General features: G+C 48.7%; 54 protein-coding genes and 3 tRNA genes (2 of these 57 running past the window's edge). 21 read left to right on the top strand and 36 right to left on the bottom strand.

What is annotated here, in order from left to right; translation table 11 throughout:
• Positions 1-242, bottom strand: the 5' portion of a protein-coding gene (gene fabV / locus DUW71_RS05755; protein ID WP_119394439.1) for an enoyl-ACP reductase FabV. It extends 937 nt beyond the left edge of the window; the window shows 242 of its 1179 coding nt (coding positions 1-242); its start codon is at positions 240-242; its stop codon lies off the left edge, out of view.
• 337 nt (positions 243-579) lie between these two features.
• Between fabV and DUW71_RS05760 the strand changes: the two genes are divergently transcribed.
• From DUW71_RS05760 to hflD, 3 genes are read left to right on the top strand one after another with little or no spacing between them, the layout of a single operon-like run.
• A complete protein-coding gene (locus DUW71_RS05760) occupies positions 580-1023 on the top strand; it encodes an NUDIX hydrolase (RefSeq protein ID WP_233546038.1) in 444 nt (147 codons plus the stop codon).
• A gap of 5 nt (positions 1024-1028) precedes the next feature.
• Positions 1029-2111, top strand: a complete 1083-nt coding sequence (gene mnmA / locus DUW71_RS05765) for a tRNA 2-thiouridine(34) synthase MnmA (RefSeq protein ID WP_119394294.1) — start codon at positions 1029-1031, stop codon at positions 2109-2111.
• The gene (gene hflD / locus DUW71_RS05770; protein WP_119394295.1) at positions 2096-2731 is read left to right on the top strand and encodes a high frequency lysogenization protein HflD; all 636 of its coding nucleotides are present in this window, start codon (positions 2096-2098) and stop codon (positions 2729-2731) included. Before mnmA ends, hflD begins: the two co-directional genes overlap by 16 nt.
• 218 nt (positions 2732-2949) lie before the next feature.
• On the opposite strand, the gene DUW71_RS05775 is transcribed toward hflD, so the two are convergent.
• Together DUW71_RS05775 and DUW71_RS05780 are read right to left on the bottom strand one after the other, a co-directional pair.
• A complete protein-coding gene (locus DUW71_RS05775) occupies positions 2950-3339 on the bottom strand; it encodes a hypothetical protein (protein WP_119394296.1) in 390 nt (129 codons plus the stop codon).
• Complete coding sequence (locus DUW71_RS05780; protein ID WP_119394297.1) at positions 3336-4976, bottom strand: RHS repeat-associated core domain-containing protein; 1641 nt, start codon at positions 4974-4976, stop codon at positions 3336-3338. The genes DUW71_RS05775 and DUW71_RS05780 overlap by 4 nt, the downstream gene beginning before the upstream one ends.
• Positions 4977-5836: 860 nt before the next feature.
• Here DUW71_RS05780 and DUW71_RS05790 point away from each other — a divergent pair.
• The 4 genes from DUW71_RS05790 to DUW71_RS17945 all read left to right on the top strand — a co-directional run bounded on the left by DUW71_RS05790 (position 5837) and on the right by DUW71_RS17945 (position 8264).
• Positions 5837-6340: a hypothetical protein gene (locus DUW71_RS05790; RefSeq protein WP_119394299.1), complete on the top strand. Its 504-nt coding sequence runs from the start codon at positions 5837-5839 to the stop codon at positions 6338-6340.
• 45 nt (positions 6341-6385) lie between these two features.
• A complete protein-coding gene (locus DUW71_RS05795; RefSeq protein WP_158583892.1) occupies positions 6386-7135 on the top strand; it encodes a DDE-type integrase/transposase/recombinase in 750 nt (249 codons plus the stop codon).
• Entirely contained in the window at positions 7132-7938 is an 807-nt protein-coding gene (locus DUW71_RS05800; RefSeq protein ID WP_119394301.1) for an ExeA family protein, read from the top strand. The genes DUW71_RS05795 and DUW71_RS05800 overlap by 4 nt, the downstream gene beginning before the upstream one ends.
• 194 nt (positions 7939-8132) lie before the next feature.
• Entirely contained in the window at positions 8133-8264 is a 132-nt protein-coding gene (locus DUW71_RS17945; RefSeq protein WP_267896652.1) for a hypothetical protein, read from the top strand.
• Between the two features lie 662 nt (positions 8265-8926).
• On the opposite strand, the gene DUW71_RS05810 is transcribed toward DUW71_RS17945, so the two are convergent.
• From DUW71_RS05810 to DUW71_RS05865, 12 genes are all read right to left on the bottom strand, one after another.
• Positions 8927-14263: an RHS repeat-associated core domain-containing protein gene (locus DUW71_RS05810; protein ID WP_119394303.1), complete on the bottom strand. Its 5337-nt coding sequence runs from the start codon at positions 14261-14263 to the stop codon at positions 8927-8929.
• A 182-nt stretch (positions 14264-14445) separates the two neighbouring features.
• Positions 14446-15213, bottom strand: a complete 768-nt coding sequence (locus DUW71_RS05815) for a DsbA family protein (protein WP_119394304.1) — start codon at positions 15211-15213, stop codon at positions 14446-14448.
• 583 nt (positions 15214-15796) lie between these two features.
• Entirely contained in the window at positions 15797-17164 is a 1368-nt protein-coding gene (gene purB, locus DUW71_RS05820; protein ID WP_119394305.1) for an adenylosuccinate lyase, read from the bottom strand.
• A 331-nt stretch (positions 17165-17495) separates the two neighbouring features.
• Positions 17496-18863, bottom strand: coding sequence for a ribosome biogenesis GTPase Der (der, locus tag DUW71_RS05825; RefSeq protein WP_119394306.1), 1368 nt, complete (start codon positions 18861-18863; stop codon positions 17496-17498).
• Position 18864: 1 nt separating this feature from the next.
• A complete protein-coding gene (locus DUW71_RS05830; protein WP_119394307.1) occupies positions 18865-20007 on the bottom strand; it encodes an outer membrane protein assembly factor BamB family protein in 1143 nt (380 codons plus the stop codon).
• Positions 20004-20630: a YfgM family protein gene (locus DUW71_RS05835; protein WP_119394308.1), complete on the bottom strand. Its 627-nt coding sequence runs from the start codon at positions 20628-20630 to the stop codon at positions 20004-20006. Before DUW71_RS05835 ends, DUW71_RS05830 begins: the two co-directional genes overlap by 4 nt.
• Positions 20630-21916 (bottom strand): histidine--tRNA ligase, encoded by a 1287-nt coding sequence (hisS, locus tag DUW71_RS05840; protein ID WP_119394309.1) that lies wholly within the window; start codon positions 21914-21916, stop codon positions 20630-20632. The genes DUW71_RS05835 and hisS overlap by 1 nt, the downstream gene beginning before the upstream one ends.
• 124 nt (positions 21917-22040) lie before the next feature.
• Entirely contained in the window at positions 22041-22817 is a 777-nt protein-coding gene (locus DUW71_RS05845) for a tetratricopeptide repeat protein (protein WP_119394310.1), read from the bottom strand.
• Between the two features lie 2 nt (positions 22818-22819).
• Positions 22820-23968 (bottom strand): 23S rRNA (adenine(2503)-C(2))-methyltransferase RlmN, encoded by a 1149-nt coding sequence (gene rlmN, locus DUW71_RS05850; RefSeq protein ID WP_119394311.1) that lies wholly within the window; start codon positions 23966-23968, stop codon positions 22820-22822.
• A gap of 150 nt (positions 23969-24118) precedes the next feature.
• Positions 24119-24526, bottom strand: coding sequence for a nucleoside-diphosphate kinase (gene ndk, locus DUW71_RS05855; RefSeq protein WP_119394441.1), 408 nt, complete (start codon positions 24524-24526; stop codon positions 24119-24121).
• A gap of 34 nt (positions 24527-24560) precedes the next feature.
• Positions 24561-24974, bottom strand: coding sequence for a SufE family protein (locus tag DUW71_RS05860; RefSeq protein WP_119394312.1), 414 nt, complete (start codon positions 24972-24974; stop codon positions 24561-24563).
• 140 nt (positions 24975-25114) lie between these two features.
• Positions 25115-26269 (bottom strand): aminotransferase-like domain-containing protein, encoded by a 1155-nt coding sequence (locus DUW71_RS05865; RefSeq protein WP_119394313.1) that lies wholly within the window; start codon positions 26267-26269, stop codon positions 25115-25117.
• Between the two features lie 127 nt (positions 26270-26396).
• Here DUW71_RS05865 and DUW71_RS05870 point away from each other — a divergent pair, with 127 nt between their 5' ends.
• Positions 26397-27215 (top strand): AraC family transcriptional regulator, encoded by an 819-nt coding sequence (locus DUW71_RS05870; protein ID WP_158583893.1) that lies wholly within the window; start codon positions 26397-26399, stop codon positions 27213-27215.
• Here DUW71_RS05870 and DUW71_RS05875 read toward each other — a convergent pair.
• The gene (locus DUW71_RS05875) at positions 27212-28645 is read right to left on the bottom strand and encodes an HDOD domain-containing protein (RefSeq protein ID WP_119394315.1); all 1434 of its coding nucleotides are present in this window, start codon (positions 28643-28645) and stop codon (positions 27212-27214) included. The two genes, DUW71_RS05870 and DUW71_RS05875, sit on opposite strands and share 4 nt — an antisense overlap.
• A gap of 78 nt (positions 28646-28723) precedes the next feature.
• On the opposite strand from DUW71_RS05875, the gene DUW71_RS05880 reads away from it, so the two are divergent.
• Complete coding sequence (locus tag DUW71_RS05880; RefSeq protein ID WP_119394316.1) at positions 28724-29815, top strand: HD domain-containing phosphohydrolase; 1092 nt, start codon at positions 28724-28726, stop codon at positions 29813-29815.
• A 2-nt stretch (positions 29816-29817) separates the two neighbouring features.
• On the opposite strand, the gene sufT is transcribed toward DUW71_RS05880, so the two are convergent.
• The 8 genes from sufT to iscR all read right to left on the bottom strand — a co-directional run bounded on the left by sufT (position 29818) and on the right by iscR (position 37523).
• Entirely contained in the window at positions 29818-30351 is a 534-nt protein-coding gene (sufT, locus tag DUW71_RS05885; RefSeq protein ID WP_119394317.1) for a putative Fe-S cluster assembly protein SufT, read from the bottom strand.
• Positions 30351-30710: a HesB/IscA family protein gene (locus DUW71_RS05890; RefSeq protein WP_119394318.1), complete on the bottom strand. Its 360-nt coding sequence runs from the start codon at positions 30708-30710 to the stop codon at positions 30351-30353. The genes sufT and DUW71_RS05890 overlap by 1 nt, the downstream gene beginning before the upstream one ends.
• 548 nt (positions 30711-31258) lie before the next feature.
• On the bottom strand, positions 31259-32476 hold the full coding sequence (locus DUW71_RS05895) for an aminotransferase class V-fold PLP-dependent enzyme (protein ID WP_119394319.1): 1218 nt from the start codon (positions 32474-32476) through the stop codon (positions 31259-31261).
• On the bottom strand, positions 32476-33684 hold the full coding sequence (gene sufD / locus DUW71_RS05900) for a Fe-S cluster assembly protein SufD (protein ID WP_119394320.1): 1209 nt from the start codon (positions 33682-33684) through the stop codon (positions 32476-32478). The genes DUW71_RS05895 and sufD overlap by 1 nt, the downstream gene beginning before the upstream one ends.
• Positions 33681-34445: a Fe-S cluster assembly ATPase SufC gene (gene sufC, locus DUW71_RS05905; RefSeq protein WP_119394321.1), complete on the bottom strand. Its 765-nt coding sequence runs from the start codon at positions 34443-34445 to the stop codon at positions 33681-33683. Before sufC ends, sufD begins: the two co-directional genes overlap by 4 nt.
• A 9-nt stretch (positions 34446-34454) precedes the next feature.
• On the bottom strand, positions 34455-35891 hold the full coding sequence (sufB, locus tag DUW71_RS05910) for a Fe-S cluster assembly protein SufB (RefSeq protein ID WP_119394322.1): 1437 nt from the start codon (positions 35889-35891) through the stop codon (positions 34455-34457).
• 16 nt (positions 35892-35907) lie between these two features.
• Complete coding sequence (locus tag DUW71_RS05915) at positions 35908-37053, bottom strand: aminotransferase class V-fold PLP-dependent enzyme (RefSeq protein WP_119394323.1); 1146 nt, start codon at positions 37051-37053, stop codon at positions 35908-35910.
• Positions 37053-37523 (bottom strand): Fe-S cluster assembly transcriptional regulator IscR, encoded by a 471-nt coding sequence (iscR, locus tag DUW71_RS05920; RefSeq protein WP_119394324.1) that lies wholly within the window; start codon positions 37521-37523, stop codon positions 37053-37055. The genes DUW71_RS05915 and iscR overlap by 1 nt, the downstream gene beginning before the upstream one ends.
• Positions 37524-37764: 241 nt before the next feature.
• On the opposite strand from iscR, the gene DUW71_RS05925 reads away from it, so the two are divergent.
• Positions 37765-38562 (top strand): UDP-2,3-diacylglucosamine diphosphatase, encoded by a 798-nt coding sequence (locus tag DUW71_RS05925; protein ID WP_158583894.1) that lies wholly within the window; start codon positions 37765-37767, stop codon positions 38560-38562.
• 9 nt (positions 38563-38571) lie between these two features.
• Here the strand turns inward: DUW71_RS05925 and cysE are convergent, their stop codons facing one another.
• Positions 38572-39354 carry a serine O-acetyltransferase gene (cysE, locus tag DUW71_RS05930; protein ID WP_119394326.1) on the bottom strand — a complete coding sequence of 261 codons (783 nt, stop codon included), beginning with the start codon at positions 39352-39354 and terminating at the stop codon, positions 38572-38574.
• A gap of 11 nt (positions 39355-39365) precedes the next feature.
• Positions 39366-40076, bottom strand: a complete 711-nt coding sequence (locus DUW71_RS05935; RefSeq protein WP_119394327.1) for an RNA methyltransferase — start codon at positions 40074-40076, stop codon at positions 39366-39368.
• A 99-nt stretch (positions 40077-40175) separates the two neighbouring features.
• Between DUW71_RS05935 and DUW71_RS05940 the strand changes: the two genes are divergently transcribed.
• The 5 genes from DUW71_RS05940 to DUW71_RS05965 all read left to right on the top strand — a co-directional run bounded on the left by DUW71_RS05940 (position 40176) and on the right by DUW71_RS05965 (position 42749).
• Complete coding sequence (locus DUW71_RS05940) at positions 40176-40946, top strand: inositol monophosphatase family protein (RefSeq protein WP_119394328.1); 771 nt, start codon at positions 40176-40178, stop codon at positions 40944-40946.
• Between the two features lie 416 nt (positions 40947-41362).
• Positions 41363-41439: transfer RNA gene (locus tag DUW71_RS05950), tRNA-Met, on the top strand.
• Between the two features lie 15 nt (positions 41440-41454).
• Positions 41455-41529: transfer RNA gene (locus DUW71_RS05955), tRNA-Gln, on the top strand.
• A gap of 20 nt (positions 41530-41549) precedes the next feature.
• A tRNA-Gln gene (locus DUW71_RS05960) sits at positions 41550-41624 on the top strand.
• A gap of 99 nt (positions 41625-41723) precedes the next feature.
• On the top strand, positions 41724-42749 hold the full coding sequence (locus DUW71_RS05965; RefSeq protein ID WP_119394330.1) for a polysaccharide deacetylase family protein: 1026 nt from the start codon (positions 41724-41726) through the stop codon (positions 42747-42749).
• Positions 42750-43001: 252 nt separating this feature from the next.
• Here DUW71_RS05965 and DUW71_RS05970 read toward each other — a convergent pair whose 3' ends face one another.
• The 3 genes from DUW71_RS05970 to DUW71_RS05980 are packed head-to-tail and all read right to left on the bottom strand — an operon-like array spanning position 43002 to position 45604.
• A complete protein-coding gene (locus DUW71_RS05970; protein ID WP_199671161.1) occupies positions 43002-43898 on the bottom strand; it encodes a glucosaminidase domain-containing protein in 897 nt (298 codons plus the stop codon).
• A 30-nt stretch (positions 43899-43928) separates the two neighbouring features.
• A complete protein-coding gene (locus tag DUW71_RS05975; protein ID WP_119394331.1) occupies positions 43929-45302 on the bottom strand; it encodes a hypothetical protein in 1374 nt (457 codons plus the stop codon).
• The gene (locus DUW71_RS05980; protein WP_158583895.1) at positions 45302-45604 is read right to left on the bottom strand and encodes a hypothetical protein; all 303 of its coding nucleotides are present in this window, start codon (positions 45602-45604) and stop codon (positions 45302-45304) included. The genes DUW71_RS05975 and DUW71_RS05980 overlap by 1 nt, the downstream gene beginning before the upstream one ends.
• A gap of 339 nt (positions 45605-45943) precedes the next feature.
• Between DUW71_RS05980 and miaB the strand changes: the two genes are divergently transcribed.
• The 4 genes from miaB to DUW71_RS06000 are packed head-to-tail and all read left to right on the top strand — an operon-like array spanning position 45944 to position 49673.
• On the top strand, positions 45944-47311 hold the full coding sequence (gene miaB / locus DUW71_RS05985) for a tRNA (N6-isopentenyl adenosine(37)-C2)-methylthiotransferase MiaB (RefSeq protein WP_119394333.1): 1368 nt from the start codon (positions 45944-45946) through the stop codon (positions 47309-47311).
• A gap of 14 nt (positions 47312-47325) precedes the next feature.
• Positions 47326-48324: a PhoH family protein gene (locus tag DUW71_RS05990; RefSeq protein ID WP_199671162.1), complete on the top strand. Its 999-nt coding sequence runs from the start codon at positions 47326-47328 to the stop codon at positions 48322-48324.
• A gap of 3 nt (positions 48325-48327) precedes the next feature.
• Positions 48328-48795, top strand: coding sequence for an rRNA maturation RNase YbeY (gene ybeY / locus DUW71_RS05995; protein WP_119394335.1), 468 nt, complete (start codon positions 48328-48330; stop codon positions 48793-48795).
• Positions 48792-49673: an HlyC/CorC family transporter gene (locus tag DUW71_RS06000; protein WP_119394336.1), complete on the top strand. Its 882-nt coding sequence runs from the start codon at positions 48792-48794 to the stop codon at positions 49671-49673. Before ybeY ends, DUW71_RS06000 begins: the two co-directional genes overlap by 4 nt.
• A gap of 74 nt (positions 49674-49747) precedes the next feature.
• Here the strand turns inward: DUW71_RS06000 and DUW71_RS06005 are convergent, their stop codons facing one another.
• Genes DUW71_RS06005 through pspA form a run of 4 tightly spaced genes read right to left on the bottom strand, consistent with a single transcriptional unit; the run spans position 49748 to position 51308 of the window.
• Positions 49748-49966 (bottom strand): hypothetical protein, encoded by a 219-nt coding sequence (locus DUW71_RS06005; RefSeq protein WP_119394337.1) that lies wholly within the window; start codon positions 49964-49966, stop codon positions 49748-49750.
• Between the two features lie 49 nt (positions 49967-50015).
• Positions 50016-50390 (bottom strand): PspC domain-containing protein, encoded by a 375-nt coding sequence (locus DUW71_RS06010; RefSeq protein WP_158583896.1) that lies wholly within the window; start codon positions 50388-50390, stop codon positions 50016-50018.
• Between the two features lies 1 nt (position 50391).
• Positions 50392-50634: an envelope stress response membrane protein PspB gene (pspB, locus tag DUW71_RS06015; protein WP_119394339.1), complete on the bottom strand. Its 243-nt coding sequence runs from the start codon at positions 50632-50634 to the stop codon at positions 50392-50394.
• A gap of 2 nt (positions 50635-50636) precedes the next feature.
• Positions 50637-51308, bottom strand: coding sequence for a phage shock protein PspA (pspA, locus tag DUW71_RS06020; protein ID WP_119394340.1), 672 nt, complete (start codon positions 51306-51308; stop codon positions 50637-50639).
• A 268-nt stretch (positions 51309-51576) separates the two neighbouring features.
• Here pspA and DUW71_RS06025 point away from each other — a divergent pair, with 268 nt between their 5' ends.
• The gene (locus tag DUW71_RS06025; protein WP_119394341.1) at positions 51577-52590 is read left to right on the top strand and encodes a sigma 54-interacting transcriptional regulator; all 1014 of its coding nucleotides are present in this window, start codon (positions 51577-51579) and stop codon (positions 52588-52590) included.
• Between the two features lie 344 nt (positions 52591-52934).
• Here the strand turns inward: DUW71_RS06025 and DUW71_RS06030 are convergent, their stop codons facing one another.
• From DUW71_RS06030 to DUW71_RS06040, 3 genes are all read right to left on the bottom strand, one after another.
• Positions 52935-55478, bottom strand: a complete 2544-nt coding sequence (locus tag DUW71_RS06030; protein WP_119394342.1) for an efflux RND transporter permease subunit — start codon at positions 55476-55478, stop codon at positions 52935-52937.
• Between the two features lie 102 nt (positions 55479-55580).
• Positions 55581-56012 (bottom strand): GNAT family N-acetyltransferase, encoded by a 432-nt coding sequence (locus DUW71_RS06035; RefSeq protein ID WP_158583897.1) that lies wholly within the window; start codon positions 56010-56012, stop codon positions 55581-55583.
• 19 nt (positions 56013-56031) lie between these two features.
• Positions 56032-56712, bottom strand: coding sequence for a cyclic nucleotide-binding domain-containing protein (locus DUW71_RS06040; RefSeq protein ID WP_119394344.1), 681 nt, complete (start codon positions 56710-56712; stop codon positions 56032-56034).
• Between the two features lie 154 nt (positions 56713-56866).
• On the opposite strand from DUW71_RS06040, the gene lnt reads away from it, so the two are divergent.
• A protein-coding gene (gene lnt / locus DUW71_RS06045) for an apolipoprotein N-acyltransferase (RefSeq protein ID WP_119394345.1) crosses the window boundary here: on the top strand, positions 56867-57671 show its 5' portion. The gene runs 677 nt beyond the window's last position; the window shows 805 of its 1482 coding nt (coding positions 1-805); its start codon is at positions 56867-56869; the stop codon falls past the right edge of the window.

The raw sequence follows: 57671 nt of genomic DNA on the forward strand, positions 1-57671 counted from the left end.
TCTGACGCTTCTTTTTCAAACATCACACCAACGGTTTTGGCACCAAAACCAAAAGTAGACACCAACCGCGATGCCAATCCGTAACCAGTTGAGCAACCCAAGACCAGTACGTTTTTCGGCTTGTCTGCATCGGCAAATGATTGCGCTTTGACGTAATCAATTTGCTCTTGAACGTTTGCCGCACAACCAGTTGGGTGCGATGTTGTGCAGATAAAGCCACGAACTTTAGGCTTGATAATCATATTGATTCCCTCGTTATAAGATTGGTAGCAATGACCATTGCCACGCAGTGTACCCAACATTGCTGGAACTCCAAAGTTCACAAGGGGTTGGCACAAGCGTTGTGAACGTTGGACAATAATTCATGGCTCCATCACATAACAAAAACCGTTATTTTTACTTATATTTATAGATTTTATTACACTTTTTATTAGTTTTTTAACATTTATTAGAATTTTTTACATACACACAAAAAACACAACAATTTTTTATACGCACATGGTTCTACCTATGCATACCTATTTGCTAATATGGGCTTGCTACACTGATACTTAACGTTTTGTACCTAGGACCATAATAATGACCATTACAGAAATGCCACATGCCACTGTTGCCTGCGTGGTAGAGGACGCCGGTAAATATTTAATTGTTGAAGAAGAAGCACATGGTGAAGTGGTGTTTAACCAACCGGCAGGGCATATCGAACCGGGCGAAACCGCACAGCAAGCGGCCGTTCGCGAGGTACTTGAGGAAACTGGTTGGCAGGTAACACTGGATAAGTTTGTTGGGGTGTATCACTACCTTGGCGTGAACGGTGTTACCTACATTCGCTTTTTATTCACGGCGAAGGCAGAAAAAAAGGTTTCAGACGCGTATGATACAGGGATTATTGGCCCGCACTGGCTCACATTCGACGAAGTGCAGGCGCTAGGCCCTAAGTTGCGCTCGCATTTGGTCAGCCAATGCATTGAAGATGCGCGCCAAGGCCCCCATTATCCGCTTGAACTAATCAAAGATTTTTAAACCTTATGAGCAAAGCAAAAGTTATCGTTGGCATGTCTGGTGGCGTCGACAGTTCGGTCTCTGCATTATTACTGCAGCAGCAAGGCTATCAAGTTGAAGGCCTGTTTATGAAGAACTGGGAAGAGGACGACGGCACCGAATACTGTACCGCCAAGGAAGACTTAGCCGATGCCCAAGCCGTGGCAGACAAACTCGGCATAAAGTTGCACACCGCTAACTTTGCTGCGGAATACTGGGACAATGTGTTCGAGCATTTTTTAGCCGAATACAAAGCGGGTCGCACACCCAACCCAGATATTCTATGTAATCGCGAAATCAAATTTAAAGCATTTCTTGAGTATGCCTTGTTTTTAGGTGCCGACTATATTGCCACAGGCCACTACGCTCGCCGTGGCGAACATCAAGGCAAAGCGGCACTGCTGCGTGGGTTAGACCGCAATAAAGACCAAACCTACTTCCTGCACGCCGTTGGCCATGAAGAGTTCGCCAAAACCCTATTTCCAGTGGGCGAAATAGAAAAGCCTGAAGTTCGCCGAATTGCTGAAGAACATGGCCTAGCCACTGCTCGTAAAAAAGATTCCACCGGCATTTGTTTTATTGGCGAGCGACGCTTTAAAGACTTCTTGCAAACCTACTTGCCAGCCCAGCCTGGCCGCATGGTAACGCCCGAAGGCGAAGACATGGGTGAGCACCAAGGATTAATGTACTACACCTTTGGGCAACGCCAGGGGCTTGGCATTGGCGGCAGTAAGCACCACGGTGAAGATCCTTGGTTCGTGGCGGGTAAAGACTTAGAAAAAAACGAGCTGATCGTGGTTCAAGGTGACCATGACCTGCTTTATACCAATCAACTATTTATGAGCGAAACCTTCTGGGTGGATGGCGATGGCCCTAGTGATGGTGAGCAGCTCACTTGCAAGCACAGGTACCGCCAAGGCGACCAAGCTTGCACCATTAGCAAACAAGACCATGGCTATTTGGTCACCTTTGATACGCCTCAGAGGGCAGTCACGCCTGGGCAATCTGCGGTATTCTACGACGACGACCGCTGTTTAGGTGGTGGCGTAATTGAATGGGCGAAGAAGTAATGTCATCAGTAACCGAAAAGACGTTGGCACTGGCAGGCGTAGCACAGGCAGCAAGCCTTGTGCACCGCCATGCAACGGGCGAAACCATAGCACCAGATGAGCTAGAAATGGCATGTAAAGCCATTCTCAACCTTAACCCAGACAGCACCGAAGCCGTTTTTGGCAGCAAGGGCAACCTTTGGTCTGGTATTCAGCTATTGCGCCAGTTTAACCAGCAAGGCAATAAAGACATTGCACCACCAGTGATTAAATACTTCTCTGGCATGGTTCAGTTAGCGTTAAAACTGCAAAAGCAGCCACAACGCCTGAATGAGCTAGGCAAGTTACTCGACCAAGTTGAACGGCAAGTTGAATACTTCGAAGACGCTACGCACGACTCAGTCGTTGGTGGTATCGCTAAAGCCTATCAAGAAGTGATTAGCACCATGGGCTACCGCATTCATGTGGTCGGCAATCCACAAGTATTGCAGCAAGAGCGCAACGCCCAGATTATTCGCACACTGCTGTTATTTGGCATCCGCAGCGCCATATTGTGGCGCCAAACTGGCGGCTCACGCTTGGATATTCTGCTACGGCGCAAACAAACCGCCGAGGCCTGCACCCAATTGCTGACGCATTAACTTGTAGAGCTTGTCTACGACGCGATTGTGGTAAACAAGCGGGTATGGTGCTAAATCGTTCGATGAATAATTTGATTCAAATACGCGGGCAATTTGGTTGGCTACACATAAAAAAGCGGCTAAGCCATTTGCTTGCCGCTTTTTATACTGATCAGAACACTAGATGGGATGGGTGTCCTGTATCATTCCCTGCATCATTCCCTGCATCATCTCAATTTTTACTGCATCACCCAGTCTTCATCTGAATAAAACAATTCTTCATTAAATTGATCCTTTACAGAAACGTATTTTTTTGTCTGGACAATTTGGTAATATCCAAATCCAACCTTTCTTTCAACATACCCCGACAATAAAAACTCTTCTTCCATATTCACTTTATCGTTTAACAGCTTGCATTCAATAAAGCCTCCACGGTCAACAGAAATAGAGAAGTACGACTTTTCATCAATGCTAAAAACTGGTGAACTGTAATGAGATTTATTTGAACGACACATTATCGTCAAGCTATCAGAAGCTACACTTCGATCTATTATAAATATTTCTTTCTCATACAAATGTAACGTTCCAAAAAATAAAAATATAAGAACCACCGCTAAAGCAACTTTCATTTTAGACTCCCAATAGGCCTAGGTTCAGAATATGATAATCCTTCCTTACCTCGATAAGTAAGTAAATTGTCGATATTCTCAAGGCAGGACTGATGGCAACTCCCAACGTCTGCTTGCTCCCCTATAAAACATCCCATTAGGTTGTTTTGGCGATCCATCTCATCGTTAAAGCTTTCATTCCGCTCATGATAGTCAAGGATATTGATAGCTGCTTCTCTACCAAGCCTCTGCGTTAGCGAGCAAGCAAGGACGCAATGCCTTATAGCATCGGCTGGCCCCTGGTAATTACTCTGCGCAGGTGTCATTCCATATGTATCAACATCTGCCGCAGCAGCTCGGGCATCTTTCATAGCTTGAACGGCTTCCCAATAGCCTGCAGGCGAAGGGAACGTTTGCTTCCAAGCGTTAAACGCTTCAGATAAATCATCTCGCGCACTCAACCCCAATGGATCCACATACCCCAGCGGATTCCCCCCAACATACCCATAGGTGTTCAAACCTCCATTTAACCCAATTGGGTCACTCTGGATGTAACGGCCTGTTGTTGGATCGTAGTCACGGAAGTAGTTGTAGCTCAAACCAGTGGTGTCATCAAAATGCTGACCCGGAAAGCCTTGTTGCTCACCCAAGAAGCCTGACACCGCCTGTGGCATGTGATCGCCAAATGGCGTGGTGTGGCGTTGCCAAACTAGGTTACCCGCCGCATCGGTAATTGCCTCTGGCGTTGCGATGTGGTCATTATGAACAAAATACAGGCTGCTTGGCCCTGCTTCACCACCGCTTTTAACGCGAATGGCATCGGCATACACATAACCATTGGTTTTCGAGCTCAGCGTGACCGAAATATTAGTATTGGCGCGCACATCTGGCAGTGTTGCCAATGAAGTGAATTGCTCATTGTTACTGCTGTGAAAATTGGCAGTGAACTGACGCGATACCTGCTGACCTGCTTGGTTGGTATATTCAACCGTTACTGGCACATTAGAGCCGCCAACATGGTCATTGGCAAACACTAGCTCAACAGTATGTAGGCCTTCTTGCGTAGTCGCATGGGTAAACTTTGCCGTTGCGTATTGAGGCTGCTGACCCTTTGGTAATAACAAAATAGCATCAGATGCCAAGGTCTTATAAGTGCCAGGGTTAGCGCTATCTAGCACAAGAAAAGCGTTGCCGTTAGTTAGGTTGTAGTCTCCAATATAAATCCATTCATCGCCGTAAGCAGCACTATTAAACACCTTGCCAGCATCAAGTGTTGTACCGTTTTCTGCAACGCGCACGCGCGCTTGCGTATCTAAGCCGTAGCGAGTAGGCATACTAACGTATATGCCGTATTCGCCTGTCATTGGAAGGTTATAGCGAACTTGTGTACCCGCGGTATTGCTCGCTGATTTATAGCTGGCGCCGGTTGCCCCCCGTGCAGGAGGTTGATCTGAAGTGGTGTGCTGGCTCCAGTTTCCAGTATAGGTTGCCAGTGAGCTCATATCTTCCACAACGATAGCGCCGCTATTAGTCACCTGCTTTGGTTCTGAGTATGCTACATCACCGTAGCGAGCGCGCTCATAAACTGGGCAATGGTAGCGGCAGTAAGGTGTATAGGTAGTGAGGTAATCACCCTCAACCCAGTTGTTATTTCCCAAAATCCTATGGTCTAAACGCGTTGGTTTCTACCAAATTTTGATCTAACACTCCCTCACGCTGTATAACGGGATTTTGGCTCACTGAATTTTTTCATGGCTCACTTCTTTCAATGCTTTGAATCCCTCCAAGCTTTTTCATTTAACCCTGTTCTTGAATGTCCTCACTGTGCAGCTTGCAGTCATTTCGTTTCGCATGGCTTTATCTATAAAAAACAATCTCGTGCTCAACCTAAAATCGTTGGCAAACGCCTTTGCTGCTCTAACCGCTTTGGTCATGCTGGATGTGGGCGTACGGTTCAATTACTGCTGTCTTGTGTAATTCCTAAGCTGCGCTATGGTGCGGTGACTTTGGGCGTGTTCATTGCGTTGCTGCTTAGTGGTTCAGCAGTGGCGCAGGCCTATCGGCAAGCCTCTGGCGCGTGTTCCGCTCGCAATGGTTGGCGTTGGTTGCGCCGCTTTTATCACTCGCTGCCTAACTGGCGATTACCCATGCAACGATTCAACTCTGTGGCTTTTCAACATCGATCACACGCGTTACAGCTCATTCTTAGTACCCTCGCTATAATGCTTCCCGCTGACAAAAATCTCGCCATTTCTGCTTGGCAGTGCCTGCACCAAGTTGGTTTCTGCTAGCCGCTTGCTTAATTGCGGTTGATCGCACCCATCTGCCTAGTCTTTGGTTTGCGATTCGCCCGGTGTCTCACGCTAGTCTCTGTCCGTTCTCCCATTTTCGCGTCTTACCTTAGCGTGTTTTTACGCTTCTTTTGCTCTGGCTCGTTCGCACCACAGAACATGACACTGATGCCCTGTTTTAAGAGGCGATAGGCTGCGAGGGTCATAGATTTGTTTAAGGAGCCATTATGACCACTAAGCCTTCTTTCGAACTGCGCCTTCAGGTGCTGGCCGCGATTGATTACGCCCCAGGCAATACCATTCGCGCCCGCATCAAAGCGGCCGCTGAGCGAAGCTTTACCGACCCTATCTCGGGGCAGGTGCATCGTTTTACTTGGCGCACCATCAGTACTTGGCTGTATCGCTATAAAAAGCATGGTGTGACGACGCTCGATAACCTGCCCCGAATAGACAAGCATCAACGGCGCAAGGTTCAGGCCAATGAGTTGGCAGAAGCCATTCAAGATATCCTGCCTACTTTAACCACTAACAAAACCGGGCAGGTGCCTAAAAGTGTGCTGTATCGATTGATGATTGAGCGGGGGCTGTTTCAACGATCGCAGCTCTCTGCGACCTCGTTTTATCGTATGGTGCGCGAGCACCAATTGCTGAATTCAGACACCAGTGCCAAATTGCGCCTGTCGTTTGCAATGCAATATGCTAACGAGCTCTGGCAGGCTGACACGACGTGAACGGAATCACTAATGCCGTGGGCGCAGGGATGCGCAGGAACGGCAATGTATGGGCCTGCGATTCAACAAGCGGATGGGGCGTGGAAAAAAACCTTTTTGATTGCCTTTATTGATGACGCGAGCCGCGTCATCACGCATGCCCAGTTCTTTTACCGAGACAATACCGATAACATGATTGATGCCTTTCGCACCGCCTTATTTAAGCGGGGTAAGCCGCAGCGATTGTATTTTGATAATGGTGCCAACTATCGTTCGAAGGAAATACTACAAGCCTGCGTGCGGTTGAACATTCACCTTAGCCACGCGCCCGTTCGAGATGGTGCATCGAAGGGAAAAATAGAACGATTCTTTCGTGGGTTTCGTGATCGTTTCTTAGTGCAGCACCGCACCTTTGAATCACTCGATCAACTCAACCAGCTGACTCAACAATGGATTGAACAAGACTATAACCGCCAACCACACAGCAGCATTCATATGCCTCCGGTAGACCGCTTTAATTTAGACATCAACCGTATTGAGTACCTAGTGGACGATCAGTACACGGCAGAGGTGTTCTTCATTGAAGAAACCCGAAAGGTCAGTAAAACCAATGTGTTTTCTATTAATAGCCAAAAATTTGAATGCCCTGTCGACCTGCGTAATCAAGCCATTCAGGTACGCTATGATCGCACCCGGCGAGACCGCTTTATTGTCTATTTTAACGACAAACGTATGGGGGATGCTGCGCCGCTTAACCTAACCTTTAATGCCCAGCAACGAAGCCCTGTGAGTGATGCTCAGGGAGCCACGCTATGATCATCCAAAATACCTTTGGCATCGAGCGTGTGCCGTTTACCAAAGCCGACACGCTCCTGCCACAACAGCAAGCCATTTTCGACATCATTCAAATTCATGCACAGCATGGTGGTTTTACCGTTATAGTTGGGCAGCCAGGCGTAGGCAAAAGCAGCTTAAAGCGCTACGTCGAACAGCTTAGTCAGCAAAAAGACACCGAGGTGGTCAGCATCAGCCAAACCCTGCACACCTATGGCAAGCTGATCAAACAATTGGCAACGGCGATGAAAATTGACGCACCTGAAAAACAGCTAGAAAAAGAGCTCATTCAGCATGCCTACCGAGTCGTACAAGAGCGTAAAAGCCTGTACACCCTCATCGATGAAGCACATCTGCTCGATATGGATACGCTGCGAAAACTTCGCTTACTATTCGATCGCTACCCAGCCAAACACAACCTGGTATTGCTCGGCCAGCCAGATTTATTACAACGCCTAGCGATGAAGGTGAATGCCGATTTAAAGAGCCGAATCACCTACTCAGCGAATTTGCTGCCACTGAACGATTTCGACCTGGAACAGTTCATCATGAACCAGCTAGAGCGGGCAAAACTGGGCATCAACACCTTCGACGACGGCGCCATTGAAGTCGTACTGCGCAACGCGCAAGGCAACCTAAGATTATGCTGTAACTTATGCCATGCCGGGTTGATCGAAGCCTGCCGAGAGAACCAAACCATCGTCACGCTCAGGCATATCAACCAAGTACTGGTGCAACCGCATTGGCGCAGCCATGAGCAACTAATAGAGCAACAGGTGCGGTAAGCCAAGCAAATCGCCCGCTCACCAAGCCCATCGTGCATGACACCACAATGGGCTTTTTGCGTTATTTGGTGCAAATAAGCCAAAAGCCAAAATGATCATAAGTTGGCTACGACGAAACTTTGGCCGAAAGAGCGATGCTAATTTGGCAGGGGTAAAAAAAGCAATGACGTTAGTGTGGTAAACAGAGCGGAATCATGCCAAATCGTTCGATGAATAATTTGGCTGAAAGTACGCGGGCAATTTGGTCGGCTACAGTAAATATAACGCTCGGCGGTAAGTTGCTGGTTGCCGCCATTGGTGAGTTTGCGCACATGTACGAGCGTTGAGTCTTGCCAGGCGTAGCGTTCGTGGTTGAAGACTTTGCCTTGGTTACGCGCTAATTCCGCTAGCTGCTGCTCGGTTTCTACACCAGTTAGCGAAACATCCAGCTGCCAAACTATCTTTTCAATTCGGCGCCCAAGGGCATCGTACAGGTATTCTCTGTAAAGCGTGGCTGCCCTGTCAACTGATTGGCAGGGGTAAAATAAGCTATGACGTTAATGTGGTAAACAGGGCGGAATCATGCCAAATCGTTCGATGAATAATTTGGCTCAAAGTACGCGGGCAATTTGGTCCGCTACAGCTAGCTCTGCTAATTCGAGTTCGGTTTCAACGCCTGTTAAAGCAACATCAAGCTGCCAAACGATTTCCTCATACTATTTCACTAGCACGTAATTCTCGAACTCCACTATAGACACTGTTTTACTATCGATTCTATTTATCTTTTTTTCAGCTATTTTGGCTTCTTCGGGAGATAACGAATTAAACAATTCTAATGTTGTCGGATAGGTTTCAATTAACGGAAATGTATATCGCAAATCCACAACTTGGATAAAGTACTCTCCACAGTGAGTTGATGAGCACTGGTAAAATTCTGTCCAGATAGAGTTGGACTTTTCAAGTTTATTTAGCTTGCTACCACATATAGGGCAAAATCGGTAATTTTTCATTAAAAGCTCCTAACCGGCACCCATCCAGATCCTGGTATAAATTTCACAATCATCGAACCACTTGGCATCGCACCCCCTCCTGGTACAGTGACTTCAGTTATATCTCTATTCAATATCCAGAAGTTATCACCTCTCACAGCAGTATGGCCAGCTCCTTCTAAAAAGTGAGGATTTACACCACCATCAGTTGCTTTGGGTATATTTGTCTTCAACCCTTTTAGAGGAACCACCGTTGCATATAAATCCCCTCCATTATTTGCAGCATCTACAATACTTCCAGCTAATCCTGATTCAAGTGCCAATTGGCTTTTGCTAGTAGCCCTGAACGCATGTTCCGCCGGGGATAGCCATGCTTCACCGCCAGGCGGTCCCAACGTCAACTCATCTAATCCATTCAAGAAGTTATAAATATCTTCATTGTAAATAGAAATGCCATACCCCTTCATTTGTTGGGCGGCAAACTCCTTGTCATAAACCGCTATGGAAGTTCCAGGTTGCGTTGAAGCAACAGCTTCAGTAGATCTTGTAGAAGCCTCTTTTTCCGCGATAGTACCCAGCGGATCAACCCACTCAACCGGATTCGGGCAATACTGGTATGCATTTAACCCACCCAACAAGCCAATCGGGTCTTGTGTGGTATACCGCCCTACTTCGGCATCGTAGTAGCGGTTTAGGTTATAAAACAGCCCAGATTCAGCATCTTCGTACTGGCCTTGGAAACGGATTTTAGGAGCAACCTGCTCGCCGGTGATTGGATGAAGCTTAAACGAGCGCTCTGATTCAATCTGGCCATATACCGAGTGCTCTGCTTGCCACAGTTTCTCGCCGGCACTATCAAACAGCCCCTTTGGCGTACCTAGGTGGTCAACATCAAAATGAAGCGTACCAAGCTCGGTGTCGTGCATTGCCAGTGGCACGTGGGTGCCTGGCTCGTAAATATAGCGCTCGGCGGTGAGCTGTTGGTTGCCACCGTTGGTGAGCTTTCGCACATGAACCAGCGTTGAGCCTTGCCAAGCGAAGCGCTCGTGGTTGACCACTTCTCCTTGCTCTCGAGCTAGGTTTGCCAGTTCAAGCTCGGTTTCTACACCAGTAAGCGCAGCATCAAGCTGCCAAACGATTTTCTCGATGCGGCGACCTAGGGAATCGTAGAGGTATTCGCTATATAGCGTGGCGGTTCTATCAACACTTTGAATCAAAGAAACCAGCTGATGCTTGGCGTTGTAGAAGAACTGCTTCTTCTTGCAGCCATTGGCGCCGCTGGTTTCGGTTTTTAAGTTGCCGTGGCTGTCGTATTCAAAATGCCGGTCGCCCCAGAATGGTAACTGGTTGTTACTTAGCTCAGTTAAACCTTGTGGTAGCAGGTTACCGGCTTTGTCTTGATTGATTTGTTGTTGAACTAGATCGCCAGACTCGCCTCGAACGACAGATGTTAATCGGTCTACGGCGTCGTATTGGTACTGCTTAACAAATGGCTTGGCGCTCGTGGAGCCTTGCTCACTAATTTGCGTAAGCCGGCCGAACTCGTCGTAGTCATAATCACGTTGTTTAATTAACTCGTGCGCGCTGCCTAGGCGTTTGGTTTGTGCTAACCGCATTTCTGGGTCGTAGCTAAATTCGAGCTGATGTGCACCTTGTTGGCGCTTGGTTAGCTGCCCGGCGCTGTTGAATTGCTGGCTAAATAATTGCTCGTCGTTAAGTAGCATGCCAACGAGCTGCTGTTGGCTATTCCAATGATATTCCTGGTACCACTCGTCTTTGCGCCCGTCGGAGTGCATAAAGCTGTACTTCAAACCGTGCGGTTTTGGCTTAAAGCTTTCGTGGTGTAGGTGCGATACCAGTCCGTCATCGCGATAGTGAATGCCAATCTTATGTTGATGTGGCTGTACACGATGACCAAATGGGTTAAAGCTTTGGCGGTTTAGCTCTTCGGTTAAGCGACCAGCTAGGTCGTAGGCTAATTCGGTTTGGGCATGGCCGTTATCGGCCAGCACTAGGCGATTTAACTCATCGTACTGGTAGTCGATGGTGACGCTTTGTTTACCTGCTGCCTCGTGCTGCTCGCGAATTAACATGCCTAGGGCGTTGCGCTCGAAGGTTGCGGTTAACTCACCTTCATTTAGCCCTCTTTCTGTTAACTTTGTAATTCTCCCCGCGCCATCGTACTGATAATCGGTTGTGCGGCCATCCACGGTAATTTCACGGCTAATGCGCTCGTGTACATCGTACTCAAACTTATGAGCCTGACCGTTTTGGTTAATTAGTGCCGTTAGGTTGCGCTCTTTGTCGTATTCGTAGCGCACTTGATTGCCGTCTGGCTGAATTAAGCGCTCAACTTGGGCAAACTTGCCATATTCAAATTGGGTGGTGCGTCCAGCGGCGTCGATATGGGCAACAACGCGACCAAAGCTGTCGTAATTAAGCTTTTGGCTCTTACCAAATGGGTCAATTTGGCTAGTTAGCTGACCTTGCTCGTCGTATACAAAGTGGCTGGTTTTATCTTCCGTGCCATTTTTTCCTACAACAGTCTGAGATACCAAACGGCCTTGCTCGTCGTAGGCAAAAGCAAGCTCGCTGAGCACCTCGCCTTTGCTGGTGGTTTGCAAGTACCTAGCAATGGCGCCCCATTGTGGGTGCCATTGGTAGTGGTGAATTTGGCCATTGGCATCTACTTGTTTCACCAATTGACCACCTTGATACTGCCAGCGTGCTTCGCGGCCATCAGGGTGGTGAATAGCGGTTAGCTGCTCAAGGCTATTGTACTGGTAGCGGGTTGTGTGGCCGGCAGCATTGATAATGCGCGTTGGTAAAAAGGTGTCGCCCAAGTAGCTAATTCGGGTTTGCTGGCCTAGGGCATTAATTTGTTTGGTTAAACGCTGTTGGTCATCGTAGGCATACTCTGTGCGCTCGCCATTGCCGTTTTGATACCAAACGAGATCATCCAAACTGTTGTAAAACCAGCGCTCTTCGCTGCCATCAGGCATGGTTTTGCGGATCAAATGGGCGCGGTCATCAAACTCGTATTCAATGACGACGCCATTGGAGTCAATCGAGCGACTAATTCGATCTTCTAGCTGCCATTCAAACTGATAATGATAGCTTCCACCACGCTCTTTCTGGCTTGTGGCGCGAGCATTTGGGCCTAACTCCGTCCATTGGAAATCGTAGATCGCGCCAGTTGCCAGTTTGCGCAGGGTAATGGTGTGTTGCTCAAAGCGGTATTGCTCTAATCGCCCGCCTTGGTTGCGCGCCGCAATTAGGTCGCCTTGGTTGTTAACGATATAGCGCGCAAGGCGTTTTTTATGGCCCGAAGCTGCTTGCCAGTCAATGCTAGCAAGGCCATAGCGGCCATAATTCAAACTAAGTGTATCGCCCCAGCTGGCCACCACTTGAGTAGGCTGCAAAACACCATTGACCGTTTGATAAATTAGCCGCCAGCTTTGGCTGCGATCTAGCGTTTCAATGTGTGTTAAGGCATAGCGCTGTGACGCTGGGTCTAGTTGACGAAACCGCTTTACGACTCCCTTGTGCGTTAAGGTCAGTTCATCGGCTGTCCAGTCGAGCGTCATGCCCAGCTGGTTTCGTACCGTTTTGCCTGGGCGTATGCTTGCAAAGCTGGTGCTCAAAAACTCTTGGTCAACAAACTCCAGGCCTTCGCCTTGTGCAACAAAGTATTCGCTAAAGGAGTGCGACCAACCAAAGCCAAGGCTTGAACGTTTACCACAGAGCGTTGTGCGGTATTGGCGCACAAAGTTAATTGGCACAACGCCGGGTACTTTAAAATCTATGGTTTTATAGAGCTCTTCGCCGGTTGCCATGTTAATTGGCTCACCGGCACATTCGGCGTTATCGGTTGCACCGCCAGGGCAATCGCCTTTGTTTTCGTCTTCGTCACCCTGATTCGTGGAATCGTCATCTTGCTTGTTTAACGATTGGGAAGATTGCTCAGGTTCAGGGTCGACTTTAACCAGTGGTCGAACGTCTTCTTGTTGCTGATGGGTCACCTGGTGCTCGCGATTGCCTTTTAGCGCTTTGGTGCCGCCTACATTGTCATAGGCTCGCTCATCGAGAATTCGCCATAGTGGTGCGATTACCTCACCAATCTTTATCATTACGTTCTTATAGCGTTCAGTTGAGGCTGGTAATACCAGCAGGCTACCAAGTCCTTTAGTGCCCTTTACCACTGCCGCAGCAATTATGGCGAAGACCGCTTCAAAGACAATCCAGCCACCGAACTCGGCCAAGTCGAGCACATGAAGACAGCTTGCATAATCCCAAGCAAACTCGAGCAGAATATCGAGCGTGGAGCGATGTTGCGCCAAGATTCTAAACACATGCCACGCCCTAGCGGCTAGCTCACTGGCTACCCCCGCCTTTTGACAAATCTTAGCAAATGCTTCTTCCAGTTCATCCGGAATCGTGCCTGCGCGCAGGGCCTCGATAAACTCGCCTTGCAAACGCTGCACATTGGACGGTATGTCTAATAAAAATGCCGCAGCCGACTGAGTGTTGCCTTTTAGGTCTTCAAAGTTATTCCAAAAGCTATTAATGAACGCTTGTGAAATAACATGGGTTTTGTCTGCCCAAGCTAAATCTGCAAGCTTGGCTTGATTATCTGCCTGTTTAGCCCGCGCATCCATTAAGATAACGTTTAGCTGAGTGCGCAACTGCTGCTGATAGCGTGCAATTAAACTGCGGTTTGGCAAATAACGGATGGTTGCTTGGCATTCTGGTAAACCAGACAAATACGCTTCACCATTTTCATCTAGCGGTCCCGTTCGACGGTCACCCGTATCCAAATCCACCTGAAACGTTGCGTAGTGCGCCGGTTTTCCACTTGGGCTAAGTAACTTCAAATTGAGCGAATAGGTATTTGGCACGTCGTACAGCACAACATCTTGCGTGAGTTCTTGCGATGAAGGGCTGCTAACAGTTACCTGCTGATTTTGCTCGCCATCACTGATCGCAGAGCGACTGTTAGCTTGGCCAATATGATTGCTGATGGGTTTATTTAACCGCTGAACACAAACCCAATTTTTGTGGATCAAGGAACGTGGAGAAGGAATTTCAACCCAGTGTCCACGCTGATACTCAAAAAAGCGAGTGCTATCAGAGCGAACTAAGTGAATGGCATCCGATGGGTCAACCGTGCCCCAATTCTCTGGCGCTGGGAATAATTTAGTTTTCAGCTCATGGGGCAGAGCACGCAGGGCTTGTGCATTAGGTAGTTTAAGCTCGACGCTTTGATCCGCAGCGGCACTTTCATCAACAGCGAGGCCATCGTTTAGTCGACCACTCTCGTCCATGTCTGCAGTCAGTTCTTTTTGCCAACTCGCCATTGTTCAATCCTTGAAATTTTACTGCTCATATTTAAACCAATTCACCCTGTCATCACAACTCACACCAAGGGTAGTTTTACCAAATTGTGAACAAAAGCAATGGTGAGCATCACCCTTGGCCTGTATGAACTGAATATATAAAAAAACCCGGCAGTTGCCGGGTTTTTTTTATTCTGCAAAGCTTATTCAGCTGCTAGATCAGCCAGTGCTGATTCTAGTGTTTGCAGTGGCTGCGCACCGGCTAGTGGGATAACGTCGCCAGTTTCGTTATCTAGTAGGAAGTTACCTGGCGTACCAGATACACCTGCAGATTGTGCGTTTTGAATCTGTAGTTGGATCTTAGGACGGAACTCGCCAGCATCAATACAGGCTTGCACTTCTGCTTCGTCTAAACCTAACTCAACCGCCATAGGCACTAGCTCAGCAGCATCCATACCATTGCCATTTGAGTTGGTGCGTTCAAAGATTGCATCTGAGTAAGCCCAGAACGCGTCGTTACCACCAACTTTACCCACACATTCCGCTGCTTCGGCTTGGCGTGTTGCTAGCGGGTTATGGAAGTCCAGTGGGAAGTGGCGATATACCCAGTTTACGTCTTCATTGCGCTCAAGGAACTGTTTAGCAGTGCTATGGAAACGCTTACAGAACGAGCACTCGTAGTCTGAGTATTCAAGTAGGGTAAAGCGCGCGTCTGGGTTACCACGAACGTAATCGTTGTCGCCTACTGGTATAAGCGAGCTAGCTTGGTCACGCGCGGCTTGGCGCTGAGCGTCACGCTGCGCTTCTTGTTGGCGTACAACATAACGATTGATTGCGTCATCAATCACTTGGTCAAATTCTTCGCTTGCGAAGTACTCGTTTAGCTTTTGCTCAACTTGCGCATCTACGTCGTCGTTAGCAAAGGTAAATGGGGCTGCCATCAAAAGGCCGGTTACTAATAATTTTTTCATTAACTTATCCACACATTTTTAATTGTTAGTGTTACTGGGTTTAGATGCTTACTACCCTGATGGGTGGATCTAAAATTGGTGTTCGGTAGCCTGCATGTGGGCTGGGCTTCAACCTACTGCAGTCATTACCTGTCACGCACTCGCCAGCCATGGTTAGCAGAGACGGTAGCGCCTTTACACATGAGAGGTCAACGCACTCTTCTACATTATCTACAGAATCTGGGCAGTGTTGCACGGAAACGACCGCATACACTTCACCTGCCAACAATATAAAAATTAAAAATAGTAAGCGCACAGCTCCCCCTCATTCGCTTCAATGGTAGCAAATAAAGAGAACCCTAGGCTGAACAAGTTGTCAGCTTTTTTGAGTAATGGGTAACACTCTGTGGTTTTTTACGGTACCTGGTGTAGGTTTTTTGACTAATGCAGTCATCCCCGAGTGCTTTTATCGGGGATCTAGTTTGCTGTTTTGCATGCGGTGGTTAGATTCCCGCCTGCGCGGGAATGACAGTTGCCCGGCTGCAAAAACAACGCAGCCGTGCAACCTACGGGGTGTGCCGTGATGCCCCCCCCCCCGGTGAGCTTAAATGGCTTTTGCCTGCGCGACAGCCGAACCAATGTAGGTCGCTGGTGTCATTTCTAGTAAGCGTGCTTTTTCTGCTTCTGGCAGTTCAAGCGTGCCAATAAACTCAATCATCATGTCTTTGGTGATTGCTTTGCCACGGGTGAAGGCTTTTAGCTTCTCGTATGGCTCTTCAATGGCATAGCGGCGCATCACGGTTTGAATCGCTTCTGCCATCACTTCCCAAGCATTGTCTAGGTCTTCAGCCAAACGTGCTGCGTTGACTTCTAGCTTGCTGATACCTTTTAGTGTTGCTTCGTAGGCAATCAAGCTATGTGCTAAACCAACGCCCATGTTACGAAGCACAGTAGAGTCAGTTAGGTCACGCTGCCAGCGCGAAATTGGTAATTTTTGAGCCAGGTGCGCCATGGTTGCGTTAGCTATGCCCAAGTTACCTTCCGAGTTTTCGAAGTCGATTGGGTTAACTTTATGTGGCATGGTTGAAGAACCGACTTCACCAGCAATCGTCTTCTGCTTGAAGTAAGCATTAGAGATGTAGGCCCAAATATCGCGGTCGAAGTCGATCAAAATGGTGTTGAAGCGAGCGACAACATCATAAAGCTCTGCGATGCAGTCGTGCGGCTCAATCTGAGTCGTGTATGGGTTAAATACTAGGCCCAGTGACTCGATGAACTCTTGTGCGTTCTGCTCCCAGTTTACTTCTGGGTAGGTTGCGTAGTGGGCATTGTAGTTACCCACTGCACCGTTGATTTTACCTAGCAGCTCAACGTTCTTAAGTTGTTTCACTTGGCGCTCTAGACGGTAGGCAACGTTCGCCATTTCTTTACCCAAGGTCGTTGGGCTCGCCGTTTGGCCGTGCGTGCGCGATAGCATTGGCAGCTCGGCATTGTCGATTGCCAAGGTTTTGATCGCTGCCACAACTTTTTCCATTGCTGGCAGAATCACCGCATCACGGCCTTCTTTGAGCATCAAAGAGTGCGATAGGTTGTTAATGTCTTCAGAGGTACATGCGAAGTGAACAAACTCAAGCACTTTGGCAAGTTCTGCGTTTTCGCTTAGTTTTTTCTTCAGAAAGTACTCAACGGCTTTCACATCGTGGTTTGTTGTTGCTTCGATGTCTTTTACCGTTTGTGCATCGGCTTCATTGAAGTTGTCAACGATGGCATCTAGGAACGCATTGGTATCAGCGCTGAATGGGCCAATTTCTGCTACGCCTGGGTTGGCGGCTAGCTTTTGTAACCAGCGAACTTCAACAGTTACGCGGAAACGAATTAGGCCGTATTCGCTAAAGATTGGACGCAGGCTAGCTGTTTTGCTGCCGTAACGGCCGTCTACAGGAGAAATAGCTGTCAGTGCTGAAAGATCCATGAGGCTCCACTCTATAGATGATGCTTGATGACTTGATTTAAGGTGCGCGCGATTATACATGGAATGCCCACAGGGGGCATCTGTTGTGATGTTTCAGTTTGCGTTTGTTGTGCGAGGTGGCTTAGTGACTTGTTGCCAACTGCCTGCGTCACACCCGAGTGGTTTTATCGGGTGTCTAGTTTGCTGAGTGAACTTGCAACTAGATTCCCGCCTGCGCGGGAATGACCTAGTAACCATGGAGTAGTTTTGGGTGTGTCTGCAAGCATGCGGCTGGTGCCACATGACTTACAGACCTACTTCCCGCCTGCGCGGGAATGACTGGGGGAGCAACCTAGCGGCGCGTTTTACGGCGCCCTTCGCTTTTATCGGCGTATGGGTTATGACCGCTCTTGAACTCAAACTTGATTGGCGTACCCGATACTTCCAACACTTTACGGAAGGTGTTTTCCATGTACCGTTTGTAGCTGCCAGGTAACTTGTCTACCTGATTGCCGTGCACAACAATACGTGGTGGGTTGCTGCCACCTTGGTGGGCATAACGTAGTTTAATACGGCGACCATTGACCAATGGTGGCTGGTGGTTTTCTACCACCCCTTGCAGAATTTCGCTTAGGAAGTTAGTTGACCACTTGGCAAACGCACACTCATACGCCACATCAGCCGACTCAAACAAGTGACCCACATTGGTGCCATGCTTAGCCGAGATAAAGTGCAGGTCGGCGTAGTCGACAAACTCAAGGCGTCGGCTAATGTCGGTGCGCACTTTCTCTTTTTCTTCGCCGGTCATGCCATCCCATTTGTTGATCGCAATAACCAAAGCACGACCTGCCTCAAGCGCAAAGCGCAGCATGGTCAAGTCTTGCTCAACAATTCCTTCACGGGCATCAAAGACGGCGATAATAACGTTGGCATCATCGATTGCTTTTAGGGTTTTAACAATCGAGAACTTCTCAACGGCTTCTTTAATATTTTTACGCCGGCGCACACCAGCGGTGTCGATCAAGGTGTATTCTTCGCCATGGCGCTCAAATGGGATATAAATCGAGTCCATCGTGGTGCCCGGATGGTCGTAAACCACTACCCGCTCTTCACCTAGGATTCGGTTAACCAGCGTTGACTTGCCGACGTTTGGGCGGCCAATCACGGCAATTCGCCTGCCGCGCCAGTCGGTTGGCAAATGCTCTTCAGGATCAACAAAGCCTTCGGCTACCTTGTCGAGCACAGTCTCGAGTAACGAGCGCATGCCACGGTTTTGCGACGCCGCAATCGGAAATGGCTGAATGGCCAAACCAAGCTCCCAGAACTCAGAGCACGCGACGTCCGCATCAATACCATCGGTTTTATTGACCACTAGCCAAATTGGCTTGTTATCAATGCGGCGCAACATTTCGGCTAAGTGACGATCACCTTCAACAATACCGCTGCGACCATCTACTAAAAACAGTACCGCGTCCGCTTCCTCAATCGCCATATACGATTGTTTCGCCATTTCAGCGTCGAGCCCTTGCTCTTCACCGGTCACACCACCGGTATCAATAACCATGAACTCACGCTCGTCAAGCTGACCTTTGCCGTATTGACGGTCTCGGGTTAGGCCTGAATAGTCCGCCACCAAAGCATCTCTGCTGCGGGTGAAGCGGTTAAAAACAGTTGATTTACCCACATTTGGGCGACCAACCAGTGCAATAACAGGAAGCATTTTACCTCACTTTGATCCCAGCTAGACGCCCATCGGCCGACATTAACAGCATCCATTCGTCTGTCACAACTGGGGATTCAGCCAAGCCGGATATATCCATTTGCTTGGCTGATAATGTTTCACCCGTTTCTGGGTCAATCGCAATAAGGGCACCAAAGGTATCCGCTACCCAAATTGCATTATTCCAAAATACCGGCGCAAACGGCGCTCGGTCTAACATGGCATCGTTGCGCCACAGTGCTTCACCAGCACTATTTAAGGCCACAACACTGCCGCTTTCTTCTGCCACAACTAGGCGATCACCTGCCAATAGCAACTGCTCAAGTGAGCTCGCCTCTAAGTCGCCCAATACCCGACCACTGGCTAGGTCAATTTGATAAATCACACCGTCGTTAGCAGTTGCCAGCACAGTATTGCCACTAATTAATGGTGTGGCATCGGCATCTACTAATTGGGCTACCGGCGTGGCACCTTTTGGATAGCTTAGACGATATTCCCAAGCCACTTCCCCGCTAGCGAGCGATAGCGCTAACACACTGCCATTGGCGTTAGCGACAATCACAAGGTTGTTGGCTAATACTGGGTTGGCTGTGCCAATTAGGCTTAGGTCGGGCTGTGAAGCGCTGCGATAGCTCCAAAACGTACGACCATTGCTAACGGCACGCGCCTGTACGGTGCCGTCTTGCATTTGCACAACTACCCGATCCCCTTGCACAGCCACTAAGGCATCACTTCGAGCTGGCAATTCAACAGACCACAACACCTCACCCGTGTTGCTATCTAGCGCAATTAAGTCGGCATTATCGGTGGTGACAAACACTCGGCCATCTTGCTCTACAGGCCCCGCCGCGACGGTTTCGTCGAGCTGCGTGCGCCACACTTCAGCACCGGCATCAATTTGCCCACTAACCACCTGGTTGCCAAACGCGGCAAACGCTAACGATTGGTCAACATCAGGCACCAACTGGCGCACACGCGCCGAGTCTTGGTAGTCGATACCACCTTGGCGATCAACAATATCGATCGCCCAACGTGTAACCGGCTCAGGAGAGCCGGCAACAGGGGTAATACTTGGCGCTTGCGGGCCGGTTGACGCACAACCGACCAAGCTAAGCGTAATTAAAGCGCTAAGCGCGTATTTCATTCTTCACCTGGCAAATTATTCAATTTTAGTTGCACAACAGGGCCGCGTGGCTGGCTGTCACCCAAGTCTAGCATTGATTGATAGGCCTCTTTTGCTGCGGCAATATCGCCTTGAGCCACATGGATATCACCCGTTAGCTCTAGCGCCGCACCAGCTTGACTTGGTGCATCCGCTAATGCAGCCAATGCTGCTTCATAATTACCACGATGGTAATGAACACGCGCTAAACGAACCTCCACCACATCAGCAAGTTCATCAGTCGGTGCTGCCGCCAGTGCTTGCGTTAGAATTTCTTCCGCTTGCTCTGGCATGCCTTCGTCCATGGCAAAGCGTGCTTCAAATAACTGCGACAGGAATGCGTAAGTGGTATCCGGGTGCTCAGCTTGTACGGCATCAATTGCCTCTTGTACTGCCGGAACATCCACTGGGTTCGCCGATACCAATTCAACAACTTTCAAGAAGCTATCACTCGCCGCTTGGCGGTTTGCTTCTACCGACTCGCGATAAAGCTTGGTGCCCAGCATTAAGCCACCAAGGGCCACAATGGCTAGCAACACATACACACCCCATTGGGCTAACCATTTTTTGATCGCTTCACCCTGTTCGTGATCGGTCTCGTACATCAGTTCACTCCATCAATTTTTGTAATAAGGTGGTTTGCGACGTCTGCTAATGGAAGAGAGACTTGCTCGGCATCACCACGTAAATCTTTCACTGCAACTTGTTCATTGGCAACTTCGTCGTCACCGATAATTAAAGCAAAGTGCGCGCCGCTCTTATCCGCTTTTTTCATCTGTGCTTTAAAGCCACCGCCGCCATTATGGGCCACAATGCGTAAGTTTGGCGCGTCTGTGCGTAGGCGTTCTGCCCACGGCATCACAACTTGTTCAGCTTTTTCACCCATCACCGCGATATAAACGTCGGCAGTACTGGTTAAGTCTTCTGGGAACTGGTTGAGCGCTTCAATCAATAGCAGTAAACGCTCAACCCCCATGGCAAAACCCACTGCTGGGGTACTTTTACCGCCTAACTGCTCTACCAAACCATCGTAGCGGCCACCACCACATACGGTGCCTTGTGCACCCAGTGCATCGGTTACCCATTCAAACGCGGTTTTACCATAATAATCTAGGCCACGAACCAAACGCGGATTAACTTCATAGCTTACGCCGCATGCATCTAAGCGTGATGTTAGGCCAGCAAAATGTTCTTTCGACTCTTCGTCTAACCAATCCAGCAAGCTTGGCGCTTCGCTAAGCAGAGCCTGTGTTTGCGGGTTTTTTGAGTCCAGAATGCGCATTGGGTTGGTGCTTAAACGACGCTGGCTGTCTTCATCTAATTGATCTTTGCGACTATTCAAGTAGTCGACGAGTGCCGCTTTATAGTTAGCTCGCGCTTCACTGGTACCTAGGCTGTTAAGCTGCAAAGTCACGGCATGGTCAATACCCAAAGCTTTCCATAGGCGCGCCGTTAGTACAATCAGCTCGGCATCAATATCAGGACCCGTTAAGCCAAAGGTTTCAACACCAATTTGATTAAACTGGCGATAGCGACCTTTTTGCGGGCGCTCGTAGCGGAACATTGATCCCTGATACCAAACTTTTTGAGTTTGGTTGTGCAATAGGCCATTTTCGATCATGGCGCGCACACAGCCAGCCGTTCCCTCTGGGCGCAGCGATAGGCTATCACCGCTGCGATCTTCAAAGGTGTACATTTCTTTTTCTACAATATCAGTGACTTCACCAATACCGCGAGTAAATACGGGCGTTTGCTCAACAACCGGCGTGCGCACTTCTTGGTAGCCGTATTGCGCCAATAAATGGCGGACGATGTTTTCCAAATACTGCCAGCGGGCTGAGTCGCCTGGCAAAACATCGTTCATTCCTCGGATACCGGTTATTTTAGCCACGTTTTTCTCCTAACTATGCTATGGCGCGAATTAGCCGCGCATCATAGCATGAGCTGAATCCTAGCTAAAAGAGCTTAGTGAGGCTTTGGCACTTTTTATCGTGCCAAATGAACACGCCATCGCCTTAACTTAAACCCTTGTCGGCTTCCCATTGGCGCAGTTCTTGGGCTTGTGGTGTGCGAGCGAACTCGCGCTTTAAGCGGATACGCCACGCATCGCGCAACGAGTTTTCATTGGCAGCGTGCGCTACTTTGATTTGTAGCAGCAAGGTGTTTGGGTTGGCTTTTACTAGATCAGCGCGATCTAAGCGGTCGAGTTCTAACACCTGTTTTAGGGCTGCGTCGATATTACCGCGACCAAACTCGATATCGGCAATGGCTAACACACTGGTCCAAAGTGTCGCATCTAGGGCACGAGCACGACCAAAGTCGATCACGGCCTGATCAAGTTTCTCTTGCTGCAGTGCAGCATAGCCCATTGATTGAAACACAATGGCGCGTTGCGGGTAGAAGTCGTCTTGCGACGCCAAACGGAACTGTTGGTAGGCCTCGGCAAAGCGGCCACGGTTGTAATAAAAAGCGCCAAAGCTGTGATGAACCTGAGGGTCTGATTTGATATCCAAAGACTTCTCAAATGCCGCTTCTGCTCGTTCATAATCGAGCTCTACTTCATGGATGCGCGCCATACCAAAGTGACCACCAGCAGAGTTAGGATCAATGCTGAGCGCACGCCCGAAAGCGGCCTTCGCCTCTTGGTATTTACCGCGCTTTAGCTGCGCGTAGCCAATATCTACCTGTGCCTGCTGAGCACGTTGAGTTTGCTGTTGCTGGGCAGGGTTAGTGGTTGCACAGCCTGCAGCTATAGCCATAACACCAATTAAAAGCAGAGCACGAAAATGCATAGTTACCTCTTAGAAAAATCCCGTTCAGCAGCTGTGCCGCCAGCCTCAACCAGTTTGATAAAGCGCTCTTGGCGGCGCGTACGGTCTTGAACCTGACCCGCTAGCTGCCCACAGGCTGCATCGATATCATCACCACGAGTTTTGCGTATGGTGACATTATAACCAAGCTCGGTTAACCGATCGCGAAAGCGATGGATACGGTTGTTACTCGGACGCTCGTAGCCAGAGTTAGGAAACGGGTTAAATGGAATTAGGTTGATCTTACACGGAATTTCGCGCAGTAAGTTAGCCATTTGTTCTGCGTGGGCTAGCTCATCGTTGACTTGGTTCATCAAGGTATACTCAATGGTCAACACACGCTTTTTGCTATCACCGCACTTGCGTAAGTACTCTCTACAGGTGCTTAACACCTGTTCCAGGGGATATTTACGATTCAAAGGTACTAATTTATTACGTAACTCATCGTTTGGCGCGTGTAAAGACAGCGCCAGCGACACATCAATTTCATCCCCTAACCTTTCGATTTCTGGCACTACACCAGAGGTAGACAGGGTGACACGGCGCTTGGAAATACCATAGGCGTTGTCTTCAAGCATGAGGTGCATTGCATCAACGACAGGCCGGTAGTTCATTAACGGCTCACCCATACCCATCATTACTACGTTCGTTACGCGCCGCTCGCGGGGCTGGCCTGGTTTATCAAACGACTTAGCTGCTAGCCACACCTGGCCAATGATTTCTGCAGTGGTAAGGTCGCGGCTAAACCCTTGTTTACCGGTTGAACAAAATGAGCAATCAAGGGCGCAGCCAATTTGCGATGACACACAAAGTGTGCCTCGATCATCTTCGGGAATAAATACGGTTTCAATGGCGCTACCGCCATCCATGCGCATAACCCATTTGCGGGTGCCATCGGCTGAGTCTTTTTGCCAAATCACTTCTGGTGGGCGAATTTCTGCCACGCGCTGAAGCTTCTCACGCAGTTTTTTGGAAACGTCAGTCATCTGCTCAAAGTCATCAACGCCGTGCGCATGAATCCATTTCATCACCTGCACAGCGCGAAACTTTTTCTCCCCCATGGCTTCAAACCATTCAATCATTTTCGGTAGGGTCATACCGAGCAAATTCACTTTTTCTACTGCTTCTGCCATGCGGGCTCCAACGTGATAACTCTTTCTCGGCGCCTTATTTACCAGCAATGGTAGAAATTACAAGACTTGTATACAAAATAGTCAGAAATAACTGAGGGTTTGACGGCGCCAAACTAGGGAGTGGGTCGGCGCCGTCAGCAAGATGGCGGACTACTCGCCGAAGAAGTAAGCAATTTCGCGGGCGGCAGATTCCACTGCATCACTGCCGTGTACTGCATTCTTAGGCATAACACTGCCAAACATTGCGCGCAGCGTGCCTGGTGCGGCTTTGGTCGGGTCGGTAGCGCCGAGTAGGTCACGGTGCAGCTGAACTGCATTGTCACCTTCTAGCACTTGCGCCATCACTGGGCCCGACGTCATAAACTCGATCAAGGGCTCGAAGAAAGGTTTGCCTTTGTGCTCAGCATAAAAACCTTCTGCCATGGTACGGTCCATGTGAATCATTTTGGCCGCTACGATTTTTAGGCCTGCCTCTTCGAACCTGGCGTAAATGCGGCCAATAGCGTTTTGCTCAACTGCATCTGGCTTCACCATTGAGAATGTTCTTTCAATTGCCACTGTCATCACCCTGAATCTTTATTGTTCTATTGATTTATCCTAGCGATGCTTTCGCAAGCTGCTGGATTTTAGCCACAATAGCACGCAATCCATTACCGCGTGTAGGGCTTAGGTGGCGCTCTAGGTCAATTTCGGCAAAATAAGACTGTATATCAAACTCAACAATCTCTTTAGCGGTCTTATTATGGTAAGCCGCCAACACCAGCACTAGCAGTCCTTTAACGATGTGTGCATCGGAGTCCACGGCAAACTGCATGCGCTCCCCGGCAATATCCACGGCAAGCCAAACATTAGATTGACAGCCTTTTACCAAACGCTCGTCTGTTTTGAGTGCGGCATCAATTTCAGGCAACTCACGGCCAAGATCAATAATGTACTTGTAACGCTCTTCCCAGCTGTCAAAAAACGACAGATCTTCAACAATTGTTTCTGTACTTGGAATGCTCATAACTGCCCTTGCTGAGTTATTCGTTGGTGGCGCATTGTAGCGAAATCACTGCGGCAATCCTACCGCAGCGATGGGTTGCTATAACAGCTGGACTGACCTATTTGTAGCCAGCCGCAAGCTCAACTCAACAACCGAGCAGTTTAGACTGTAGCCTCGTTAAACACTTGCGCAAGGCGCTCAATGCCTTGCGTAATTTGTTCTGCAGACACATTACTGAAGCTTAAACGCGCGAACTGCTGTGATGGTTTATCAAAATAAAACGCCGCACCAGGCACGTAAGCAACGTTTTCACGGATAGCTGAGTCGAACAAGGGTTTCCAGTTGCCATCGCGATGCAAGTTTAGCCAAAAAAACATGCCACCCTGTGGTTTTTGCCAGCTCACCTGATCACCTAACTGGTCGCTGAGCGCATTATGCATGGCATCGCAGCGCTGGCGATAAACGTTTAGCAACGTCTGTATATGGGCATCAAAGTCTGGCGACTGCAAAAACGCAACTAGCAGCTGTTGATTGAGCGATGAGCTATGCAAATCGGCAACTTGCTTGAACTTGTTCAACTGCATTTGAATAGCGCTACTTGCTTGCAGCCAACCTAAACGCAAACCTGGTGCAACCGTTTTTGAGAATGACACCAAACGCACGCAGTGCTCTGGCACCATGCTATATAGCGATGGCAATGCCTCACCCTCGTAGCGCAAAGCACCATAAGGGTCGTCTTCGACAATGAGCACATTGTATCGACGAGCCAGTTCTGCTAGTTGCTGGCGACGCGCTAGGGTGTAGCTAAACCCAGTTGGGTTTTGAAAGTTCGGCTGCAAGTAGATGAACTTCACCGCATTGGTTTCTAAACAATGCGTTAAGGCGTCCATATCTGGGCCTTCAGGGGAGGTAGGTACGGCTAGAATGTCTGCCTGCGACGCCTGGAAGGTTTGCAAAGCACCTAGAAAAGTTGGTGCTTCAACAATGATTTTATCGCCTGGGTTAATTAACGTGCGCGTAATTAAATCCAAACCTTGCTGCGAGCCAGTGGTGATCATAATTTCATCACCACTGATGTCGCAGTCGGTCACCAACTGTTTGGCAACCTGCTCGCGCAATGCAGGCAGGCCTGGCGTTAGTGAGTATTGCAAATCTCCCTGGCTTAACTTCCCAAACTGAGCTTGTAGCTGTGGCCATGGCAATAATTCAGAAGCCGGCATGCCACCCGCTAGGGAAATCATGCCTGGTTGCTGACTAACTGCCAAAATATCGCGAATGAATGATGACTCTATTTGTAATGCAGCATTTGAGAACATGACAACTCTCCAATTTTTTGCACAGTTTGCGCTAATTTAACGTGTAATAATTATCGATTTGTGCGCTAATAATTGTTCATTTGTGCGATTTTAATTGAGTATGCCATCTAGTCGTCAAAACCAATGTGTGAACGATGCACTGCACCAAATTCACCGCTCGCTTGCCGCCCCGCTTAGCGTTGCAGAACTGGCTAAGCGCTCTAGCTATTCAAGCTTTCACTTTCAGCGTTTATTTAAAGCGCAAACAGGTTTGAGCATTAACCAGTACATTCGGCAAACGCGCTTGGAGTGGGTAGCTAATTTATTGGTTTTTCATCCTAATCAAACCATTGCAGAGCTAGCTGACCTATGTGGTTTTCAGTCTATTGCGAGTTTTTCCCATAGCTTTAGGGCATATTTTGGTGTTACCCCAAAACAGTGGCGCAAAAACCAGTATCAAACACACGTTAGCCAAGCAGACTTTCAGCTCTCACCAACACTAAGGATGAGCGAGCCAGAAGTCATTCAGCTTGCCGCACAGCCGGTCATTTACCTGCGCCATCAAGGCTATGACCAAAGTATTCGACAAGCTTGGCAACAACTCGCGTTTTGGCAAGCAAGCAACAAGGTAAAAACAGGCCAAATGTTGAGCCTGTACCACAGCAACCCGCTGCTCACGCCAAGAACAGAGTGCCGCTACGTTGCGGCCCTCACGGTTGCTAGCCTTGAAAAGATTCCTGCTGGCGTGGGCCGAATGGAAATACCTGGTGGTTGGTTCTTAAGTTGTCGCGCCCAAGGGCAATATGGAGATGTACTGAACTTGTGGCAGTATTTGTATTACCAATACATGCCCACGCAAGCATTGCGCACGCTACCCATTCCAGCACACGGGTTGTTTTTCCAAAATCACTTATCGGGTACGCAAACAACTTTTGATTTGGCGCTACGCCTACCCTTGCAGATTTAGCGATGCGTTGCGGCTGACGTCATCACCATGGAAATTTGACTAGCAAGCAGCTTAAAACGCAAAAATACAGGCTCCGTTAGCTCACTGCCTTTGCCATCGGCATAAATAAATCCAACCAGCCTGTTAGCCAAGACTAACGGCGCAATCATGCAATCCCCTTCGGGTAACAGCTCTTTAAACACACCAATACGCATACCGTCTAAGCGCGTTTCATCGCGCAGCCAGCGCGGCCCTTTTAGTGCTTGAATCCAGGTGAGTAAACGCTGATTTTGCTTCGCATCACCCATAGATGTGAAGTCGATGTTCCAGCCTGTTTTTTCGTAGTCATACACGTAACGAGATTCAGGTTTACGTGTACGTGGATTAATAATAATTAACGCTACGCGATCAGCACCAGTGGTTTCAAAAATCCCCTTCGCACCCAGCTCAAACAATGCATTGATATTTAGTGGCTCGAGCGCCAGCTGGCTAAACTCTTGCATCAGTTCAAGCACCCGATGTTCCATTTCCTCCGGCGATAACACGGGCCGCACTGGTGCTTGAACGTCAACGCCTAACGGAATGTAGTCGGCGATCAACTTGGTATCCATGGCAGCTGCTCTGGCGACAGCACCTTGCGCAGTTTTTACAATTGCCCTTTTGGCTTCTTTTACCGAAGTGCCAGAAATGCTCGCCCAGCTTTCAATAAAGCGATGCAAGCCTTTACTGTGAATCCCTTCATGCAAGCCATCGGCAATTTGTCGGCACAAGCGCACACCTATCAATGCTGGCTCTGGTTTGGCTGTTTTCAAATGCACTTGTAACATCAACCCTTGCATTTGCCATTGTTTAAGCAAAGCAATACTGAGCTCGGGAAATGACATATGCATAACTGCCCGTGCAGCGAGATGTTTTCCTTCTGGGAGCAACTCAAAATACTTAGTTTTACGACAAATGGGGTCGGCTAAAAATGCAACCTCGCCCACATTAATCATTAAACCTGCAATGTATGCCTCATCTACTCTTGCTTGCGGCAAACGCCCGCTAAGTAGCTTTCTAACTAGCATCGCTGTTAGAAAAGAGCGCGCTAACGTTCTGAGCAGGTCTTCCTGGGCATGACTATTTAGTTGTTCGCCAGTACGGATTACCCCCACCGATAGCGCTATATTGCGAATTTCATCAAAGCCTAGTTGAAGTACGGCTTGCATGATGGTTCTGATGGGAGCTTGACTGGCATTAAAAATGACTGAGTTGGCTACTTTTACAATCTGACTGGTCAAGCCAACATCATGGATGATGACTTGTCGCAATTGCTCCGCGCTACTGTTTTGGTCTTCGGTGATGGCAATAATTTGCTGAACAGTTTCCATCATGGCAGAAAAGTCTGAGCCATCTAAATACTCAACCCAGTCTTCTCGTTTTAATGGCAAGTCCAGCGCACTATCGGTCACTTCTTACGCTTCCTACAAAGCTAGCTACACTCTAATCATAGAACAAAATTGTTTATGCACTGAGAATCTTGGTGGCTTATGTTGATCGCAGAAAATCAAAGATTTAACGTTTATAACGAGCCATTCGAACTGCTGATTAATCATATTGTGCAAGCAACAGCCAGCGAAATTGGTTACTTGCACCTTTTCAACGAAAGTACCGAAGAGATCCAACTTGCCGTTTGGTCTGAACGGGTTATGGATCAGTGTCAGCTTATACATGCTAGTCATTACCCGCTTGCCTCGGCAGGCGTATGGGCGGATTGCGTGCGCCAGCGTCAGCCCGTGTTTCACAACAACTACAACTCGCAAGCCTTACCAAGAGGGCACTTCCCAGTCACCAATCATATGAGCTTACCTGTCATTCTCGACACCCGAATTGTTGGTATTGTGGGCGTTGGCAACCGAGCGACAGCCTATACCGATGACGATGCACACTTAGTTCACCAGATAATAGAATCTGAATGGGTACAGGTTACGAGCGCTGCTCAAGCTGTTTATAGCCAACATGCACACGATGAGCTGAGTCTGGACTCGGCAATAGTATTATTACAGCAAATGAGCCAAGCGTTCGCCAAGGCATTCGAGTTGTACGATCCGCATACAGCGATACATTTAGCCAATGTTGCCTACTTGTGCGAAAAAATCGCCGACAAAATGGCCATTCCTCAAACAATCAAAATAGGCCTAATAATGGGCGCTTGGTTGCATGACATTGGCAAATTATCTACGCCAAGCCAAATTTTGAACAAAACGAGTGAGTTATTACCTGAGGAAGAAGCCCTGATGCGTTATCACGCTGAAGCAGGCGGTAAAATCATGGCAGATATTAACAGCCCATGGCCAATTGCAACCATGATTGCCCAACACCATGAGCGGCTTGATGGTTCTGGCTATCCAAGTGGCTTAATTGGCGAGATGATCTGTTTGGAAGCAAGAATCATCGCCGTCGCCGACACCTTTGATTACACCATCAACGACCGCCAGTTTCGCCACTCGCTCGGTGCAGAGTACGCAATGGAGACAATCAAAGCAGGCAGTGATAGTGAGTATGACAAATACGTGGTGGCGGCCTTCTTGCAATGCTACCAAGAAGACCCAACTTTTGGCGGCCGCTACCAAAAACAGTGAGATTAGAAAAACAGCCCTGCCTCTAACTGAGCTTCTTCTGTCATCATATCCTTGTGCCAAGGGGGGTCGAACACCAGCTCCACCTTCACCTCGTTCACGTTTGGTACCTTGGCAACGCGGTATTCCACATCACTTACCAGTACAGGCCCCATTCCACAACCTGGTGCCGTTAACGTCATACGGATATCCACCACACCTGTGTCTTGGTTCAATGCAATGCCATACACCAGCCCAAGGTGAACGATACTAATAGGGATCTCGGGGTCAAAAATAGTATCCAGTGCGGCCCACACTTGTTCTTCGTTGATCTGGCCACTGCCATCATCATCGAACTCAAGTTGCTGCTGCTCATAACCAATGGCGTCAGCATCTGTGCCATCGATGCGCAGCATATTACCCTGCCAAGTAACCGTGTAGTTACCACCAAGGCTTTGGTTAATCGTGATGAACTGACCATTAGGAATGATCACCGGATCACCCGACGGCACACGACGTGCAGGACAGTCGCGCTGGGTTACCACCATGCTTTGTTGCATTATTCTTCCACGCTAAAGCTTTCGCCGCAGCCACATTCCGACACGACGTTAGGGTTATTAAACTTCACCACCCGATTAATGCCTTCTAAAACAAAATCGATCTCGGTGCCGCGCACAAGTTTAAGCGCCGCTGGCGAAATCGCCAAGGTTACCTTGTCATTAAGTACCTGAACCTTGTCATCAGCTTCAGCAGCCTCAACAAAATCCAACACATAACGATAACCCGTGCAGCCACTCACCTTGGTATCAAGGCGCACAATCTGGCCGTCCGCTTTTTCAAGCTTCTTCTCAAAATGCTTAATCGCTGCCGCAGTCACCGAAACCACCGGCGCATTGGGATCAAAACTATTTACTGTCATATTCACTCTCCTGCCGATTGCAAGTCGACGGCTGTGATTGCTCGATGCCTTTATAGCAGACTGTCGCCAAGCAGACCTCTTAGCGGTTTGAGCCTTGTAGTTGAGCTGCGGAGCAGTGGTAGAAATTTTTTCGACACGCAGCTAGTACGTCCGTGTATGCTCGCATTTCCCATCCCTGGGAAATGACGGTCTCAAAAATTCCTCCCCTCTGCTCCCGCAGCATCATATTCGGCAAGCGCTAAGAGGCTGATTGCGACAACCCGCATGTAGGCTATCCATCAAGCTAAATTCTAGTTGCTATGCAATCCAAAAGTGTAAGCCTCTACTAGGCCATCCACTTGCGAAAGCAGCACCTTGCTGGGCACTCGGGATTGGCTCTTCATTAGCCGTTGTAAAAGCGTGATAGGTTTGTGGTGGTTAGGTCGGTGACCGTCACTTGCCATGGATGGCAAGTGCGAGCCTACATGGATGTATCCACGGCGTGTCACAGACCTGACTACCGCGAGCCTATCACCTTACAACGGCTGCGAAGCCCAAAGAGCCTCGAATCAGTCCAGCATCATTCGCACTTTTGCCAGTGCTTCGAAGAGGCGGTCTACTTCTTCGATGGTGTTGTAGATGGCAAAAGATGCTCGGGCTGTGCCCGGTACTTCTAGTTTGTTCATCAGTGGCTCGGCGCAGTGGTGGCCGGTTCTAATGGCGATGCCTTGGCGGTCTAACAAAAAGCCGATATCGGCTGGGTGACCACCTTCCATTATGAAACTAAGCACACCAGTTTTGTTTTTCGCTTGGCCAATAATGGTTAGGCCTTCAATGCCTTCTGCCAACTTGGTTGCGTGCGCTAGTAGCGCTTTTTCGTGCGCTTGCACGGCATCGTAATCAAGTTGAGCGAACCAGCTCACTGCTGCCGCCATGCCAATCGCGCCAGCGATATTTGGCGTGCCAGCTTCTAACCTGTATGGCAATACATTCCATGTGGCGTCTTGATAGCTGACTTCGCTGATCATTTCGCCGCCGGTTTGCCACACTGGCCAGTTTTCTAATACTTCTTTTTTGCCCCACAAGATGCCAACACCCGTTGGGCCGTATAGTTTGTGGGCAGAAAACGAATAAAAATCGCAGCCAATTTCACGTACATCAATTTTAAAATGCGCTGCACCCTGGGCACCATCAATTGACACCAAGGCACCCTTTTCTTTGGCTAACTTGGTTAGCTCAACGATTGGGTTAATGCTGCCTAGCGCATTGGATACATGTGGTATCGCAACCAGCTTGGTGCTATCGCTAAGCATTGCCTTGTATTGCTCAACGTCTAGTTCACCTAGTTCGTTGATTGGTACCACCTTTAATGTTGCACCCGCTTTTTTACAAGCTTGTTGCCAAGTCACTAGGTTGGCATGGTGTTCCATCTCGGTGACCATGACTTCATCGCCAGCCTTTAGCTGCTGCGCTAGGCCGTGGGCGATAACGTTTAGACTTTCGGTCGTACCAGAAGTCCAAATCACTTCTTCGCGATGATAGGCGTTAAGGTAGTGCGCCAATGTGTCGCGCGCACCTTCAAAACGCATGGTTGCTTCGTCTGCCAAGCGGTGGGCACCGCGGTGAACATTCGAGTTACAGGTCGAATAATAATCCACCAAGGCATCAATAACAGCTTGCGGCTTTTGAGTGGTCGCAGCGTTATCAAGATAAACCAAAGGCTGGCCGTCGATTTCGCGGCCAAGAATTGGAAACTGTTGGCGGATTGCCTGTACGTCGAAGCTCATTATTCCCCCATTTTGGCAAAACGTTGGCGCAATTGTGGGCGCAACCACTCAGCAATGGCTTGGTTTGGCATGTCGTCAACCAGCTCATTGATGAAAGCAAAGTTCAGCATGATTTGTGCTTCTTCTTTGCCAATACCACGCGACTGTAGGTAGTACAGTGCGGTTTTATCTGTTTCGGCGATCGTTGCACCGTGGGCACAACGCACGTCGTCAGCGTAAATTTCTAGCTCTGGCTTGGTATTAATTTCCGCTTTGTTGCTTAGCAGCAAGTTGCGGTTGTTTAGTTCAGCCAAAGTTTTTTGTGCATCACGATGAATGTGAATACGACCATTAAATACGGCACGAGCACTGCCCGCTGCGATACCACGAATGTTCTCTTCGGTGGTGCCGTTTGGCATTTCATGCTCAATGGTGCTGTGCAGGTCGAATAGCTCTTTGCCATCTAACAAGTAGATTGCATTAAGCTTGGCAAACGCATGCTGGCCGCTGTGGCGCACGTCCATATCAATACGGCTGACGTCAGAGCCAAAACCAACCACATTGCTGTTTAACTGCGAGCGGTCAAACAGTTGGAAGTGGCTGCCGCCCAAGCTCATTGCTTGCTCGGTTTGCAGTGCTAAACGGTAGTGCTCTAGCTTGGCATCATCGGCAATGCGGTACTCAGCAAATAGCGTGTTGAGTGACTGCTCAGAACCAGCAAACTGTTCAATCACAGTTAGTGATGCTTTTTCTTCTATCTCAACCAATACACGTACGTGTGTTTCACTGCCAGCCGTTAGTTGCTGCACAATGCGAATTGGCGTGGCAACTTCAGTACCGGCCGCAACACGAATTTGCAGCACGTTTTCTGCCAGCACATCGTTAACCAAACCAAATAGGTGACGGTTTGGTTTAACTTGTTGGAACAGCGACGCATCAACGTCATCTGCTGCTAACCATTGCATTGTTAAACCAGCTGGTAGTTCCGTTGGCAACTCAGAGCCCGGTACAACGTCGATGGCTTGTAAGCCTTCGATTTGCTCTGCCGCAAGCACTTCACTTGCCGTGGCGTTAAAGCCTTGCACAGCTTTTAGCGGTGTGTACTTCCAAGCTTCAGTTTTACGCGTTGGCCACGGGGTATTTTTCAGCAGCTCTAGGCTGGCTGTGCGCTGGGCGCTCAGAGTTAACTGTTCGCCGCGCTCAATGGCGTTTTCGAACCAGTGACTCATGCGTTTTCACCTGCCTTTTCACCATTTTCTAGCCAAGCATAACCCTGCGCTTCTAGTTCGTGCGCTAGCTCAGGGCCACCGCTCTTAACGATTTTGCCATCCGCCAAAACGTGGACGAAGTCAGGTTTGATGTAATCAAGTAGACGCTGGTAGTGAGTGACCACGATGAGCGAGCGATCGGCAGCACGCATGCTGTTAACACCCTTTGCAACAACCTGAAGAGCGTCGATGTCTAAACCTGAGTCGGTTTCATCAAGAATCGCTAGCTTTGGTTTTAGCAGCATCATCTGAAGGATTTCATTGCGCTTTTTCTCACCACCTGAGAAGCCTTCGTTCACACCACGCTTCAAGAATGCCAATGGTAAATCGACTGCTTTACAAGCTTCTTTTGCTTGTTTTAGCAATTCTGCTGAGCTTGGCGGTTCAATATCGTTGGCTTTTGCATGCGCTTCAATCGCTGCTTTTAAAAACTCAAGGTTTGAAACGCCAGGAATTTCTACCGGGTATTGGAATGCTAGGAACAAACCAGCATGGGCACGCTCTTCTGGCTCTAGGTCAAAAAGGTCGGCACCATCAAGCTCTGCACTGCCTTCATTCACCTCGTAACCGTCGCGGCCAGACAAAACGTTGCCAAGCGTTGATTTACCGGCACCGTTAGGACCCATGATGGCATGCACTTCACCTGGATTAATCTCTAGGTTGAGGCCTTTAAGAATCTGTTTTTCTTCAACGCTTGCTTGCAAGTTATTAATTTTTAACATTTTTCTTCCTCAACCTACCGAGCCTTCAAGGCTCACTTCCAATAGTTTGCCTGCCTCAACGGCGAATTCCATTGGCAGTTCTTTGAATACTTCTTTACAGAAACCGTTCACGATCATAGAAACGGCTTTTTCTGGGTCGATACCACGCTGCTGACACAAGAACATCTGGTCGTCACTTACTTTTGACGTGGTTGCCTCATGCTCAACAATAGCGCTTGGGTTGCGGCTTTCCACATACGGGAAGGTATGCGCGCCACACTTATCGCCAATCAGCAACGAGTCACACTGAGTAAAGTTACGCGCCCCGTCGGCACCAGGGTTCATGCGAACCAAACCGCGGTAGCTGTTGTTACTCTTACCAGCTGAAATACCTTTTGAGATGATCGTTGATTTAGTGTTTTTACCAATATGGATCATCTTGGTGCCGGTATCTGCCTGCTGAGCACCACGCGTTAGCGCCACTGAGTAGAACTCACCGATGCTGTTGTCGCCTTTTAGTACACAGCTTGGGTACTTCCACGTAACCGACGAGCCAGTTTCTACCTGCGTCCAAGAGATTTTGGCATTGGTATGACAAACACCACGTTTGGTCACAAAGTTGTAGATGCCACCTTTGCCGTTTTCGTCACCTGGGTACCAGTTCTGCACCGTCGAGTATTTGATCTCGGCATCGTCCATTGCCACTAGCTCAACCACGGCTGCGTGCAGCTGGTTTTCGTCGCGCTGTGGCGCCGTACAACCTTCTAGGTAGCTGACATGGCTGCCTTCGTCGGCAATAATCAAGGTACGCTCAAACTGACCAGTGTTTTGCTCGTTAATACGGAAGTACGTCGACAATTCCATTGGGCAACGAACGCCTTTTGGAATATAAACAAACGAGCCATCAGTAAATACGGCGCAGTTTAGCGCAGCAAAGTAGTTATCTTTTTGCGGTACAACCGAACCAAGATACTTTTGCACCAGCTCAGGGTATTTGTGCACAGCTTCAGAAATTGGGCAGAAGATAACGCCCGCTTCATAAAGCTTTTCACGGAAAGTTGTAACAACCGAAACCGAGTCGAATACCGCATCCACGGCAACACCAGCCAGCATTTCTTGCTCGTGCAATGGAATACCCAGCTTGTTGTAGGTTTCGATTAGCTCAGGGTCAACTTCATCAAGCGATTTAGGCTTATCGGCCATGCTCTTTGGTGCTGAGTAGTACGAAATCGCTTGGTAATCGATTTTATCGTAACCTACGTGCGCCCAATCTGGCTCTTCCATTTCTTGCCAAATACGGAAAGCTTTTAAGCGCCATTCCAGCATCCATTCAGGCTCGCCCTTTACTGCTGAAATCCGTCTTACAACGTCTTCATTTAGCCCCGGTTCGAAAGTGTCTGACTCAATTTCGGATACGAAGCCTGCTTCGTATTCGCGCTCGAGTGCCTTATCGATTTGCTCTGTCATAATGGCTCTCTCTAATTTAGGCAGCGCTTTGCAACGCTTTCACAGTCTTTTTGATATGTGCCACAGCCGCTTTTACCTCGCCCTCAGTGGTAAAGCGACCGAGCGATATTCTTAGCGAGCTATGGGCATCATCGTTACTTAAGCCCATAGCCTTTAATACATACGAAGGTTCAACGGATGCCGAGGTGCATGCAGACCCCGTAGAGATGGCAACTTCATTTAACGCCAACAGTAACGTCTCGCCATCCACCCCTGAAAAACAAACATTTAAATGATTTGGTGAGCAATATTGCAGCGCCACATTGCTGCGCACATTTGGCAGGTCGCGAATGCCTTGCCATAACTGATCGCGCAATGCCCCAATACGCTGACCTTCTGCAATCACGTCTGTTGCTAGCTCGCAGGCTAGCCCCATGCCCACAAGCTGGTGTGTGGCAAGTGTGCCTGAACGCAACCCACGCTCATGACCACCACCGTGAATCTGGGCCACCAACTGCTCCTTCACCGCCCGTCGAACATACAGTGCGCCAACCCCTTTGGGCCCATAAAATTTATGCGCCGAAATACTCAGCAAATCTATCTTTAATGCTTCCACATTGACTGCTACCTTGGCGATCGATTGGGCACCATCAACGTGAAAAATAATCTCTTTATCTGCTAGCAGCGCACCAATCTCTGGTATGTCATTTACCGCGCCCGTCTCGTTATTAACATGCATAATGCTAACCATACGAGTATCGGCTTGAATGGCATCGGCAACTTGCCCAGCGTCGATAAATCCATGCTCATTTGGAAGCAAGTAGGTCACATGCACGCCGTGTTTTTCTAACCAAGCCGCGACATCTAGCACCGCTTTATGTTCGGTTGCGCTGGTTATCAAATGACCACTAAAGCCGTGTTTTTCAAACACGCCCTTGAGTGCCAAGTTGTTGCTTTCTGTCGCGCCCGATGTCCAAACAATCTCGCGCGAGTCAGCACCAACAAGCTCTGCCACTTGGTTGCGCGCCGTTTCAACTTTTTCTTCGGCAAACCAGCCGAACATATGCGAGCGCGAAGCTGGGTTGGCAAAGGTACCTTCCAACGTTAAGCACTCAGCCATAGCTTGCGCCACTTTTGGGTCGACTGGTGTGGTGGCAGCAAAGTCAAAATAAGTTGGAAACATTAGGGTGCCTCACTGCCAATGATTTTAATACGCTGCAAGCTGTCTTGGCGGGTTACCACCGACTGTATGTCGGCACGGTTGACCAAGTCGGCGAGCGAAATATCATCAAGAAATTGGCGAATTTGAGCGCTTAAGTCTTGCCAAAGGTGGTGAGTTAAACATACGTCGCCACTTTGGCAGTCATGGTTGCCTTGGCAACGCGTCGCATCCATCGACTCACTAACCGCCTCAACAACAACAGCCACTGAGATCTCGTCGCTACCTTTACCAAGCAGGTAACCACCACCAGGACCACGAACACTCGAAACCAAGTCCGCTCGGCGCAACTTAGCGAATAACTGTTCTAAATATGAAAGTGAAATATTTTGTCGATCAGAAATGTCGGACAAGCTAACCGGCCCTTTTTGCGCATGCAGGGCTAGGTCGAGCATGGCTGTAACGGCATAGCGGCCTTTCGTCGTCAGTCTCATAGCAAGCGCCTCGATCAAAGATGCCTGCAATTATAGAAATCCGACTATTTTAGTCAAGTATTAATCCGACTAATTTGGTGGGTTATTATGAAAGAGAAACTGAATTATAAGGAATACTGACCAAAAAGCGAGCAAAAGCAGAAAGCATTATCCATTACACTAAGTCATCAAAGTTTCATCGCCATGCAACATTTAGGTCATGCCCAACCGAAAAACTAGCATTAGCTACTGGAGGTTGATCATGACTCAAAAGCATTTGCGCAGCATTTTTATCTCAGACACCCACCTTGGTAATAAAAATACGCAAGCCAATCACTTGCTGCATTTTTTAGAGACGCACACCTGCGATACCTTGTTTCTCGTCGGTGACATCATCGATCTATGGAAAATGAGCAAAAAGGGACATTGGCCAGCATCACATCAAAAGGTAATGAGTAAGTTTTTTGAGATTGCTGCGAGCGACACCCGAGTCGTTTACATTCCTGGCAACCACGATCCTTTCTTTCGCGAGCTCGCTAACCTACAACTTGGCCATATTGAAGTTTACCAAGAGTACGTGCACACCCTTGCCGATGGTAAGCGCATGCTAATTGTTCATGGTGACTGCTTTGATGGCGACGTGCACTACAACCGCCTTCTGCACAAAATTGGTGATATGTGCTACGACAGCGCCGTTACGATCAACCGCTGGGTTGCCTCATTACGCCAATCACTAGGCTTGAGATATTGGTCTATTTCTACGGCCGTCAAACTGAAGAGTAAAAAAGCCCAAACCTATATCGAGCGCTTTGAACGAGTTGCCGTGGCACGAGCGAAGGCTCGCGGCATGGATGGCATTATTTGTGGCCATATCCACCAAGGCAAGTTGGCTGAAATTGAAGGCATTGTTTATGGCAACGACGGTGACTGGTTGGAAAGCTGCTCAACCATCTTAGAAGCACAAGACGGCAGCCTATCACTACTCCATGTTAGTAAAGGCTACGAGAGCAAAGCGGGCGAGCTAAAACCTCGCCCGGTTATGGCCGCAACCGAAGCTTAACAAGTAGTGCTAGTCACAACCCGAGCGTTTGCGCTTGTCTGACGCCACCAGTTCAGCAAAGTCATCGTCGTTGAGCGGATCAACTTCACCTGGGGCGAACTCATTATTCATGCTCTGCATCGCCTGACACATGCGGTTGATGCGCTCGTCAACGTTGTGCATATGCTCCAACATGGCGCGAATCGCATGCGCCGTCGGGTCTGGCATATCCGCAACACCATAGGCATCGAAGCCGAGCTTCTTCGCCATCTTATTGTGTTCAGCGTCTTTGGTTTTGTCTTTCGGCAGAATAATACGACCAGGCACACCCACACAGGTGGCTCCGGCAGGCACTTCCTTGGTTACCACAGCATTGGAGCCGATGCGCGCCCCTTCATGCACTGTAAACGGCCCTAACACCTTGGCACCAGCCCCGACCACAACGCCATTTTCCAACGTTGGGTGGCGCTTGCCTTTTTGCCAGCTGGTACCACCTAGAGTAACGCCATGGTAAAGCGTCACATCATCACCAATTTCGGCGGTTTCACCAATCACGACTCCCATTCCGTGGTCGATGAAAAAGCGGCGACCAATTCGTGCACCAGGGTGGATTTCAATGCCAGTTAAAAACCGGTTGATATTCGAAATTAAGCGCGAGAACCAAAATAGTCGACATGAATAGAACCAGTGTGCCACACGATGCATCCACAAGGCATGCAAGCCAGGGTAATTGGTTAGCACTTCAAACCAATTACGGGCGGCAGGGTCGCGAGCAAAGACACAGTTGATGTCTTCTCTTAGCCGACTAAACATATTTTGGCTCCTTAGCGTTTTTTCTGGATATGCGCGAGTATGCCACGCAAGATGTTCACTTCACTCTGCTCAAGTTGAGTGCGAGCGAACAATCGCTTCAACCTTATCATAAGGTTGCGTGGGTTATTGGGGTCTAAATAATCGATATCAACCAAGACCTTCTCTAAATGTTGATAAAAGCCATCAACTTGCCCGTTGGTCGCCAATGGCTCATCGGCTGGTTCTGGCACCACACCAGCCAATGCCGCCCTGCGACAAGACCAAGCTAACACTTGCACCGCCATCGCCACATTTAGTGAACTGTAGTCTGGATTAGCCGGTATGTGCACGTGCTTGGTGCATATCGCCAACTCCTCATTGGTCAAACCGCTACTCTCGCGCCCTAACACAATTGCTACGGCACCTGGTTCACTGACGGCAAGCGCTCCCATCTCATCGGGTTCAACGACCGGCCAAGGCAAACTGCGAGTGCGTGCACTCGCGCCAATCACTTGAGTGCAATCCGCAACACCTTGGGCAAGCGTTGAATACACCTTGGCATTTTTAACTACTTCTTCAGCACCTGCGGCAATGGCTAAGGCTTGCTGATCCACCTCGCACTGAGGGTTAATCAGCACCAAATCAGTGAGCCCCATGGTTTTCATCGCGCGAGCCGCAGAGCCGATATTCGCTGCGAGCGTCGTTTCAACCATCACTATGCGTATTTTTGTTAACGCTTCCATTTTTACTTAACCTTTAAACCGTTTGTGCGTATGATACACGCCCTCTTAATTGCACCCTAGCGTGCAATTTGCTCTTGTTTAACAACTTGTTGAGATACCATGCACCCGACGCTGACTATTGCTCTGCGCGCGGCAGAAGCTTTATCTGACCGCCTGCAACACTTACGAAAAGAACTTGCCCAAGCCGATGACGAAGGATTGAGCCCTAAGCAAATCATCAGCAAGGCGATGGATGATGCGGCTTACCGCAGCATTCGTATATTACGAAACGCTTATCCTGATCAACGCATCGAAGTCGTTGGCCGCCCTGAAGCACTGCACGAGCCTGAAAACGAAGCTCGTTCATCATGGTATATCGACATCCTTCAAGGCGAAGCAGATTTCGCTCGTGGCGGCAGCCACTGCTCAACAATTATTTATCAAAAGGCTGGCGACAAAGTTCAGCACGTTTGCATTACCTTCCCGTTTTTAGATGTGCAATATACAGCAACGGCTGGCCGTGGCGCGCAGAAGAATGACCACCGCATTCGTCTGCAATCGCGCGAAAGCCTAAATGGCGGTGTTGTGCAGCTGGATGAGCTGTTAACAAATCTTGCAGTACCAACCGTTGCACAGGGTGCGAGTGTGCGCATTACTGGCAATCCGGTATTGGACCACTGCTTGGTAGCAGAAGGCATCGCCGATGCGGCAATTTCACATACCTTAGATGAACACGAAGCACTTGGCGTTGCCCTATTACTACAAGAGTCAGGCGCGCTAACTGGTAGCATGACTGGTGCGCCACTGCGTTTTGATCGCCCAACATCACTTATTAGTGGTGGCAAACGCCCGTTTATGGCAGCCGTTCAATTAGCGAAAGCAGTAAACTAAGTAGAAGGTACGCGGGCGGATTGCCAGCGGTAGGCGAAAAAGAGGTTGGGCTTCTAATCCTTTAGTAAGCCCCCTCACAGGCTCGGTTAATATTACCGAGCCTTTTTTTTTGTGCTAGCCAAAGACATAACCAAAAGACTAACCATTTTGGTTATGTTACTTGATAAACGGGCATCAAACTATACATCTGCATAGTATTTGATCTATTTAGGCAGCTTATCTAATGCACTTTGAAGCAAACCAGATCCATTGAACTGGCGTAAGGAATCAATACAAGATTGGTGTAGCGAGTTAACCACAGCAGCAAGTACTGCGCATAACGGCTCGATCTCAAATAACTTGTTGATTTCATTAAATAATTTGAAAAAAGTGTTGACACTGAGAAATAGCTCAGTAAGATACGCAGCCGTTGTCGGGGCTACGTAGCTCAGTTGGTTAGAGCGCAGCACTCATAATGCTGAGGTCACTGGTTCAATTCCAGTCGTAGCTACCACCGATCAACAATGGATGGGCTGTCGCCAAGCGGTAAGGCACCGGTTTTTGGTATCGGCATTCCTAGGTTCGAATCCTAGCAGCCCAGCCATCTTTTCTTTGCTCTTTTGTTGGGCTGTCGCCAAGCGGTAAGGCACCGGTTTTTGGTATCGGCATTCCTAGGTTCGAATCCTAGCAGCCCAGCCATTTTCTCTCCCCCCTGATTTGTCAATTCTTGTTACAATGATTATTGTTATCACGATTTCATAAAATCGTATTCACAGATGATTGTTTATAAGGATTGTTATGCGCTTTTTTGCATCACTCGCTTTACTACTCTGCACTTGCGTTAAAGCCGAGCTAGTTATTCTTATGTATCACCATGTTGCCGAGGACACACCTGCCAGCACCAGTGTTACCCCAGAGCAGTTTAACCAGCACCTAGAACTCATCGAATCACTTGAGCTTACCGTCGTTGACCTTGTCGACCATATTGAAGCCATGAAGCGCGGTGACGCGGTACCAGAACGTGCTGTGGCCATTACCTTCGACGATGCCTGGCAAAACATTTACCAAAACGCCCATCCGATGCTGGCAGCAAGAGACTGGCCATACGCAATTTTTGTCAACACTCAGCCAGTGGATCAAGGCCGAAGCAGCAGTATGTCTTGGGACACCCTTCGTACACTGCATAACGCTGGCGTGCGCATTTTAAATCACACCAGTAACCATAAACACTTAGTGCATGATCAGTTCAAAGGCGCAGACTGGCTAGCCAACTCACTAGCAACTATTGAAGAGGCGCAAACACGCTTAGAGCAAGAGTTAGGCGAATTACCACGCTACCTGGCCTATCCCTATGGCGAATACAATACAGCACTTACAGAAGCCCTAGCAGAGCGCGGCTACACAGCATTTGGACAACACTCTGGCGCCGTTGGCACGAATACAGACTGGCTAGCAATTCCTCGATTCCCTGCTGCTGGTATTTATGCCAATACCAATACACTGCGCAACAAGCTACTTAGCCGTCCGTTTCCATTTAGCCAATGGCCAAGCACTGACCCTATTGTTGCAGAAGGACAAACCCTGAGCATCACCCTTCCTTTTGCGGAATCGGTTCCGTTCTACAAAGGCTACCTGCAGTGCTTTTTTGAAGGGGAAACATTGAAGCCTAGCTGGCAGGACAACAGTGCTAGCCTGACGATTGAAGCGGGCGGGCAATATGGCCGACACCGAATCAACTGCACAGCCCCAGCAAGCGCAGGACGTTTCTATTGGTATAGTCAGCCTTATTTAGGCCACCGAGATGGCGTTTTTCCAGATTATTAATCGTTTTTGGCTGAAATGTCCGCAAGCATCCGCTGCGCGAACGACTTACGGACCTACAATCGGGATAGGCCGTAAATAGGGTAGGTCCGTAAATAATGGCGCAGCCATTTTTGCGGACATGTAAGTCCGTACAATAATCGAAGCGTAGGTCCGTAAATAATGGCGCAGCCATTTTTGCGGACATAATTATCTGCGGTGCGGACATGGAAACCCGTACAACAATCGGGGATGCAGCACATCGAGAAGGGCCGTTTAGTCGAGCTCGTCGAAATCGTTTACCCAAATCATATCGCGCAGTTCATCGATGTATTCTACGCCTCTAGCAGAGTACTTTTCTAAGCCACCAGCAAGATGGATACCCGTGATGGTTTCACCTAGGCGCCGCTGCTGAGCACGTAGCTCACGAAGACGGTCATACGCCCAGTGGCGATTCAAGTTTAGGATGTAACCACTGACCGAATCAGCAACGGAGTCGAAGCTTTTCACTTCATAAACCTCACCTTCTGGGCGACCAGTTGGCACGATGCCACAGCCTTCGCTAAAGCACCATTGACCAAAATAGTTATTACCCTCTTCAGCGAAGCGTGAACGCCCCCATGCGCTTTCGTTTGCTGATTGAGCCAATGCTAACGACGGTGGCACAATGTCCATGCGAACAAGCAGACGCTCTCCGGCTTCAATTAACAGCGCATGCTTAGCAGCCGACACATCCGCGCCGTCTGGTAACTCACGCAACTCAGTCAAAAGTTCTTCCGGTACTTCTGCACGATATAGCTCGAGCTGTGATAATAGCCATTCATCTCGCCAAGCTTCTTGTGCTAACAGCGACTGCGCTCGGGACCTATCGGCCAAAATACGTTGGTTTTCAGCACGAACAAGTGGCAACAGCTGCTCAACAAACTTTGTTTTGCTATCACTTTCCAAGTAAGCATACGGCAGTGGCGTTGGCGATGGTTTGGCTGCAGGAGTAGGCACCAAGGTCGGCATCGGCGTTGGCGCACTCGTCGGCGTCACCGTGACAACTGGCGCATCGGCCCAACCATCAGAAACCGGCACTTGTCGACCCGACCAGATTAAAAATATCAGCGCCAGCACTAGCGCTGCCAGCATTAGTAGGACCAAATGGCGACTATCTTTTTGATTTTCCATAGGTAATTTGTTTGCACACCAGCATTCTTTTTAGTGTGCTTTCCTCGGCTTTCTTACAAATGTAAGACCAGATAATAGCACAAAGATTAACCACACTGGCATAGCGCCAGCTGCCTTTTCTGGAGCAGCCACTTGCGGCTTAACAAAATTTAATGTCATCGACAAACCATCTACCACCGCACCATCACCCGATGCGCGAGCTTGCTCATTTGCCTCAAGCAACTCGATGGAAATTGCCACCGACCCTGCACTCGATTGCGTAATGGTTAATGGCAGACTAACTTCGTCAGCTTCGCCCAGTGCGTACAGATCACAATAACCACGACGCGCCGACTCTGTCACACATTGGCTAGGCATGACCAGAACACCCGATGACTGGATGACACGAATGGCAGTGATACCTGCCTGCAGCGCTTTTGCTCGAGAGATTGTCATTTGTACCGACATCTGCTGGCCAGGCGCTGCGTTGGCAGAACTTGGTCGCAACTCCACATACTCGTTTTGCCAAACAACTCCCCATCCCATATCTGCGAGCGCAGCATCAGCAAGCCAAGGGGTTGATTCACGCATATAAAACGGCTGCATGGTTTCTTCTGGTGCAGCGGCATTTACCTTGCTGGAAGAAAAGTGACTTAACGACGACCCACTGCGAACTTGCGCAGGAGCATGCATCGCAACTTTCGATTGACCCGACACAGCAAGTGCACGCGCAGTTGCCAAACGACCATGCCAATAGAGCGCATCGCTTTTAACAGCCTGCACTCTTTGCTGCGGCGACATCGCTGCCAAGTTTTGGCCTGAAAAATCGCTAATGTGGCGAACATAATGATCTGCACCGCCTGCGGCAATATGACCATTACCTAGATCGAGCACCGTAGTGAAACCAAAGCCATGGGCCAGCTCGTGTAAAACCGTTTGGAACAAAGCAAACTGGCCATTTGGTGGCTCGCCTTCACCGTAATACCAAGTATTACCATTAAAACAGCCATTATCGATACTGGCATTGAAGCGAGCCCGAATATCCACTGCACCTGGGACTAAATCTTTACCTGCTAACTGATTGGCTAGGGCAATTGGGTACCAGGTCATTGCCTGTGGCGCACCTTCAAAATCCATCTTGTAACTAAACGGACCAGCCGAACCCAGTACCGCACCAGAGTTGCTACATTCCAGTGCAGAGAAATCAACTTGCACAACAACCGGCTCGCTTATGACTAGCTTATCAGCCCAAACACGGGCGGCACGGCGAAACACATCGGCTCGTTTGGCACCCAGTTCACCAGAGAAGCCCTCACCATATTGCAGAACAACTACCCCACCCTTGCCAGCAATCGCTTCGGCATGCACTGGCGCATTGAAAATAATTGACAACAAAGTTAGCAATAGAGCGATTCGACGCAACATCAGTATTCCTCCACAACCACTTGGCCGTTTTGCATGCGCGCGACAACAACCGTTTGACCACCATCTCCTAGCACCAACATTTTGCCAAACCCTGTTTCCACAATGTCTGCGTCTGATGGCTTCTGGGTGAGCATATCAATTGTGTTATCTAAACGGTTCGCTGCGCTCGCAACAACCTCAGCCGGCGCAACTGCTGATTCGGTAGACGAACGTAGCGTTAAGCGTGGCGGCTGAGCAGTCAATTTGGTCGACTTGGCAACATCCGCTACGTGCTCATTAGACATCTGCGCTAATTTCAGCACAGGTGCCCCTCCAGCCAACACTATCGTTAGCAAAGCTACCAATCCGAATGAGATGTAGAGCACTAGGCGCATAGAACACTCTTTAAGCATACTGATGCCATTAAGAATAGTGCCAACTCTCTACTGACTCTCTAGCCAATAACATTTGCTTACAGTTCGATTACCTAAGCTATTTATTGACGCAAAAACCGTCAATTTATCGACAAGCCACTCACATCGCTCCTTTTTCAATGAACAAATACACAGGTTGCTTGAAATTTATCCAATCAGCTATCGAATAGTCGCAGCGCATTCAGTACAATTCGGCTCCTTTGATTTAGCGAGTAGAGTATCGTCAGCATGGGTAAAAAGCTGTTTATTCAAACACATGGTTGTCAGATGAACGAATACGATTCGGATCGCATCGCTGACCTGTTGAATTCGGAGCAAGGGTTAGAGTTAACAACAAATGCTGAAGAAGCAGACGTATTGCTGCTTAATACCTGCTCAATTCGTGAAAAAGCACAAGAAAAAGTCTTCCACCAATTGGGTCGCTGGAAGGCACTGAAAGAAAAGAACCCTAATCTGAAAATCGGCGTTGGTGGCTGTGTTGCGTCACAAGAAGGCGCAGCAATTAGTGAGCGCGCGCCCTATGTAGATGTTATCTTTGGCCCACAAACGCTGCACCGCGTGCCAGAATTGTTGAACAAATCAGATACGTTAATTGGTACGAGCGGCGGCAAAGGCCAGGTGGCAGCCATAGATGTTACCTTTCCCGAAATTGAAAAATTCGACCACCTACCACCTGCACGCGTAGAGGGTGTCACCGCGTTCGTTTCGGTGATGGAAGGCTGCTCAAAATACTGCACATTCTGCGTGGTACCTTATACGCGTGGCGAAGAGGTGAGCCGCCCGTTTGAAGATGTGCTAGAAGAAGTGGTTCACCTTGCCAACAAAGGGGTTCGGGAAATTAACTTCTTGGGTCAAAACGTTAACGCCTACCGCGGCTTAGACGAAGATGGCAACGAAGTGGACCTAGCAGACTTGATTACTGTTGCGGCGCAAGTCGATGGCATCGACCGCATTCGATTTACCACCTCACACCCAGTTGAGTTTACCGACAGCCTAATTGATGCTTTCCGCGACGTTCCTGAGCTAGTGGCTCATTTACACCTGCCAGTGCAAAGTGGTTCAGACAACATCCTCAAGGCAATGAAGCGCGGGCATACGGCTGCTGAATACCTAGATAAAATTAATCGCATTAAAGCGGCACGCCCAGGCATTAGCCTATCTAGCGACTTTATCGTTGGCTTCCCAGGTGAAACCGAACAAGATTTTGAAGATACCATGAACCTCATTGCGGAAGTGGACTTCGACCACTCTTTCAGTTTTGTTTACTCTGCGCGCCCGGGCACGCCAGCATCAGCACTTGCAGATGAAACACCAGAAGATGTAAAAAAACAGCGATTGCAAATTTTGCAAACCCGTATTCAGCAACAAGCTCGTCGCATTGCCGAGAGCATGGTTGGCAGCATTCAAACCGTTCTAGTGACACACCGCAATGATCGGGATGTAAAAGACTTGAATGGTCGCACGGAAAACAATCGCAGTACTTATTTTGCTTGCGATAACGACGATTTAATCGGTAAGTTCGTACAAGTTCGTATTACCAACGCGTACGCCAATAGCCTACGCGGAGAACTGGTAAACGAAGAACTCGCATATTAACAAGGCAGGTATTGGTGAATTCCAGCATTATTGAAAGCACGACTTTTACCGTTGAGCCAAGCCACCCGGGGCGTTTAGCAAGCTTGTGTGGCTTAGCCAATGACAATCTAAAACTCATAGCCGAGCGATTAAATGTACGCATTCTCAATCGCGGAAATGAGTTTGAAGTAAAAGGCGAGGCAAGTTTTGTTGCCGCCGCTGAGCAACTGCTAAAGACGCTCTATGCAGCCACGGCAGAAGGTAATGAACTCACGCCTGATGATGTACATTTGGCACTTCAACAAGCGAGCGTAGATGCCATGCGAGAAGTGCAGCAGCAACCTAGCGCCGATGACGATGATATCCTGCACGACGATCAGTTGTATGTGGTGCAAACACCCAAGCTACTGGTTCGCCCACGCGGCCCAAACCAAAAACGCTACGTTCACCGAGTTGTGAATCACGACATCAACTTCGGCGTTGGACCTGCAGGTACTGGTAAAACATTTTTAGCCGTTGCTGCAGCAGTGCAAGCCTTAACGCGCGACGAAGTGCAGCGCATACTCTTAGTACGCCCCGCCGTTGAGGCTGGCGAAAAGTTAGGTTTTTTACCTGGCGATTTAAGCCAAAAAGTCGACCCATATCTGCGCCCATTGTACGACGCGCTCTATGAAATGCTTGGATTTGAAAAAGTAGACCGCATGATTGAGCGCAACGTTATTGAAGTTGCCCCGTTGGCATATATGCGCGGTCGCACGCTAAGCCACTCGTTTATTATTCTGGATGAGTCACAAAACACTACTCGAGAACAGATGAAGATGTTCCTCACCCGTATTGGCTTTGGTTCAACAGCCGTCATCACTGGTGACCCGTCGCAAGTTGATTTACCGCGAGGTCAGCAATCTGGGTTAAAACATGCCATCGATGTACTGAGTAATGTTGAAGGCATTAGTTTTACTCATTTTGGTTCAAAAGATGTAGTGCGCCATCCACTTGTACAGCGCATTATTGATGCCTACGATGCAAGTGAGTAACCGATGAGCCAAGTCTACATCGAGCGACAAATTTCGCTTGACGAATTGCCGTCAGATACGCAAATTGAACAATGGATCTCGGCCGTACTAAACGACCAGCAACGCAATGGCGACATTGCTGTACAGATTCTTAGTGCCGACGAGATTCGCGTGTTAAATCGTGATTACCGGGCGAAAGACAAAGCAACCAATGTATTGAGCTTTCCTGCGGAGGCCCCACCTGGGTTGCCAGTGGAAATGTTCGATGAACTGGGAGACTTGTTTGTTTGCGCTGAAGTGGTAAGCGAAGAAGCGCAAGCGCAGAATAAACACTTACACGACCATTGGGCGCACATGATTATTCATGGCACCTTACATTTATTAGGCTACGACCATATTGATGCGGAGGAAGCTGAGGAGATGGAGGCCATAGAGCGCAAGATACTTGCGACCTTTGGTATATCAGATCCTTACTTTGTTGAAAAACTATGAGCGAAGATCGACAGAGTTCATCTGAACGGAAGTCTTTACTAGAGCGCGTGGGCGATTTGTTCTCAAACAACGCCCCTAATGATCAAGAAGCACTCATTGACATTGCGCGCAAGGCAACGGATGAAAAAGTCATCACGGATGAAACGCTCGGAATCATTGAGGGCGCCATTGAAGTAGCTGACTTGCATGTACGCGACATTATGATTCCACGTTTGCAAGTTGTATTCCTCAATCAGAAGCAGAGCATTGAAGAAATGCTGCCTATTTTGATTGAAAGTGCGCACTCTCGGTTTCCACTGTTAAATAGCGACACCGACAAGGTAGAAGGCGTGATTTTGGCAAAGGACATCCTAAGCCTGCTACATACGCATAACTTTGATATGGCAATGGCAAATGCCGACATCGCCTCGATTGTGCGACCACCCTTCTTCGTGCCAGAAAGCAAACGCCTGAACACGCTGCTACGTGAGTTTCGCCGCAACCGCAATCACTTAGCGGTTGTGGTAGACGAGTATGGTGCAATCTCTGGCCTTGTGACCATTGAAGATGTTCTCGAAGAGATTGTTGGCGAGATTGAAGATGAGCACGACGAGAGCGAAGAGCTATGTAATCGCATGGAAGACGGCACCTGGTTAATCCATGCCCTCACACCAATTGAAGAGCTCAACGAACGGCTACATATCGAGTTGTCTGATGAAGAGTTCGACACTATTGGCGGCTTGGTGGTGCAAGCGGTTGGCCATATGCCGCAACGAGGCGAAAAAGTTGTGCTTGGTGGCTGGTTATTTGAAGTGAAAAAAGCCGATAGCCGCCGCGTTCACACGCTTAAGGCAAAACCTGCGGAGTTCGAGGCTGAGGTAACCCCAGAGGCTGTTTAAGATGGCTCGCGACTGATTAGCTTGATTAAGCTAGTTTAGTAAGTAAAAAAATACCGGCGCTCTGCCGGTATTTTTTATTTCAATGCGTCGAATTCTGCTCTCAGTCGGTGCTTACCATCGGTGACCAACTCTTCCAATACCTGCACCCTATCTTCAAGTGCCTGAACTTTAGCCTCTAGTGCCTCGTCCACTTTACCCTTCTGCTGTTTACTACGGGTTTTCATCCAGGTTTCAGCAACCCCAGCGCCGACTGCAATCGCCACAATCAACACCACCATTTCAAACACACCCATCGTAACCTCCCTAGCTATTTGAGTGGGGCCGGGTTTCCCCGGCGTTCAATTAACGAAGTTCGTCGAACTGCTTCTGTAGACGAAATCGATTTGAAGTGACATAACGCTCAACGTTAGCAAGCCGATCATCAATGTCCGCCAATCGCGCTTTAGCTGCCTCAGCCGAACGCGAATATACTGTGTCACTCTTTTGCTTGGTCGGTTCTGTCTTCTCTACCGGCTTGCGCATAACCACTGCCATAATAATATAGGCAATGATCGCCAGCCCGTTAAAAATTAGGAAAGCCACCACAGCTGCAAGCCTTAGCCAACTACTTGGCACATCAAAGTGTTTTGCCAAGCCACCACACACACCAGCCACAACCTTATCTTCACTACTACGATACAGCTCATGCTGGCGACAATTATTTCGATACCTGTTCATCTTAGCGCTCCTCTCGCCAATGCGAGTCACGATCATCTAAAAGTTCTTCAATAACCAGCATTCTCTCGGCCATACGATCAATTTGCTGGTAGAGCGCACCGAGCTCTTCCGATTGAGCCGTGGCGCGCTGCTTGGCTGCTTGTTTTGGCTTCACTACGTAGTGCATCACGATAAGTATCGGCAGTACGAAGGCGACAAATATCACCAAGGGTACAAACAGTAACAGCCAAACGAACACGCTCATGATCAACTATCCTTTTTAATTTCCGATTTCATTTTGGCCAGCTGCTCATCCACTCGATCTTTGTTTTGCAAATCAGCAAACTCTTGTTCAAGTGTCGAGCGCTCAGATCGACCCAGGTCTTGTGCTTCAATTTCACCTTCCATTCGATCAATACGACGCTCGTAATGATCAAAACGCTCGAAGGCTCGCTCTAGTGCATCGCGATTCGTCTGGCGACGCACTTCCGCCTTATGCTGCACTGAATTAACACGACGTACCAATGATTTTTGCTTGGCACGTGCATCATCTAACTTAGTTTGCAGCTGGCGGATCTCTTCATCAAGAGATGCCAAATGATCATCGACATCTTTCATGTCTTTTTGTGCTGCTTCCAGTTCATCTTGCAATAACTGCTGCTCAGCAATGGCAGCGCGTGCAAGATCTTCACGATCACGTTCAAGTGCTAGCTTAGCTTTTGCTTGCCAATCATCACTTTCAGCTTGCAAACGATCGATGCGGCGCACGATTGCTTTGCGGTCGGCAAGCAAGCGAGCCGAGCTAGAGCGCACCTCTACCAAGGTTTCTTCCATCTCTTGAATGATCATGCGGATCATTTTTTGCGGGTCTTCTGCTTTATCGAGCAACGCCGTCAAGTTCGAATTTACAATATCAGTTAAGCGAGAAAAGATGCCCATTTTGGACCTCCAATGTTCAATGTTGTGTTGGACTCGTTCGGCACCAGCTCGTTAAATCAACATAATGAGTAGCTCCGACAATCACATCTTTGCGAAAGGCGTGCCAGTTTTTATTTATCATCCCAAAAAACCTGTCAAACCCAGAAATTATGAGGGGTTTAGCGCACCTTACTCATATTCCACATACTTAACGAGCCCATATTCAATTTGACCAATTAGTCGATTTGACTAAAAATAGCTGAACCTACCAGTTAAAAAGCATCGCACTATGAAGCAAGAACAAAGGATGATTGGCCACAGCTTAGCGCTGAGCGAAACGCTTGAGCAAGTCACCCGGTTAGCGCCGATTAATCGCCCCGTGATGATTCTTGGCGAGCGAGGCACAGGTAAAGAGCTCATTGCAGAGCGCCTGCACTTTTTATCACAACGCTGGGATGAAGAGTTTATCAAGCTTAACTGTGCAGCCTTTAGCGAAAATCTATTAGATGCAGAGCTATTTGGCCACGACAGTGGTGCCTTTACCGGCGCCACAAAATCGCGCGCTGGCGTATTTGAGCGCGCTCATGGTGGCAGCTTGTTGTTGGATGAACTAGGCACGATGGATGCAAGAGTACAAGAAAAGCTCTTACGCGTTATTGAATATGGCGAACTCACACGCCTAGGTGGTCAACAAGCCCGTAGCGTAGACGTGCGTCTAATCACCTCGACCAATGAAAATCTAGAGCAAGCCATGGATGAAGGCAGATTTAGAGCAGATTTAATTGATCGCTTAACCTTCGCCGTGATTCATGTGCCACCACTGCGCGAGCGTAAAGACGATATTCCCGACCTCGCTGATCATTTTGCCATGAAGATGGCCATTGAGCTTGGTCACGAACAGTTTAGTGGCTTCTCCTCCACTGCCATGGAACAGCTTATGGACTGGCATTGGCCGGGCAATATTCGCGAGCTTAAAAATACCATCGAGCGCAGTGTTGCCCTAAATGACGACCCTAGCGAACCGGTTGAACACATCTTGCTAGATCCGCTGCGCAAACCGAACACAGGCAGCACCTCTGCTAGCACCGAAGGAAACACTAAGCTTGAATTACCTGAACAAATCGACTTTCAGCAGCATATCGCCGAGTACGAACAAGCAGTTGTTTACCAAATATTTCGCCGCCAGCAAGGCAACCAACAGACCACCGCCGACGCCCTCGGCCTCACCTATCACCAACTAAGAGCCTGGTTTAAACGCCACAACATCCAACCCAAAAATTGGGTAAGACCTAAAAACGCATGAGATGCGTTTTTAGGTCTTACGACAGCACATGGACGTGCTGGCTGGGAGCCCCCACAAGGACGTTTGCCCCGTAAGTAATTGCGAAGCAATTGCGCCATAACGTGGTGGCGCGTAGCGCCAACAAACGCATAATATGCGTTTGTAGCGACGAACGCCTGGCCAACGGACGGCCAGGCCGGGAGCCCCTACCATGGACGGACAGCCCCGTAAGTAATTGCGAAGCAATTGCGCCATAACACGGTGGCGCGCATCAGGCGTAGGTTTCACGAACCGAAGGTTCGGGAAACATTGTCCGGTGGCGATACAAGTTGCCCGGCGCGAACGCGCCGTACAACCCACAAAACCTATTTAAACGGCTTCACCAATACAATCAACCTTGGTAACAATGTCAAAGCGCCGACCAATGCAATCAACATGGCAATCGAGGTGAGCAAGCCAAAATAAATGGTTGGTTTGAAGTTCGATAGCATCAAAATCGAGAAGCCGGCGATAATGGTTAAACTGGTATAGAACATGGCTTTACCAATGGTATCGTGGCAGCGCAGCAAGGTCTCATGGTAGTCACCAATTTTGGCAAACTCGCGTTTAAAGCGCACAATGTAGTGAATTGTGTTATCCACAGCGATGCCGATGGTGATAGAAGCGATAGTAATGGTCATCATGTCTAGCGGAATGCCAGCCCAGCCCATTACCCCGAGCACGAACAACGCAGCAATGGCATTGGGCACCATGCCAATAACGGCAATCTTCCACGAGCGAAACAGCACGATAAACATCACAAAGATACCGAACATCACAGCACTAAGCGTACTGATTTGCGACTGATATAGGCTTTGCAACATATTGTTATAGAGCACCATCATGCCCGACAGCTGCACGCGCTCTGCATTAATACCTGCAGCCTCAGGTAGCGCTTGTTGCATACGCTTTAAAAACTCATCTCGCTTTAAATCTGGTGAAGAGTCGAGAATACGTACCGAAATTCTGGCTTCGCTGGCTTCAACGTTCACATATGGATCCACCACCAACTCTTTGAACTCATCAGGAATCAATGAGTAGAGCAGTGCCAACTGCAAGTTACTCAGTGGCTCACCGTCATTAAAGTCTTCGGCAATCTCCATCATGGTTGCCAACGATAACACCTTGCCCGTTTCAGGCTGAGCATCGAGGTAGTCGTGCACGGCTTTAATCACGTTGATTTTATCTTGGGTAAACCAGTACTTGGATTCATCCTCTTCTTCACCGGTGGCAAACGGGTCAGCACCAACAGGATCGTCACCAAAGGGATCGTCGGCAAACGGGTCATCAGCAAAAGCATCACCAAACTCATCATCCACCGTCTGTTCTGGTGATTGCACAACGACAACTGGCTTGTCAGCTTCAGGGAAACTAATGATGACTTCAAGTGGCGTAGTACCACCCAAACGCTCGTCAATGACCGACATACCTCGGTATATTTCTGTTTTTTCGTTGAAATAATCGATAAAGCTGTTTTCAACAATTAACTTGTTTACCCCTATTATGGTGAAGCCAGTCATGAACACAGCAACCAAAATAACACTACCACCATAGCGCGTAGAAATACGGGCCAACCATCCGGTTAGCGGTGCACCTTTGCTACGCTCGGCCACCTTGGCATTTTTGCCAAGAATCAGCAGTACAGCAGGGAAAAGAGTGAACGCAATGAGATACGCCACCACGATACCCAAGGTCATCATCCAGCCAAAATTGATAACCGGTCGAATCCCACTGAAGGCAAGTGAAATAAACGCGACTGCCGTAGTGAGCGCCATATAAAAACAAGGTAACCAAATGGTTTTTACTGTATCTGCCACTAAAGCTTCTTGCGTGTCACTAGGTCGGCGCCTGAGCAACTCGCGGTAGCGAACAATCTGGTGAATGAGCATAGAGAGTGTCAAAATCAGCAACAACGAAATAAAGTTTGAGCTAATCACTGTTACTGGCCAAGCAAACAACCCTAATATACCCAGCATCCACACCACAACCATAGAACAAGACACCAACGGCAATAGCACCCACCTAAGATGCCTAAAAATTAGCAATAAGGTGATGACTAAGAAGACCAGTATACCCATGCCGAAGTTAACTAAGTCTTTGCGAACAAAGGTCATGATGTCATCGGCAAGCATTGGCACCCCACCAAGATGAAGCTCAGCCTGCTCGTCATAGCCGTCCATTATGGCTCGAACTTGCTCAATAATTTGATGGTGCTTTTCGGCATTAATGGCAATTTGAGCACGCACTAACTCATTTAGGGTTTGTAAGTTCTGCCGTTCAGTGCTAGTAAGCGCTCGCTCCATCTTGGCATCCAGCAATGGCGCTCGGGTTTCTAGTAAGCGCTGATACACTTCATCAACAGGGAAGTTAATTTGCAGCGCAGTGGTATTTTCTTCCAAGTTGAGCAACAAGTTAACGTATAGCGGGCTATTCGATAGCTCCTGTCGGCCTAGTGACTTGTCAGCCTCGGGGTCTTCTAACGTCTTTATGTTGCCGACTAGTTCAGTTAGGGGCACAGGTGGGTTTTGCAATAACGGCACATCGAGCACCGACAACACCGACTCAACCCCCTCAACTTGGCGAATTTCATCACGCAGTGCCTGCAGCGATGCCAAAGACTCATCACTAAACAATGCGCTATTTGGGGTATAAGTAAGCACCAAAAAATCTTGCGAACCATAGCGGTCAGATACTTCGCGGTAGAGTTTTAAATCGGGGTCATTCTCTAGCACCAGCGACTCAGCCGATGCGTCTAATTGGAAGTTACGTGCCTGCCAGGCAAAAAGCACCGTGAGGATGGTGAGCAATACAATAACCGCTCTAGGACGGTCAAATACAGCAGCTTTATATAGGTTCCAAATCACGAACATTGCACTCACAATTCTTAAACCGCATCAGCATACGGGTTAAAGATGAAGGATTCACTAACACTATACGCATAGCTGCTGTGCCTAGCGTGCAAAAACTCACTTTTAGTATGAAATTGGCATACTTAGGTACACTCTATGATCACTTGGCACTGATTTTTTCTTCAGTTCACTGATATAAAAACCCTGAGACAATAAAAACTGGATCATATTGGTAAAACCATTACTGGTGCGCATTTCAACGGCATCGAACTGTTCGGATTGCGCCCATTGCGACATCTGGCTCAATAGACTCGTGGCAATACCGAGGCGTCGGCTAGCAGGGTCAACACCGCATAGGTAACCTAAGAGCACGTTTGGATCGCGCTCATAAGCAATCATAAAGCCTTGCACCGAATTATTAACTTCCGCCACCAGTATTAAATGGCGACGGCCGTGCAACCTTGCAGAGAGATCTTGCATCGACTCCACGTCATAGAATTCAGGGATTGTGCTCGCCACCGAAAGCGCTTCTGCTAGCGATCCTTGGCGTATCATTAATCCTTCAATGCGCGGGTTAACCATTGTCGAAGTCTCTCAGAATTGGGATATCGTCATCTTGCTGGCGCAACCAGTTTTTCCAATCGCGCAGCAAGTCTGCAATGACTGTACACTGCAACACCAAAGATTCAATCTGTTTATTGGTTTGCGTCTGCGCCAACGCAATGGGTATTTCACCCATACGGCTAGCGTGTGGGCAATCTGGATAACGGCTACGATATTGATCAACTCGCCAGCGAGCATTGTTGGCGATTAGTCGCAACAGTGACACCTTGGTTTCGGGGTGAATCAAGCCAGGCATCACCCCACGCCCCAACACAGCATGCTCAACGCCTAACAGCAATGCACGTCCAACCGTTTCATCCACCGCCACCGAGCCGGTAGCAGGCTGATCAGCCGCAAGCTCAAGTGCGCCAATAACTTGGCCTGGACTAACAATGCTAACCGGTGCGATGTCTTCAACATCCTCGTCAGGATATACCAGCAACTGGCCGCGTAGTAAAAAGTACAGGGTATCCACCTGACTACCACGAGTGGTAATTTGCTCGCCTGGATCAGCCTCATACAGGTGACTAGCCCCAAGTATCAACTCGGCTTCAAGCGGGTTGTCTTCCTTTAATGTTCGAATAAATGATATCCCACTTAGCAAGAACTCTAATTGCTCTTTGGGATACTGGGTTAACGGCAGCTGGCGCATACACGACTCTTTTATAATTGTTGTGGTCAACAGTATAGTCACAGTTTGGCAAAGCTGAATATTGTGGTGCGCGATCAAAATCAGGCATCGTCAAATCAACCAACCATCATTACAATGCATCGACAAAACAGCATTTAAGCATTAGGGAATCGCTATGCGTTGGCACTATGCAGCTCTACCCATCGTAGGTCTTAGCTTCGCGCTAATCTTCGCGCCATTCAATCTTTGGTTTTTAGCTCTACCACTGTTAGTTGTTAGTCAGTGGTTGTTCCATCGTTGTCAGCGTAGTTTGTTAGCTGGCTGGTTGTTTGGATTTGGTTTTTTTGCCAGTGGCATTTCCTGGGTATATGGCTCCATGCGAGTATCCGAGACGGCTGTTTGGCTATCGTTGGTACTGACAGGGTTATTTGTTGCAGGCTTAGCATTTTTGTTTGTAGCGCAGTTTTATCTAGCGAAACAAGTGAACCAACGCCTATCGGTAAGCTGGGGCTTTCCACTTGTTTGGTTGTTGTTCGAGTGGGTGCGGGAATGGTTGTTTACCGGCCTGCCGTGGCTATTTCTTGGCTACTCGCAAACCCATGCGTGGTTGCAGGGCTGGCTGCCTGTCATCGGCGTGATCGGGGTGTCTGCTTTGTTGCTGTTGGCAAGCCACGGGTTCTATCGCTTTATTTTTTACCGCCAGTGGTATGTCGCTGCTCTGGCGCTGCTGATATTCACCACCGGCCCTATGATGCGCCAGTTCGAATGGACTCACGAAGTTGGCACGGCTGAAATTGCCCTCGTGCAGAACAATTTTGACCAACGCAGCAAATGGATGGCGCAAAATACGCAGTCTAACGTCGACATTAATGAACGGCTAAACCAGCAAGTACTCGATGCCGACTTAATTGTTTGGCCCGAAACCGCCATCACTGCAACAAACTGGCAAGCGCGAAGTTACCTAGCAGGCCTAGACCGCC

The sequence above is a fragment of the Salinibius halmophilus genome, assembly GCF_003577475.1.
In the GTDB taxonomy this organism is placed as follows: Bacteria; Pseudomonadota; Gammaproteobacteria; order Pseudomonadales; family Natronospirillaceae; genus Salinibius; species Salinibius halmophilus.

What these genes read in the sequence shown, in the direction of transcription:
- DUW71_RS05760 (WP_233546038.1), top strand. Translation starts at nt 580, where the DNA reads ATGACCATTACAGAAATGCCACATGCCACTGTTGCCTGCGTGGTAGAG.
- mnmA (WP_119394294.1), top strand. Translation starts at nt 1,029, where the DNA reads ATGAGCAAAGCAAAAGTTATCGTTGGCATGTCTGGTGGCGTCGACAGT.
- hflD (WP_119394295.1), top strand. Translation starts at nt 2,096, where the DNA reads ATGGGCGAAGAAGTAATGTCATCAGTAACCGAAAAGACGTTGGCACTG.
- DUW71_RS05775 (WP_119394296.1), bottom strand. Translation starts at nt 3,339, where the DNA reads ATGAAAGTTGCTTTAGCGGTGGTTCTTATATTTTTATTTTTTGGAACG.
- DUW71_RS05790 (WP_119394299.1), top strand. Translation starts at nt 5,837, where the DNA reads ATGACCACTAAGCCTTCTTTCGAACTGCGCCTTCAGGTGCTGGCCGCG.
- DUW71_RS05795 (WP_158583892.1), top strand. Translation starts at nt 6,386, where the DNA reads ATGTATGGGCCTGCGATTCAACAAGCGGATGGGGCGTGGAAAAAAACC.
- DUW71_RS05800 (WP_119394301.1), top strand. Translation starts at nt 7,132, where the DNA reads ATGATCATCCAAAATACCTTTGGCATCGAGCGTGTGCCGTTTACCAAA.
- DUW71_RS17945 (WP_267896652.1), top strand. Translation starts at nt 8,133, where the DNA reads ATGCCAAATCGTTCGATGAATAATTTGGCTGAAAGTACGCGGGCAATT.
- DUW71_RS05810 (WP_119394303.1), bottom strand. Translation starts at nt 14,263, where the DNA reads ATGGCGAGTTGGCAAAAAGAACTGACTGCAGACATGGACGAGAGTGGT.
- DUW71_RS05815 (WP_119394304.1), bottom strand. Translation starts at nt 15,213, where the DNA reads ATGAAAAAATTATTAGTAACCGGCCTTTTGATGGCAGCCCCATTTACC.
- purB (WP_119394305.1), bottom strand. Translation starts at nt 17,164, where the DNA reads ATGGATCTTTCAGCACTGACAGCTATTTCTCCTGTAGACGGCCGTTAC.
- der (WP_119394306.1), bottom strand. Translation starts at nt 18,863, where the DNA reads ATGCTTCCTGTTATTGCACTGGTTGGTCGCCCAAATGTGGGTAAATCA.
- DUW71_RS05830 (WP_119394307.1), bottom strand. Translation starts at nt 20,007, where the DNA reads ATGAAATACGCGCTTAGCGCTTTAATTACGCTTAGCTTGGTCGGTTGT.
- DUW71_RS05835 (WP_119394308.1), bottom strand. Translation starts at nt 20,630, where the DNA reads ATGTACGAGACCGATCACGAACAGGGTGAAGCGATCAAAAAATGGTTA.
- DUW71_RS05845 (WP_119394310.1), bottom strand. Translation starts at nt 22,817, where the DNA reads ATGCATTTTCGTGCTCTGCTTTTAATTGGTGTTATGGCTATAGCTGCA.
- rlmN (WP_119394311.1), bottom strand. Translation starts at nt 23,968, where the DNA reads ATGGCAGAAGCAGTAGAAAAAGTGAATTTGCTCGGTATGACCCTACCG.
- DUW71_RS05860 (WP_119394312.1), bottom strand. Translation starts at nt 24,974, where the DNA reads ATGAGCATTCCAAGTACAGAAACAATTGTTGAAGATCTGTCGTTTTTT.
- DUW71_RS05865 (WP_119394313.1), bottom strand. Translation starts at nt 26,269, where the DNA reads ATGTTCTCAAATGCTGCATTACAAATAGAGTCATCATTCATTCGCGAT.
- DUW71_RS05880 (WP_119394316.1), top strand. Translation starts at nt 28,724, where the DNA reads ATGTTGATCGCAGAAAATCAAAGATTTAACGTTTATAACGAGCCATTC.
- sufT (WP_119394317.1), bottom strand. Translation starts at nt 30,351, where the DNA reads ATGCAACAAAGCATGGTGGTAACCCAGCGCGACTGTCCTGCACGTCGT.
- DUW71_RS05890 (WP_119394318.1), bottom strand. Translation starts at nt 30,710, where the DNA reads ATGACAGTAAATAGTTTTGATCCCAATGCGCCGGTGGTTTCGGTGACT.
- DUW71_RS05895 (WP_119394319.1), bottom strand. Translation starts at nt 32,476, where the DNA reads ATGAGCTTCGACGTACAGGCAATCCGCCAACAGTTTCCAATTCTTGGC.
- sufD (WP_119394320.1), bottom strand. Translation starts at nt 33,684, where the DNA reads ATGAGTCACTGGTTCGAAAACGCCATTGAGCGCGGCGAACAGTTAACT.
- sufC (WP_119394321.1), bottom strand. Translation starts at nt 34,445, where the DNA reads ATGTTAAAAATTAATAACTTGCAAGCAAGCGTTGAAGAAAAACAGATT.
- sufB (WP_119394322.1), bottom strand. Translation starts at nt 35,891, where the DNA reads ATGACAGAGCAAATCGATAAGGCACTCGAGCGCGAATACGAAGCAGGC.
- DUW71_RS05915 (WP_119394323.1), bottom strand. Translation starts at nt 37,053, where the DNA reads ATGTTTCCAACTTATTTTGACTTTGCTGCCACCACACCAGTCGACCCA.
- iscR (WP_119394324.1), bottom strand. Translation starts at nt 37,523, where the DNA reads ATGAGACTGACGACGAAAGGCCGCTATGCCGTTACAGCCATGCTCGAC.
- DUW71_RS05925 (WP_158583894.1), top strand. Translation starts at nt 37,765, where the DNA reads ATGACTCAAAAGCATTTGCGCAGCATTTTTATCTCAGACACCCACCTT.
- cysE (WP_119394326.1), bottom strand. Translation starts at nt 39,354, where the DNA reads ATGTTTAGTCGGCTAAGAGAAGACATCAACTGTGTCTTTGCTCGCGAC.
- DUW71_RS05935 (WP_119394327.1), bottom strand. Translation starts at nt 40,076, where the DNA reads ATGGAAGCGTTAACAAAAATACGCATAGTGATGGTTGAAACGACGCTC.
- DUW71_RS05940 (WP_119394328.1), top strand. Translation starts at nt 40,176, where the DNA reads ATGCACCCGACGCTGACTATTGCTCTGCGCGCGGCAGAAGCTTTATCT.
- DUW71_RS05965 (WP_119394330.1), top strand. Translation starts at nt 41,724, where the DNA reads ATGCGCTTTTTTGCATCACTCGCTTTACTACTCTGCACTTGCGTTAAA.
- DUW71_RS05970 (WP_199671161.1), bottom strand. Translation starts at nt 43,898, where the DNA reads ATGGAAAATCAAAAAGATAGTCGCCATTTGGTCCTACTAATGCTGGCA.
- DUW71_RS05975 (WP_119394331.1), bottom strand. Translation starts at nt 45,302, where the DNA reads ATGTTGCGTCGAATCGCTCTATTGCTAACTTTGTTGTCAATTATTTTC.
- miaB (WP_119394333.1), top strand. Translation starts at nt 45,944, where the DNA reads ATGGGTAAAAAGCTGTTTATTCAAACACATGGTTGTCAGATGAACGAA.
- ybeY (WP_119394335.1), top strand. Translation starts at nt 48,328, where the DNA reads ATGAGCCAAGTCTACATCGAGCGACAAATTTCGCTTGACGAATTGCCG.
- DUW71_RS06000 (WP_119394336.1), top strand. Translation starts at nt 48,792, where the DNA reads ATGAGCGAAGATCGACAGAGTTCATCTGAACGGAAGTCTTTACTAGAG.
- DUW71_RS06005 (WP_119394337.1), bottom strand. Translation starts at nt 49,966, where the DNA reads ATGGGTGTGTTTGAAATGGTGGTGTTGATTGTGGCGATTGCAGTCGGC.
- DUW71_RS06010 (WP_158583896.1), bottom strand. Translation starts at nt 50,390, where the DNA reads ATGAACAGGTATCGAAATAATTGTCGCCAGCATGAGCTGTATCGTAGT.
- pspB (WP_119394339.1), bottom strand. Translation starts at nt 50,634, where the DNA reads ATGAGCGTGTTCGTTTGGCTGTTACTGTTTGTACCCTTGGTGATATTT.
- pspA (WP_119394340.1), bottom strand. Translation starts at nt 51,308, where the DNA reads ATGGGCATCTTTTCTCGCTTAACTGATATTGTAAATTCGAACTTGACG.
- DUW71_RS06025 (WP_119394341.1), top strand. Translation starts at nt 51,577, where the DNA reads ATGAAGCAAGAACAAAGGATGATTGGCCACAGCTTAGCGCTGAGCGAA.
- DUW71_RS06030 (WP_119394342.1), bottom strand. Translation starts at nt 55,478, where the DNA reads ATGTTCGTGATTTGGAACCTATATAAAGCTGCTGTATTTGACCGTCCT.
- DUW71_RS06035 (WP_158583897.1), bottom strand. Translation starts at nt 56,012, where the DNA reads ATGATACGCCAAGGATCGCTAGCAGAAGCGCTTTCGGTGGCGAGCACA.
- DUW71_RS06040 (WP_119394344.1), bottom strand. Translation starts at nt 56,712, where the DNA reads ATGCGCCAGCTGCCGTTAACCCAGTATCCCAAAGAGCAATTAGAGTTC.